Source organism: Oceanithermus desulfurans (genome assembly GCF_014201675.1).
GTDB classification, from domain to species: Bacteria; Deinococcota; Deinococci; order Deinococcales; family Marinithermaceae; genus Oceanithermus; species Oceanithermus desulfurans.
In genome coordinates, this window is sequence record NZ_JACHEZ010000007.1 from 55,976 (window position 1) to 112,253 (window position 56,278).

The 56,278-nt window shown below is 66.3% G+C and carries 50 protein-coding genes and 4 tRNA genes (2 of these 54 cut by a window edge); 20 read left to right on the forward strand and 34 right to left on the reverse strand.

Going from position 1 to position 56,278, the window contains the following annotated elements:
• The 7 genes from HNQ05_RS09350 to HNQ05_RS09380 all read left to right on the forward strand — a co-directional run.
• Positions 1-554 carry the 3' portion of an SDR family NAD(P)-dependent oxidoreductase gene (locus HNQ05_RS09350; protein ID WP_147147533.1) on the forward strand. 169 nt of this gene lie to the left of the window's left edge, so 554 of the gene's 723 nt are visible here — the last part of the coding sequence; the start codon falls outside the window, past its left edge; the stop codon is at positions 552-554.
• Positions 555-556: 2 nt separating this feature from the next.
• Positions 557-1,009, forward strand: coding sequence for a transcriptional regulator NrdR (gene nrdR / locus HNQ05_RS09355; RefSeq protein ID WP_147147531.1), 453 nt, complete (start codon positions 557-559; stop codon positions 1,007-1,009).
• A 169-nt stretch (positions 1,010-1,178) separates the two neighbouring features.
• Positions 1,179-1,844, forward strand: a complete 666-nt coding sequence (locus tag HNQ05_RS09360) for a c-type cytochrome (RefSeq protein WP_147147529.1) — start codon at positions 1,179-1,181, stop codon at positions 1,842-1,844.
• Between the two features lie 12 nt (positions 1,845-1,856).
• Complete coding sequence (locus HNQ05_RS09365) at positions 1,857-3,290, forward strand: cbb3-type cytochrome c oxidase subunit I (protein WP_147147527.1); 1,434 nt, start codon at positions 1,857-1,859, stop codon at positions 3,288-3,290.
• The gene (locus tag HNQ05_RS09370; RefSeq protein WP_147147525.1) at positions 3,283-3,606 is read left to right on the forward strand and encodes a hypothetical protein; all 324 of its coding nucleotides are present in this window, start codon (positions 3,283-3,285) and stop codon (positions 3,604-3,606) included. Before HNQ05_RS09365 ends, HNQ05_RS09370 begins: the two co-directional genes overlap by 8 nt.
• A 9-nt stretch (positions 3,607-3,615) precedes the next feature.
• Positions 3,616-4,356, forward strand: coding sequence for a c-type cytochrome (locus HNQ05_RS09375; RefSeq protein WP_147147523.1), 741 nt, complete (start codon positions 3,616-3,618; stop codon positions 4,354-4,356).
• A 96-nt stretch (positions 4,357-4,452) separates the two neighbouring features.
• A complete protein-coding gene (locus tag HNQ05_RS09380) occupies positions 4,453-6,072 on the forward strand; it encodes a nitrite reductase (protein ID WP_147147521.1) in 1,620 nt (539 codons plus the stop codon).
• A 75-nt stretch (positions 6,073-6,147) separates the two neighbouring features.
• Here the strand turns inward: HNQ05_RS09380 and HNQ05_RS09385 are convergent, their stop codons facing one another.
• From HNQ05_RS09385 to HNQ05_RS09415, 7 genes are all read right to left on the reverse strand, one after another.
• Positions 6,148-6,324, reverse strand: a complete 177-nt coding sequence (locus HNQ05_RS09385; protein WP_183677769.1) for an EVE domain-containing protein — start codon at positions 6,322-6,324, stop codon at positions 6,148-6,150.
• A gap of 252 nt (positions 6,325-6,576) precedes the next feature.
• Positions 6,577-7,266 carry a Crp/Fnr family transcriptional regulator gene (locus HNQ05_RS09390; protein ID WP_147147519.1) on the reverse strand — a complete coding sequence of 230 codons (690 nt, stop codon included), beginning with the start codon at positions 7,264-7,266 and terminating at the stop codon, positions 6,577-6,579.
• Positions 7,267-7,332: 66 nt separating this feature from the next.
• Positions 7,333-7,409 (reverse strand) — tRNA-Val (locus tag HNQ05_RS09395).
• A gap of 43 nt (positions 7,410-7,452) precedes the next feature.
• Positions 7,453-8,436: a thioredoxin-disulfide reductase gene (trxB, locus tag HNQ05_RS09400; protein ID WP_147147517.1), complete on the reverse strand. Its 984-nt coding sequence runs from the start codon at positions 8,434-8,436 to the stop codon at positions 7,453-7,455.
• 102 nt (positions 8,437-8,538) lie between these two features.
• Positions 8,539-8,614: transfer RNA gene (locus HNQ05_RS09405), tRNA-Glu, on the reverse strand.
• A 21-nt stretch (positions 8,615-8,635) separates the two neighbouring features.
• Positions 8,636-8,710: transfer RNA gene (locus tag HNQ05_RS09410), tRNA-Glu, on the reverse strand.
• A gap of 3 nt (positions 8,711-8,713) precedes the next feature.
• Positions 8,714-8,787, reverse strand: a tRNA-Gln gene (locus HNQ05_RS09415).
• A 164-nt stretch (positions 8,788-8,951) separates the two neighbouring features.
• On the opposite strand from HNQ05_RS09415, the gene HNQ05_RS09420 reads away from it, so the two are divergent.
• A complete protein-coding gene (locus HNQ05_RS09420) occupies positions 8,952-9,404 on the forward strand; it encodes a DUF2267 domain-containing protein (protein WP_147147515.1) in 453 nt (150 codons plus the stop codon).
• Between the two features lie 89 nt (positions 9,405-9,493).
• Positions 9,494-11,110 (forward strand): long-chain fatty acid--CoA ligase, encoded by a 1,617-nt coding sequence (locus HNQ05_RS09425; protein ID WP_147147583.1) that lies wholly within the window; start codon positions 9,494-9,496, stop codon positions 11,108-11,110.
• Between the two features lie 171 nt (positions 11,111-11,281).
• On the opposite strand, the gene HNQ05_RS09430 is transcribed toward HNQ05_RS09425, so the two are convergent.
• The 3 genes from HNQ05_RS09430 to HNQ05_RS09440 form a co-directional block, all read right to left on the reverse strand.
• A complete protein-coding gene (locus tag HNQ05_RS09430) occupies positions 11,282-12,382 on the reverse strand; it encodes an AI-2E family transporter (RefSeq protein WP_147147513.1) in 1,101 nt (366 codons plus the stop codon).
• Positions 12,383-12,386: 4 nt separating this feature from the next.
• Positions 12,387-13,124 carry a M23 family metallopeptidase gene (locus HNQ05_RS09435; RefSeq protein ID WP_147147511.1) on the reverse strand — a complete coding sequence of 246 codons (738 nt, stop codon included), beginning with the start codon at positions 13,122-13,124 and terminating at the stop codon, positions 12,387-12,389.
• Positions 13,125-13,185: 61 nt separating this feature from the next.
• Positions 13,186-13,488: a large ribosomal subunit protein bL28 gene (locus tag HNQ05_RS09440; RefSeq protein WP_147147509.1), complete on the reverse strand. Its 303-nt coding sequence runs from the start codon at positions 13,486-13,488 to the stop codon at positions 13,186-13,188.
• Between the two features lie 88 nt (positions 13,489-13,576).
• On the opposite strand from HNQ05_RS09440, the gene lspA reads away from it, so the two are divergent.
• Positions 13,577-14,005 carry a signal peptidase II gene (lspA, locus tag HNQ05_RS09445; RefSeq protein ID WP_147147507.1) on the forward strand — a complete coding sequence of 143 codons (429 nt, stop codon included), beginning with the start codon at positions 13,577-13,579 and terminating at the stop codon, positions 14,003-14,005.
• 4 nt (positions 14,006-14,009) lie between these two features.
• On the opposite strand, the gene HNQ05_RS09450 is transcribed toward lspA, so the two are convergent.
• From HNQ05_RS09450 to HNQ05_RS09480, 7 genes are all read right to left on the reverse strand, one after another.
• Positions 14,010-15,113 carry a sensor histidine kinase gene (locus HNQ05_RS09450; protein WP_147147505.1) on the reverse strand — a complete coding sequence of 368 codons (1,104 nt, stop codon included), beginning with the start codon at positions 15,111-15,113 and terminating at the stop codon, positions 14,010-14,012.
• A 44-nt stretch (positions 15,114-15,157) separates the two neighbouring features.
• Positions 15,158-15,877, reverse strand: a complete 720-nt coding sequence (locus HNQ05_RS09455; protein ID WP_147147503.1) for a hypothetical protein — start codon at positions 15,875-15,877, stop codon at positions 15,158-15,160.
• Between the two features lie 153 nt (positions 15,878-16,030).
• Positions 16,031-16,729, reverse strand: coding sequence for a ferritin-like domain-containing protein (locus tag HNQ05_RS09460; protein ID WP_183677771.1), 699 nt, complete (start codon positions 16,727-16,729; stop codon positions 16,031-16,033).
• A gap of 137 nt (positions 16,730-16,866) precedes the next feature.
• Positions 16,867-18,015, reverse strand: a complete 1,149-nt coding sequence (locus HNQ05_RS09465; RefSeq protein ID WP_147147501.1) for a pyridoxal phosphate-dependent aminotransferase — start codon at positions 18,013-18,015, stop codon at positions 16,867-16,869.
• A 447-nt stretch (positions 18,016-18,462) separates the two neighbouring features.
• Positions 18,463-19,290 (reverse strand): ABC transporter permease, encoded by an 828-nt coding sequence (locus HNQ05_RS09470; protein WP_147147499.1) that lies wholly within the window; start codon positions 19,288-19,290, stop codon positions 18,463-18,465.
• Positions 19,287-20,078: an ABC transporter ATP-binding protein gene (locus HNQ05_RS09475; RefSeq protein WP_147147496.1), complete on the reverse strand. Its 792-nt coding sequence runs from the start codon at positions 20,076-20,078 to the stop codon at positions 19,287-19,289. Before HNQ05_RS09475 ends, HNQ05_RS09470 begins: the two co-directional genes overlap by 4 nt.
• 141 nt (positions 20,079-20,219) lie before the next feature.
• On the reverse strand, positions 20,220-21,236 hold the full coding sequence (locus HNQ05_RS09480; protein ID WP_147147494.1) for an aldo/keto reductase: 1,017 nt from the start codon (positions 21,234-21,236) through the stop codon (positions 20,220-20,222).
• Positions 21,237-21,275: 39 nt separating this feature from the next.
• Between HNQ05_RS09480 and ndk the strand changes: the two genes are divergently transcribed.
• The gene (gene ndk / locus HNQ05_RS09485; protein ID WP_147147492.1) at positions 21,276-21,692 is read left to right on the forward strand and encodes a nucleoside-diphosphate kinase; all 417 of its coding nucleotides are present in this window, start codon (positions 21,276-21,278) and stop codon (positions 21,690-21,692) included.
• A 700-nt stretch (positions 21,693-22,392) separates the two neighbouring features.
• On the opposite strand, the gene HNQ05_RS09490 is transcribed toward ndk, so the two are convergent.
• Entirely contained in the window at positions 22,393-23,106 is a 714-nt protein-coding gene (locus HNQ05_RS09490) for an ABC transporter permease (RefSeq protein WP_147147490.1), read from the reverse strand.
• Positions 23,107-23,295: 189 nt separating this feature from the next.
• Between HNQ05_RS09490 and HNQ05_RS09495 the strand changes: the two genes are divergently transcribed.
• From HNQ05_RS09495 to HNQ05_RS09505, 3 genes are read left to right on the forward strand one after another with little or no spacing between them, the layout of a single operon-like run.
• On the forward strand, positions 23,296-24,342 hold the full coding sequence (locus HNQ05_RS09495; protein ID WP_147147487.1) for a DNA cytosine methyltransferase: 1,047 nt from the start codon (positions 23,296-23,298) through the stop codon (positions 24,340-24,342).
• 6 nt (positions 24,343-24,348) lie between these two features.
• Positions 24,349-27,279: an ATP-dependent helicase gene (locus tag HNQ05_RS09500; RefSeq protein ID WP_147147486.1), complete on the forward strand. Its 2,931-nt coding sequence runs from the start codon at positions 24,349-24,351 to the stop codon at positions 27,277-27,279.
• Positions 27,269-27,673, forward strand: coding sequence for a very short patch repair endonuclease (locus HNQ05_RS09505; RefSeq protein WP_147147484.1), 405 nt, complete (start codon positions 27,269-27,271; stop codon positions 27,671-27,673). The genes HNQ05_RS09500 and HNQ05_RS09505 overlap by 11 nt, the downstream gene beginning before the upstream one ends.
• Here the strand turns inward: HNQ05_RS09505 and HNQ05_RS09510 are convergent.
• Positions 27,670-29,865 carry a primosomal protein N' family DNA-binding protein gene (locus HNQ05_RS09510; RefSeq protein WP_147147482.1) on the reverse strand — a complete coding sequence of 732 codons (2,196 nt, stop codon included), beginning with the start codon at positions 29,863-29,865 and terminating at the stop codon, positions 27,670-27,672. The two genes, HNQ05_RS09505 and HNQ05_RS09510, sit on opposite strands and share 4 nt — an antisense overlap.
• A gap of 33 nt (positions 29,866-29,898) precedes the next feature.
• On the opposite strand from HNQ05_RS09510, the gene HNQ05_RS09515 reads away from it, so the two are divergent.
• Together HNQ05_RS09515 and HNQ05_RS09520 are read left to right on the forward strand one after the other, a co-directional pair.
• Positions 29,899-30,591: an aspartate/glutamate racemase family protein gene (locus HNQ05_RS09515; protein WP_147147479.1), complete on the forward strand. Its 693-nt coding sequence runs from the start codon at positions 29,899-29,901 to the stop codon at positions 30,589-30,591.
• Positions 30,591-31,673 carry an MFS transporter gene (locus HNQ05_RS09520; protein WP_147147477.1) on the forward strand — a complete coding sequence of 361 codons (1,083 nt, stop codon included), beginning with the start codon at positions 30,591-30,593 and terminating at the stop codon, positions 31,671-31,673. The genes HNQ05_RS09515 and HNQ05_RS09520 overlap by 1 nt, the downstream gene beginning before the upstream one ends.
• On the opposite strand, the gene HNQ05_RS09525 is transcribed toward HNQ05_RS09520, so the two are convergent.
• The 3 genes from HNQ05_RS09525 to HNQ05_RS09535 all read right to left on the reverse strand — a co-directional run bounded on the left by HNQ05_RS09525 (position 31,618) and on the right by HNQ05_RS09535 (position 33,342).
• Positions 31,618-32,610 carry a peptidoglycan DD-metalloendopeptidase family protein gene (locus tag HNQ05_RS09525; RefSeq protein ID WP_147147475.1) on the reverse strand — a complete coding sequence of 331 codons (993 nt, stop codon included), beginning with the start codon at positions 32,608-32,610 and terminating at the stop codon, positions 31,618-31,620. The genes HNQ05_RS09520 and HNQ05_RS09525 overlap by 56 nt on opposite strands.
• Complete coding sequence (locus HNQ05_RS09530; protein WP_147147473.1) at positions 32,607-33,074, reverse strand: PaaI family thioesterase; 468 nt, start codon at positions 33,072-33,074, stop codon at positions 32,607-32,609. The genes HNQ05_RS09525 and HNQ05_RS09530 overlap by 4 nt, the downstream gene beginning before the upstream one ends.
• 115 nt (positions 33,075-33,189) lie before the next feature.
• A complete protein-coding gene (locus HNQ05_RS09535; protein ID WP_183677773.1) occupies positions 33,190-33,342 on the reverse strand; it encodes a hypothetical protein in 153 nt (50 codons plus the stop codon).
• 162 nt (positions 33,343-33,504) lie between these two features.
• On the opposite strand from HNQ05_RS09535, the gene HNQ05_RS09540 reads away from it, so the two are divergent.
• Both HNQ05_RS09540 and HNQ05_RS09545 read left to right on the forward strand, forming a co-directional pair.
• A complete protein-coding gene (locus tag HNQ05_RS09540; RefSeq protein WP_183677775.1) occupies positions 33,505-34,320 on the forward strand; it encodes a carboxypeptidase regulatory-like domain-containing protein in 816 nt (271 codons plus the stop codon).
• A 102-nt stretch (positions 34,321-34,422) separates the two neighbouring features.
• Complete coding sequence (locus HNQ05_RS09545) at positions 34,423-35,481, forward strand: MFS transporter (RefSeq protein WP_147147469.1); 1,059 nt, start codon at positions 34,423-34,425, stop codon at positions 35,479-35,481.
• Here HNQ05_RS09545 and HNQ05_RS09550 read toward each other — a convergent pair.
• Complete coding sequence (locus HNQ05_RS09550; RefSeq protein ID WP_147147467.1) at positions 35,478-36,548, reverse strand: enolase C-terminal domain-like protein; 1,071 nt, start codon at positions 36,546-36,548, stop codon at positions 35,478-35,480. The two genes, HNQ05_RS09545 and HNQ05_RS09550, sit on opposite strands and share 4 nt — an antisense overlap.
• The gene (locus HNQ05_RS09555) at positions 36,545-37,258 is read right to left on the reverse strand and encodes an AAA family ATPase (RefSeq protein ID WP_371862332.1); all 714 of its coding nucleotides are present in this window, start codon (positions 37,256-37,258) and stop codon (positions 36,545-36,547) included. Before HNQ05_RS09555 ends, HNQ05_RS09550 begins: the two co-directional genes overlap by 4 nt.
• Positions 37,259-37,372: 114 nt before the next feature.
• On the opposite strand from HNQ05_RS09555, the gene HNQ05_RS09560 reads away from it, so the two are divergent.
• Positions 37,373-38,461 (forward strand): hypothetical protein, encoded by a 1,089-nt coding sequence (locus HNQ05_RS09560; protein WP_147147464.1) that lies wholly within the window; start codon positions 37,373-37,375, stop codon positions 38,459-38,461.
• A 74-nt stretch (positions 38,462-38,535) separates the two neighbouring features.
• On the forward strand, positions 38,536-39,333 hold the full coding sequence (locus HNQ05_RS09565; protein ID WP_147147461.1) for a chlorite dismutase family protein: 798 nt from the start codon (positions 38,536-38,538) through the stop codon (positions 39,331-39,333).
• Here the strand turns inward: HNQ05_RS09565 and HNQ05_RS09570 are convergent.
• The 10 genes from HNQ05_RS09570 to HNQ05_RS09615 all read right to left on the reverse strand — a co-directional run.
• Complete coding sequence (locus tag HNQ05_RS09570; protein WP_147147459.1) at positions 39,330-41,348, reverse strand: 3'-5' exonuclease; 2,019 nt, start codon at positions 41,346-41,348, stop codon at positions 39,330-39,332. The two genes, HNQ05_RS09565 and HNQ05_RS09570, sit on opposite strands and share 4 nt — an antisense overlap.
• A complete protein-coding gene (locus tag HNQ05_RS09575) occupies positions 41,320-46,980 on the reverse strand; it encodes a DEAD/DEAH box helicase family protein (protein WP_183677777.1) in 5,661 nt (1,886 codons plus the stop codon). Before HNQ05_RS09575 ends, HNQ05_RS09570 begins: the two co-directional genes overlap by 29 nt.
• A 186-nt stretch (positions 46,981-47,166) precedes the next feature.
• Complete coding sequence (locus tag HNQ05_RS09580) at positions 47,167-47,775, reverse strand: helix-turn-helix domain-containing protein (RefSeq protein ID WP_183677779.1); 609 nt, start codon at positions 47,773-47,775, stop codon at positions 47,167-47,169.
• Entirely contained in the window at positions 47,776-48,216 is a 441-nt protein-coding gene (locus tag HNQ05_RS09585; protein ID WP_147147455.1) for a helix-turn-helix domain-containing protein, read from the reverse strand.
• Positions 48,213-48,572, reverse strand: coding sequence for a type II toxin-antitoxin system RelE/ParE family toxin (locus HNQ05_RS09590; RefSeq protein WP_281287852.1), 360 nt, complete (start codon positions 48,570-48,572; stop codon positions 48,213-48,215). Before HNQ05_RS09590 ends, HNQ05_RS09585 begins: the two co-directional genes overlap by 4 nt.
• Positions 48,573-48,669: 97 nt before the next feature.
• Entirely contained in the window at positions 48,670-49,140 is a 471-nt protein-coding gene (locus tag HNQ05_RS09595; RefSeq protein WP_503826042.1) for a PIN domain-containing protein, read from the reverse strand.
• Between the two features lie 5 nt (positions 49,141-49,145).
• Complete coding sequence (locus HNQ05_RS09600) at positions 49,146-50,216, reverse strand: helix-turn-helix domain-containing protein (RefSeq protein ID WP_221266916.1); 1,071 nt, start codon at positions 50,214-50,216, stop codon at positions 49,146-49,148.
• A 371-nt stretch (positions 50,217-50,587) separates the two neighbouring features.
• Positions 50,588-51,676 (reverse strand): type II toxin-antitoxin system antitoxin DNA ADP-ribosyl glycohydrolase DarG, encoded by a 1,089-nt coding sequence (gene darG / locus HNQ05_RS09605; protein ID WP_147147447.1) that lies wholly within the window; start codon positions 51,674-51,676, stop codon positions 50,588-50,590.
• Between the two features lie 24 nt (positions 51,677-51,700).
• Positions 51,701-52,348 (reverse strand): type II toxin-antitoxin system toxin DNA ADP-ribosyl transferase DarT, encoded by a 648-nt coding sequence (darT, locus tag HNQ05_RS09610; RefSeq protein WP_147147581.1) that lies wholly within the window; start codon positions 52,346-52,348, stop codon positions 51,701-51,703.
• Positions 52,332-56,278, reverse strand: partial view of an Eco57I restriction-modification methylase domain-containing protein gene (locus HNQ05_RS09615; protein ID WP_147147444.1) — the 3' portion only. Its footprint extends 355 nt past the window's final position; the window shows 3,947 of its 4,302 coding nt (coding positions 356-4,302); its start codon lies beyond the right edge, outside the window; it ends in the stop codon at positions 52,332-52,334. Before HNQ05_RS09615 ends, darT begins: the two co-directional genes overlap by 17 nt.

Consider the following 56,278-nt stretch of genomic DNA (forward strand, 5'->3'; position numbering starts at 1 on the left):
AGGTGGAGGCGCTGGGGGCGACGGCGATCCCCATCCGCGGCGACATGTCCGTGGGCCTCGACGTGGCCACCACCTTCGGCAAGATCGAGGAGCTCTACGGGATGCTCGACGGCATCGTCCACGTGGCCCAGACGGTCAGCCAGACCCCCTTCGTCGAGCTGCTCGAGAGCGAGTGGTACGACCTGCTCAACGCCGACGTGAAGTCGAGCCTCTACACTTTGCAGCACGGGCTCAAGTACCTGGCCGGGGGCGGGTTCGTCGTCGTCGTCATGCCCCCCGCCGACAACTCCGAGCCCCACGTAGCCTCGATCCGCGGGGCGATGCGGGGCCTGATCGAGGGTTCGACCCGGGTCTTCCCCAAGACGGTGCGGGTCAACGGCGTGGTGCCCAGCCGCGAGGCCGCCGGCGAGGAGTACGACCTGCCGCTGGCGCGGGCGGTGGTGGCGCTGGGCTCCACCGTTTCCGAGGGCATCCACGGCGAGGTCATCGGCGTCGAGCTGCCCCAGCCGCCGCAGCCGCCCGAGCTCTACGACATCCTCAGCGAGCTGCCCTAGCCATGAACTGCCCCTACTGCGGCTCCGAAGGCACGCGGGTCGTCGACTCGCGCCCCTCCGACCAGGGGCTGGCCATCCGCCGCCGCCGCGAGTGCGCCGCCTGCGGCCGCCGCTTCACCACCTACGAGCGACCCCAGCTCGAGCCGCTGATGGTGCGCAAGCGCTCCGGGGTGCAGGAGGCCTTCAACCCCGACAAGCTGCTGCGGGGGCTGCTGCTCGCCTGCGAGAAGCGCCCGGTCGATACCGAGGTGCTCAAGCGTTTCGCCTACCGCTTCGAAGACCAGATCGACGCCCCCGAGATCAGCACCGAGGCGATCGGCAAACGCGCCATGGCCTTTCTGCGCGAGCTCGACGAGGTGGCCTACATCCGCTTCGCCAGCGTCTACCGCGAGTTCGACAGCGTGGAGCGTTTCATCGAGGAGATCCAGCGGCTGGGAGGCGAGGGCGAGCCCTAGGCCGCCACCGGCAAAATGAGGAGGCTCTCACGCGCGCCTGAGCGCGCGTTTTTACGGTCGGCAAAAGATTCTTCGGACATATGTCCCTCCACCTAGGTCATGGACGGGGGGTTTCTTTTCACCGGATACTCAGACCGTGACGCAGTGCCCATAGTGAAAGGAGGTCAGCATGGACTACAGCTGGATTCAGATCGCGGTCGCGGCCGTGTTCCTTTCGGTCGTGATCACCCTGGTGCTGAGCCGGGGCTACGGCTGGCTCTCGCCCACCTTCTGGCGCAACGCCGCGGTGGTGAGCAGCCTGATCATGCTCTTCATCTTGATGTGGCTCACCTTCGACACCACCGAAAAGGTGCGGCCGGGCGCGAGCCAGGTGCCCACCTGGACCGTGATCAACCACGAGATCGGCCTCACCTGGAACGAGGAGAAGCGCCGCCAGGTCCCGGTGATCGGCGAGCAGACCGGCTTCTTCGGCAAGGTCTACTCCCCCGAGGAGGCCTTCGCCCTGGTCAACAAGGGCAAGATGACGCTGCAGAGCCGCAACTGCATGGAGTGCCACCAGATCCTGGGTAACGGCGCCTACTACGCGCCCGACCTGACCCGGGCCTGGCTCGACCCCTGGTGGGAAGAGCGGGTAATGCCCATGGTGGGTGCCAAGACCCACGAGGAGGCCATGAAGGTCTGGCTGATGAACCCCGAGAAGTACCCCCAGGGCCAGCGCCGCATGCCTAACCTGCACTTCACCGACGAAGAGGCGACCGCGCTGGTGGCCTTCCTCAAGTGGATGTCCGCCATCGACACCAACGGCTTTCCCCCGCGCTTCGGGGTGGCTCAGTAAGGGAGGGATGCTGTGAGCACGTTTGCACACCGCCAACCTGGCGAGCTCTACGAGTCGCAGAAGTTGGCCATCTGGTACTTCGTGGTGGCCATTGCGCTCTTCGGGGCTCAGATTATCTTCGGGCTGCTCCTGGCCTATCAGTACATCGATCCCAACTTCCTCTATCAGAAGCTGTCGTTCATGACCAACCGTACCGTCCACCTCAACGCCATGATCGTCTGGCTGCTGGTGGGCATGATGGGCGGGGTCTACTGGTTCCTGCCCATCGAGACCGGACGTGAGGTCGTCGGCATCAAGCTGGCGAAGTTCATCTGGTGGGTGATCGTCGGCGGCGTCGGCGTCGTCGTTCTCGTCTACCTGCTCGTCCAGATCGGTCCGGGCACCGCCTTCACCCTCTGGTTCATCAACGAGGGGCGCGAGTACATCGAAGCGCCCAGATGGGCCGACTTCGCCATCGTGGCCTGGGTGGCCGTCTTCCTCTTCAACGTGGTGGCCACCACGCTGGCCGCTCGCCGTATCACCGGCCTGCTGGGCGTGCTGATCTTCGACCTGGTGGCCCTGGGCGCGCTCTACACCGCGGGCATGCACTACACCGTCAACGTCACCATGGACCAGTACCTCTGGTGGTGGGTCGTGCACCTGTGGGTGGAGGCCACCTGGGAGGTGCTCGTCGGCGTGGTGATGGGCTGGAGCCTGATGTACCTGCTGGGCACCCCGCGCAAGCTGATCGAGACCTGGCTCTTCCTCGAGGTGGCCCTCGTCTTCGGCACCGGCATCCTCGGCCTCGGGCACCACTACTTCTGGATCGGCACTCCCGAGTACTGGATCGGCCTTGGCGGGTTCTTCTCGGCGCTCGAGCCCCTGCCGCTCGTGGCCATGGTGGTCCACGCCGTCTACGACGCCGGCGCCCACCGCCTGCACACCATCAACAAGCCCGCGATGATGTGGGCCGTCACCCAGGCCTTCGGCAACTTCATCGGCGCCGGCGTCTGGGGCTTCATGCAGACCCTGCCGCAGGTCAACATGTACTCCCACGGCACCCAGCTGGCGGCGGCGCACGGCCACTTCGCCTTCTTCGGGGCTTACGTAGGCACGGTGCTGACGCTCGTCTACATCGCCGTGCAGAACATCGGCAAGCGGGTGCAGATCCCGCTGGGCTCCAAGCTCTGGCCGTGGGCCTGGGGACTCTTGGTCTTCGGCATCATCGGCATCGTCGCCTCCTTCACCATCTCCGGCTTCGCGCAGACGATGATCGAGCGCGCCGAGCTGGGCAGCACCTGGAACGCCTACATCAAGTCCTACACCCACCCCTGGTACACCAACACCCACTGGTGGCGCTTCTGGATGGGGATGCTCTTCTTCCTCGGTTACGTGCTGCTGGTCTGGGACCTGCTGACCATCGGCCGCAGGCGGACGGCGAACGCCGCGGAGGGCGCGCATGATTAGCAGCCACGAGATCGCGCAGATGGTCGGGGCGATCATCATCTACGGCTTCTTCTTCGTCCTCACGGCCGGTTTGTACGCGATGTTCTACGCCATGGGCCGCCTCTTCGAGCGCCCCTGGCTGGTGAAGCTGTCCTACCTCTTCGCCGCCGCCGAGGTGCTCTCCGCGGCCGGCATGGTGGCGACGGGGTACCTGGACCGCTTCTGGGTCAACCTGATCCTCTTCTCGGCCGTGGCCTACCTCTTCATCCCCCAGGGGATGTGGTGGGTCGTGGTCAACTTCCATGCCGAGTACGAACCCGAGGAACACGTCCACTAGGAGGTGACCATGGATATTGTTCGTGTTGAAGTTTATATGGACGACGCCAGCGAGCCGCTGGTCGTCGTGACCGAGCCGCCGTTCAACGTCCGGCTCGACCCGGCGGAGATGGGCGAGGGCGAGCACGTCCTCACCGTCGTCACCCATTACCAGGGCGGCGCCAAGGACCACCACCAGTACGTCTTCGAGGTGAGCCACGAGAACAACGTCTTCGCCGGGCACATCAGCCAGGCGCCGTTGCGGGCGCCCGTCGAGGTCGAGCTCGTCGACGAGGTCGAGCGCGAAAACCCCAAGGCCCCCAGCCCGGTGCTCTACGGCCTGCTGCCGGTGCTGCTTTTCCTGCTCGTCGTGGTGGTGGCCTGGTACATCGCGGTGCGCGCCGAGAGCGCCACCGTGGACCAGCCCACGACCGTGCAGAAGATCGCCCGCTCGGTGGCGGCCGCGGCGCCGACGGCCAAGGCGGGCGCGGTCGACGGGGCGGGCCTCTACGCCGCCAACTGCGCGAGCTGCCACGGTAAGGACGGCGAGGGCATGGGCACGGTCTTCCCGGCCCTCGCCGGCAACGACGCCCTGGCCGACGCCGACTTCGTGATCCGGGCGGTGCTAAACGGCGTGCCGGGTACGGCCATGCCCGCCTTTGGCGGCCGCTTCTCCGACGAGGAGGTGGCGGCGGTGGTCAGCCACGTGCGCACCAGCTGGGGCAACGCCTACGGAGCGGTCGACGCGGCCCGGGTGGCTGCGCTGCGATAGTGCGGTGGGTTACAATAGGTTGACGACCACAACCGCACCGTGCGTTCCTGCAGGCCTAGGTTCCGACGCTTCGGAGGAAGCGAGAAGGAGGTAGGTATGCGATGGAGTAAGGCGTTAACGGTAGGCTTGGCGGCGCTGGCCCTGGGGGCCCTGGCCGTGGCGCAGGGGCTCACCCCCGAGCAGATGGAAGAAGGCAAGAAGATCTACTTCCAGCAGTGCGCGGGGTGCCACGGGGTGCTGCGTAAGGGCGCGACGGGCAAGAACCTCGAACCCGACAAGCTCAAAGCGGCCGGCAAGAACGTGGACTACCTGAAGGCGATCATCACCAACGGCTTCGGGGGCATGCCCGCCTGGGGCAAGCTCGGCATCCTCACCCCCGAGCAGATCGACCTGATGGCCAAGTTCCTGCTCTCGCCGGTCCCCGAGCCCCCGCCCTGGACCTTCGAGGACATCAAGAACAACTGGGTGGTCTACGTCCCGGTGAGCAAGCGCCCCACCCAGCCGGAGACGACCCGCAACTGGCAGAACTACTTCGGCGTGATCCTGCGCGACATGGGCCAGGTGGCCATCGTGGACGGCGACACCAAGGAGCTCGTCGGCATCGTGCCCACCGGCTACGCCACCCACATCCTGCGCTCGTCCAAGGACGGCCGCTACTTCTACGTGATCGGCCGCGACGGCAAGGCCGAGATCATCGACCTCTGGACCAAGAAGCCCACCCTGGTGGCCGAAGCGAAGGTCTGCCTCGACGCCCGCAGCATCGACACCAGCAAGTACGAGGGTTACGAGGGCAAGTACGCGGTGGTGGGCTGCTACTGGCCCAGCAACTTCGTGATCCTCGACGGGCAGACGCTCGAGCCCCTGAAGATGGTCTCCACCCAGGGCTACGTCAAGAGCACCGGCGAGTTCCTGCGCGAGAACCGCGTGGCCTCGATCGTGAGCTCGCACTTCAGCCCCGAGTGGATCCTCAACATCAAGGAGGGCGGCCAGACCTGGCTCGTCGACTACGCCAACATCGACCTCAAGGGGAAACCCATCAACGTGCGCATGATCGACACCGAGCGCTTCCTCCACGACGGCGGCTGGGCGATGGACAAGCGCTACTTCCTGGTGGCGGCGAACGCGGCCAAGAAGATCGTGGTCATCGACGCCAAGACGGGTGAGTTCGTGGCCAGCATCCCCGTGGGCGACAAGCCCCACCCCGGCCGCGGCGCCAACTGGGTGCACCCCAAGTACGGCCCCGTCTGGGCGACCGGCCACATCAAGGACAACAAGATCGCGGTCATCGGCACCGACCCCAAGGGCCACCCCGAGTACGCCTGGAAGGTCGTGAAGATGATCGAGACGCCCTACCCGGGCAACCTCTTCATCAAGACCCACGAGAAGAGCCCCTGGTTGATCGTCGACTTTACCGTCGCCCCCACCCCCGAGGCCAACGCCACGCTCTGCGCCTGGAACAAGGAGGACCTCGAGAAAGACCCCATCTGCTGGGAGGTGCCGGGCGCCAAGAAGCTGAAGGCGCGCATGGTGCACATCGAGTTCAACAAGGACGGCAGCGAGTTCTGGGTCTCGGCCTGGGGCAACAAGGACACGCCGACCTTCATCGCCGTCTACGACAGCGTGACCCTCAAGGAAAAGACGCGCATCACCGGCGACTGGGTGCGCACCCCGACGGGTAAGTTCAACGTCTGGAACACCGCCAACGACATCTACTGAACCCGGTGTCGGTACCGGAGCCCCCGCGCGGCGCGGGGGCTCCATTCGTTGCCGTGCTGTGGAGGGTGCGCGTTGCTATAGCGACGGGTGAGCGCCCAGCATGGTCCGGGCGGTGCGCCCGAGGTCGCCCCGGCCGATCTTGAGGTATCCAAAGCGGAAGGCGTAGCCCCAGCGGCGCACGTCGCGGATGAACTCGAGCGATTCCAGCAGGGGCCGGATCGGCACCTCGCGGGCCTCCGCAAAGAAGGCCACGTTGCGGCGGTACGGCCGGAAACCGCCGCCGGTCCGGTACCCCTCACCGGTCACCCGCCCGACGGCCGTGACGCTGGCAGGGCTCGCTTTCCCCGAAGCGCCCCCGGCGAGCAGTAGACGAGGCCGTCGCCCGCGCGCATGCACTCGAGCGCCCGGGCCTTGCCGCGGCTCAGCCGGGCGAAGCCCTCCCGGACGCTCAGCCGCACATGGTCGCGCGAGGCCACGGGGCCCTGTAGCGCCGCGCCGTCGCGCTCATCCCTTGGCCACCGCGATCAGGGTGACCTCGTTCTCGACCCAGACACGCCGGTCCTCGAGGCGGATCCAGCCCTGCTTGTAGAAGCGGCTGAGGGTGCGGCTGACGATCTCGGGCACGGTGCCCAGCAGCGCGGCCAGCTCGGGGTTGGTGGGCAGCGGGAAGCCCGGGCCCAGGGTGGCGTGCTGCTCGAGCAGGTACTGGGCCAGCCGCGACTGCACCTCGAAGAAGGCCACCCGGCGCAGCAGCAGCAGCAGCTCGAACTGCCGCTCGGATACCGAGCGCAGCAGCGCCCGGGTGAACCGGGGGCGCTCTTCCATCAGCTGCAGGATCCCCTCGCGCGGCACCCGCACCACCCGGCTGGGCAGCGCCGCCTCGGCGGTGACGGGGTAGTGCCGGCGTTCGCTCAGGACCGCGATCTCCCCGATGCTCTCGGGCGGGCCGGCCATATGGAGCACCAGCTGGCGGCTGCCCTTGGGCCCCACCTGGAAGACCCGCAAGAGCCCGTCCGCGACCACGTGGGTGTGCTCCACCACGTCGCCTTCGTGGAAGAGAGCTTCGCCCTCGGCAAGCTCGCGCACGCTCGCCATCTGCACCACGCGCTCCAGGTCCGCAGCGTCCAGGCGCGCGAAGAGCGAGTTTTCCCGCAGGGCCTGATGCACGAGCTGCACCGTATCGCCTGTTGCCATCCGGCCTCCTTGCCTACGTTCCGTTCCTATTTCTACCACAGCAAACGCCCCCGGACGGGGGCGTGGTGGTGGGCGGTAGAGGACTTGAACCTCCGACCCCCTGCTTGTAAGGCAGGTGCTCTAGCCATCTGAGCTAACCGCCCTCGCGCCCTCTAGCCTACCGGCCCCGCGGGTGCGCCGCAAGCGCTAGGAGGAAGCGGGCTCGGCCTGCTCCTGCTCCATCAGCCACTTCTCGGCGGTCATGGCTGCGCGCGTGCCCGCGCCCACGCTGGTGGCGAGCTGCTTGTAGATGGGGTCGGCCACGTCGCCGGCGGCGAAGACGCCCGGCACCGAGGTGAGGATCTCGTCGGTGACGGCCACGTAGCCGTCGGGGCGCAGCTCCACGACGCCCTTCAGGAACTCGGTGTTGGGCACGCTGCCCACGAAGACAAAGACGCCGTCGGTGGGGTAGACGTACTCCTCGTTCGTCTTGAGGTTCTTCACCCTGACGCCGGTCACGTGGTCCTCGCCCAGCACCTCGGTGACCACATGGCTCCAGAGGAACTCGATCTTGGGGTTTTGGAAGGCGCGCTCCTGGGCGACCTTGTTGGCGCGCAGCTCGTCGCGGCGGTGGATGATGGTCACCTTGCGGGCGAACTTGGTGAGGAAGAGCCCCTCCTCCACCGCGGCGTCGCCGCCGCCGACCACGACCACGTCCTTGTCGCGGTAGAAGAAGCCGTCGCAGGTGGCACAGGTGGAGACTCCGCGGCCGTAGAACTTGTCCTCGCCGGGCACGCCCAGCTTGCGCGGGTTGGCGCCGGTGGCGATGATGACGCTCCGCGCCTTGTAGTTGCGCTCGAAGGCTTTGACGAGGAAGCCCACGTCGGTCTTCTCGAGCGCCTGGACCTCGTCCATGACCACCTCGGCGCCGAACTTGCGCGCCTGTTCGGCCATCCGGTTGGCCAGCTCCGGCCCCGAGATCCCCTCGGGGAAGCCGGGGTAGTTCTCCACCTCTTCGGTCTGGGCGATCTGGCCGCCGGGTAGCCCCTTCTCGAGGATCACGGTCTTCAGGCCGCCGCGGCCCGCGTAGATGCCCGCGGTCAGGCCGGCGGGCCCGCCGCCGATGATGACCACGTCGTAGGTCTGGTCCTGCTGGGCCGAACCGCCGAGTTCACCAATCTTGAAATCCATGCTCGCCTCCCGCGACCCGCTGGGGGCCATAGTGCAGTATATACCCCACCGGGGGTATGGGGGTAGCGTGCGCGACGCAAAAGAAGGCGCGCTCGAGCCGTCTGGTGACCCCAGGGGGATTCGAACCCCCGTTACCGCCGTGAGAGGGCGGCGTCCTAGGCCTCTAGACGATGGGGCCGCGTTCGGCTCGAGCGCGCTTTGGTGACCCCTACGGGACTCGAACCCGTGCCGCCGCCTTGAAAGGGCGGTGACCTAACCGCTAGTCGAAGGGGCCTTCTGGCTGGGGCACGTGGATTCGAACCACGACCAACGGATCCAGAGTCCGCCGTCCTGCCGTTAGACGATGCCCCAGCAGGCCGCCCGGCTGCTCGCCAGGCAGGCAATATAGTACAACCCGACGGCGGTTTTGACAAGTCGTCGGCCGCCGCGGCTTAAGCCCGCGGCGGGCCGGGCAAACTTGATAGCTAGAAGCGCAGATAATATAATACAAACGCCAGGGAAAGGAGGTGAGCGGTATGGCAGCCACCGGACTCGCGGTCTTCGACACCACCCTGCAGAAGACGCACGCCTGGCTGGGCGAGGTCATGCAGGAGCTCGGGACCGACGACCGGCACAAGGCCTACCTGGCCTTGCGCGCCGTGCTGCACGCCCTGCGCGACCGCCTGACCGTCGAGGAAGTGGCGCAGCTGGGCGCCCAGCTCCCGATGCTGATCCGCGGCTTCTACTACGAGGGCTGGGACCCCACGGGCAAGCCCCTGAAGGAGCGCCACAAGGAAGAGTTCCTGCGCCACATCTACAACTACTTCAAGACCACCCGCTACGGCGAGCCGGACGTGGACCCCGAGCAGGTCGCCCGCGCGGTCTTCCGGGTGCTGGCCCGGCGCGTGAGCGAAGGGGAGATCGAAGACGTGGTGCGCATCCTGCCGCGCGAGCTGCGGGAGCTGTGGCCCAAGGCCACGGCCGTGTGAGCGCCGGCGCGGCGGGGGCGGCCCCGGCGGGGCCGCCTTTTTCGTGGGGCATGTAAAATGTTAGCCAGGTGACGAACAAGGAGGACGCCATGCAAGGAACGATGATGAACTTTCCCCTGACGCTGCCCCACATGCTCGAGCGCGCCAGCAAACTCTTCCCCAAGGTGGAAGTGGTCAGCCGCATGCCCGACAAGTCGCTGCACCGCTACACCTACGCCGACTTCTACAAGCGCAGCAAGGCGCTGGCCGAAGCGCTGCAAAAGTTGGGGCTCAAGAAGGGCGACCGCGTGGGTACGCTGATGTGGAACCACTACGCCCACCTGGAGGCCTACTTCGGCGTGCCCATCGCCGGCGGGGTGCTGCACACCCTCAACCTGCGCCTCCACCCCACGGACATCGCCTACATCATCAACCACGGCGGCGACCGCTTCCTGATCGTCGACGACGTGCTCCTCAAGCTGGTGCTGGCCATCCGCGAGCACATCCCCAACGTCGAGGAGATCATCGTGGTGCCGCTCACCGGTCAGCCGGTGCCCGAAGGCTTCATGGACTACGAGCAGTTCCTCGACACCGCCGAGGGCCACTTCCGCTACCCCGAGCTGGACGAGAACGACCCCCTGGGCATGTGCTACACCTCGGGCACCACGGGCCGGCCCAAGGGGGTGGTCTACACCCACCGCTCGACGATCCTGCACTCCTTCGGCATCGCCCTGCCCGATGCCCTCTCGCTCTCGATGCACGACGTCTTCACCCCGGTGGTGCCGATGTTCCACGTCAACGCCTGGGGACTGCCCTACGCCGCGGTGATGACCGGCACCAAGCAGGTCCACCCCGGCCCCTACCTGGACGCCGAGAACCTGCTTGACCTCTACGAGCGCGAGCAGGTGACCGCGACGGCGGGCGTGCCCACGATCTGGCTGGGCATTTTGCAGGCCCTCGAGAAGGAGCCCGACCGCTGGAAGCTGGTGCCCGGCATGCGCATGGTGGTGGGCGGTTCGGCCGCGCCCGAGAGCATGATCCGCGCCTTCGACAAGTTCAACCTGCGGGTCATCCACGCCTGGGGGATGACCGAGACCAGCCCCCTGGGGACGGTGAGCCTGCTCAAGCCGCACCTGCTCGAGCTGGACGAAGACGCCCAGTACGCCTACCGCGCCAAGCAGGGGCTGCCGGTGCCGCTCGTCGAGGTGCGCGCCATGACCGACGAGGGCGAGGCCCCCTGGGACGGCAAGACGATGGGCGAGCTGCAGGTGCGCGGCGCCTGGGTGGCCTCGAGCTACTACAACCTTCCCTCCGAGACCGACAAGTGGACCGAGGACGGCTGGTTCCGCACCGGCGACGTGGTCACCATCGACGCCGAGGGTTATGTCAAGATCACCGACCGCACCAAGGACCTGATCAAGTCGGGCGGCGAGTGGATCAGCTCGCAGGACCTGGAGAACGCCCTGATGAGCCACCCGGCGGTGGCCGAGGCGGCGGTGATCGCCGTTCCCCATCCCAAGTGGGCCGAGCGGCCGCTGGCGGCCGTCGTTTTGCGCGAGGGCGAGGAGCTGACCGCCGACGAGCTGCGCGCCTACCTGGAGCCCAAGTTCGCCAAGTGGTGGCTGCCCGACGCCATCGTCTTCGTCGACGAGATTCCGCGGACCAGTACCGGCAAGTTCATGAAGGCGAAGCTGCGCGAGCAGTTCAAGGATTGGAAGTGGGAATAAGCAGCTTGTGGTGTGTGGCTTGTAGCCTGTAGTCCGAAAAACTGCGGGTTACCGGCTACAGGCCACTGGCGGAAGACGGAACGTTCGCATCCGCCTCGTGCCGCCCCGCCATAGGGCGCGTACGGGAACCACAAGCTACCTACCACAAGCCACAAGCTGAACAGGGGTGCTTCAGCACCCCTGTTCATGACACCGGCTCGGCAGGTAGTAGTCGGTGTAGAGCACCTTGGCGAAGGCGACCGTGGGCACGGCGAGCATCGCTCCCCAAAGTCCGAAGAGGCCGGCCCCGGCGAGGATCGAGAGCACCACGGTGACGGGGTGCAGCGCCGTGGCCCGGCCCAGGATGTAGGGCGAGAAGAGGTGGGACTCGAGCTGGTTGGCGATCAGGAAGACGACGAGCACCCCCACCACCTTCCAGACCCCCACGGTGAGCGCCAGCAGCAACGCCGGCACGATCGAGACGACGACGCCCAGGTAGGGCACCAGGTTGAAGACCCCGGCGATGAAGCCGAGCGCCGCGGCCATGGGCACGCCGATGATCCATAGCCCCAGGCCCACGGCCAGCCCCACCAGCGCCGCCACCAGCAGCTGGCCGCGGATGTAGCCGCCCACCGCGCGGTCGAGTTTGCCGGCCAGCTCGAGCGCCAGCGGCTGCCAGGGGCGCGGCAGCGCCTCCAGCAGCGCCGCGTTGATGCGCGGGAAGTCGACCATCAGGTAGCCCGTCACCACGAAGACGGCCAGCAGCTGCACCAGCCCGCCCGCGAGCGCGGCCATTCCCGCGACGAGGTTGCCCCCCTGGCCCAGCAGCGTGCCCAGCCAGCCCACCAGCGTGGCCGAGAAGCCCTGCAAGAGCGCTTTGAGGGCGTCGGTGGTGTGCACCAGCACCGCCTGCACCTCGGGGGCCTCGGCCCAGCGCCGCACCAGCGCCGGCAGCCCCTCGATCCAGCCGTTGATCGGGCGCAGCACCTCGGGGATGCGTTCGGAGAGCTGCGAGAGCTGCAGCACCACCTCGGCGAGCAGGACGCTCGCGAGGCCCAGGAAGAGGAAGAAGAGGGCGTAGACGAGCAGCACCCCGAAGGCGCGCCGCACCCCGCGGCGCTCGAGCCCCCGCAGCACCGGCTCGGCCAGGTAGGCCAGGGTGTAGGCGATCAAGAACCCCACCCAGACCGCGGCGGTGCGCAGCAGCAGCCAGCCCAGGGCCCACAGCCCCAAGAGCAGCACGGCCACCCGCACGTAGGGGTTGGCCCAGACCCGCCCGAGCGCGTCCCGCATGGGTCTAGGGTACCGCAAACAGGGCGCGCGCCAGGGTGAGCAGCTTGTCCTTGTTCTCGCGCGGGTCCAGCCCCTGGCCCAGGTAGGTGCCGGTGTCTACGTTGCCCCGCCAGACCTCGAGCAAGAGCCGCGCCCCCTCCCGGCTGCCCCGCGAGGCCGCTTGGGTGCCGCTGTTGCCTACGTAGCCGATCCACTCGCCCCGCTCGACCAGCTGGCCCACGGCCAGGTCGGGGCGCAGCCCCGAGAGGTGGGCGTAGACGGTGATGCGGCCGTCGGGGTGCTCGATCCAGACCTCGCGGCCGCGCAGCCGGTCCATCTGCTCGGGGGTGGCGCCGCCGGCCACCGCCTCGATGAGGGCGTCGAACTCGGCCGCGCTCAGCTCCTGAAACTCCTGCTCCGCCTTCAGGACCCGGCCCCGCTGCGCCGCGACGACCCCGGTGCCGTAGACGACGGGAACGCAGGCGTCGCCGCTCGCGAAGATGAACCCCTGGTTCGCCCCCTTGCGGTAGTCGCGGGGGTAGCCCGGCAGGTGTTCCGGCTTCTCGGGCAGGCAGGCCCCCGGCAGCGGCAGCAGGTAGCGTTCGGGGCCGCCGCCGCTGGCCTCGGGGACGGGAGCGCCCGCCAGGGCGGCGCGCAGCCGGTGCAGCTCGGCGCGGTCGTGCCGCCAGGCGAGGGTGACGACCAGCGCGTAGAGCACCAGCGCGATCAGCACGTACCAACCCGGTTTGAGCCCCGTCTTCACGCCTCCATTCTTGCACAGCGAAACCGCCCGGGCGGGCCCGGGCGGCGACGGTACGGGGCGGTTACTTGTCGAGCAGCGCGAGCAGCCGCGCCTTGATCTGCTTCTCGGAGAGGCCCTCGAGGTTCATGCCCTTGGCGCGCTCGGCCAGCTCGTAGACCTTGTGCACGTGGGACATGGCCACGCGGAAGGTGACGGGCCTCCCGCCGACCCGGATCGTGACCTTGCGCAGGTTGGGGGCCTGCCAGTGCTTGTGGATGCCGGTGGTCTTGCGACCGACGCCGCCCAGCCGCTTGGCCTTACCGCGCTGGGTGATTTTACGGGCCACGGTAGGCCGTTTTCCGCTGATTTCGCACACTCTCGACATAGGGTCCTCCGGGGGTGCTTCGGCCGCGGGCCAAAGCCAGCAAACGCGAGTATACCACAGCCGCCGGCGGCCGTGCTAGACTCACCCCATGCCCACCGTCCTGATCCCGCTCCTGCTGGCGGCCGACCAGATCAGCAAGCTGCTGGCGCTGCGCTTTTTGGATCCCGTTCCCGACCGCCTGCTGCCCGGCCTCTACCTGACGCTGGTGCAGAACACCGGGGTGGCCTTCGGACTCTTCAAGGGCAACCCCACGCTGCTGGGGGGCTTCAGCCTGCTCGTCGGTTTCGCGCTGCTCGTCTACCTGGCGCGCACGCGCAGCGCGCCGCTGTTCATCTTCGCGCTTTCGCTGGTCGCCGCCGGCGCGCTGGGCAACGCCGTGGACCGGCTGGGGCGCGGCTGGGTGGTGGACTTCCTCGACATCGGGCCCGGCCTCTGGCCGGTCTTCAACCTCGCCGACAGCTTCGTGGTCGTGGGGGTCGTGCTGCTGCTCTTGCCCTGGGGCCGGGCGCGAAGCTGAGGGTTCAGCCCGCTTCGGCCGCGGGAACGCAGACCCGGAAGACCGCGCCGCCGCCCTCGCGGTTTTCCACCGTGGCCTCGCCCCCATGGGCTTCGCTGATGGCGCGCACGATCGCCAGCCCCAGCCCCGAACCGCCCGAGCTGCGCGAGCGTGCGGGGTCGGCCCGGTAGAAGCGGTCGAAGACCCGCAGCCGGTCCGCCTCGGGGATGCCGGGGCCGTCGTCGGCGACCCAGAGGCAGGCGCGCCCGTCCTCCAGGCGGCAGCCGAGCCGCACCCGGGTGCGGGCGTGGCGCAGGGCGTTGTCGATCAGGTTGAAGACGACCTGGCGCATGCGCGCGGGGTCGATGCGCGCGGGCGCGGACGCGAGGTCGAGCTCGAGCGCCACCCCCCGCGCCTCGGCGCTGGCGGAGAAGGCCTCGGCGCTCCTGGCGAGCAGCTCGGCCAGGTCGTAGGGCACCGGCTCGAGCGCCAGCCCTCCCGACTCGGCGAGCGAGAGCAGCCGCAGGTCGCCGACCAGAAGCGCCAGGTGGTCCACCTCCTCGACCAGCCGCTCCAGGGTCTCGGGGTCGGGGTCGAGCATGCCGTCGGCCAGGGCCTCGAGTTCGCCCTTGAGCACCTGCAGCGGCGTGCGCAGCTCGTGGGCGATGTCGGCGACGCGCCGGCGGTCCAGCTCCTCTTCGGTCTGCAGGCGTTCGGCCAGCTCGTTGAAGGCGCGGGCCAGCTCGGCCAGCTCGTCGTGCCCGCGCACCCGGGCGCGGGCGTCGCGGTCGCCCTCGGCGTAGCGGCGCGTCGCCCGGGTCAGCTCGCTGACCGGACGGGTCATGCGCCAGGCCAGCCAGCCGCCCACGCCCAGCGCCACCGCCAGCGCGATCAGCGCCGCCCGCAGGTTGGCCTCGCGCAGCTCGCGCAGCAGCTGCTGTTGCTGCTCCAGGAAGCGTGGAGGTTTGGGGGGAAGAGGTCGGGCGCGCTCGATGGCTCGGGGCAGCTCGCGGTCGAGGAAGCGGTGCACCCGTTGCTGCTGGGCCTGCCATACCAGCGCCGCGGTGATGCCGCTGGCGAAGAGGGCCACCAGGGCGAAGGCCAGCACCAGCCGCGAGGCCAGCTTCAAGCTGCACCTCGCGGCCGGTGGGGAAAGGTGAACATGCCTTCAGTCTAGCGGCCGGGACGTCCGGGTCCCGCCCCCGGGTGCGCGGGGCGCGGCTGGGGGCCGTGGGGGCGGCGCGGCTTTTCGAAGCCGTGGCCCCGGGCCCCCCGGCGCTGCGGCGCGCCGAAGCCTTGGGCGGGGTTCAGACCCGCGGGGCGGTTCAGCATCCGCTCGACCCGCGCGTCCAGCTGCGCGCGCAGGCGCTCCGCCTGCTGCTCGCTGATCACGCCCAGCTCGAGCAGCTGGTCGATGCGCGCCTCTTCCAGCGCCCGCAGCTGCGCCTTCAGCACCTCCACGTCGCCGCCGCTGCGCGCCACCAGCTCGGCCAGGGTGGGCCCTTCGAGCGCCAGCTTGCGCGCCTGCAGGCGCGCCTTCAGGCTCTGGTAGCGCAGCTCGGGCAGCTTGCCGGCGCGGTAGGCCTCGTCGAGCCGTTCGAGCTGCGCCTCCAGCACCTTGCGCTGGAGCTCGAGCGGCTCCATTCCGCTCGCCTCGATCAGGGCGCGCAGCCCTCCCTGTCGGTACGCGGCGCGCAGCTCTTCCACGCTCTTGCCCAGCACCTCGGCCAGCGCTTCCAGCCGCGCAGAACCCTGGAGCTCCGCCGCCGGCCCCCCGGGACGCTTCGCGGGCGCCTTCGCGCCGGGCGCCGCTGCCGGGCCCACGGCCAGCGCCAGCCCCAGCGCCAGGCCGACGGCCATCACGGTACCTGCCTTCCACCAGCTTCGTTTCATGACGACCTCCCTTTCTTCGGGGGCGAAGCCCCCACGTGCGCCCTTACTTTAGGCACGCCGCGGTGAAGGAGCCGCGAAGGATCGGTGAAGGTTCGTTCACGAACCGCGGGCCCCCGAAGGGGCCCGCCCAGGAGATGCAGGTCGAAGCCGCGCTTAGCGGCCGGAGCCGGCGCGGGGGCCCGCGCCGCGGTGGGGGCCGTGGCCTTGACCCTGCTGCTGGCAACCCTGACCGCCGTGGTGGCCCTGACCCTGGTTGGGCGCGAAGCCGCTGTGGAGCTCCTGCATCTGCTCGGGGCTCAGGGTGCCGCCGCTTTCCGCCGCCAGCGTGAAGGCCGGCAGGTGGCGCTCCTGCGAGGCGGCGCGCAGGTGGTCCATGACCTGCACCAGACCCGGGTAGTCGGCCACCGCTTCCATCAGCCGGTCGTACATGGCCACGTTGGCCACCTCACCTTCGGCCCAGGCCTTCGCCGCGGCCTCCAGACTTTCGGGCGCGCTGACCTGGCCCAGGTAGGGGTTTTCCGCGGGGTAGTCGACGCCGTAGCGGTCGAGCTGGCGCTGGAGCGCCGCGATGTGCCTGGCCTCCGCCTTGCGGATGCTCACGTAGGGCTCGACCTCGCCGTACTTCTCGATCACCGCGGTGTACATCGCGTAGGCGGCGTACTCGCCCTCGGGGCCGGTCAGCGCCTCGAGCAGCGCGGTCTTCGCCTCTTCGCTGAGCGACTGGGTCTGCGCCTGGGCGTACCCCGCCCCCGCGCCGGGGCCCTTGCCCTGCCCCATCTGCGCGAAACCGAAGCCGAGACCGAGGACCAAGCTGCCTGCTGCCAGTGTAAGGATCATCGTTGGTTTCTTCATCGTCTTCCTCCCTTGGGCCCGGGGGCCCGCTTGCTACGGACCCCAGGGTAGGCGGCGGCCCGCGAAGGTTGCGCGAAGGATGTGTGAACGAACGAAGAAGGCGGCCCGCAGGCCGCCTCCCGCTCGTGGGGGCCGGTTCAAAGCAGCGCCGCCAGCCGCTCCAGCGCCCGCTCCAGGTTTTCGTCCGAGGTGGCGTAGCTCATGCGCACGTGCCCCGGGGCCACGAAGTCGGTGCCCGGCACGACCACCACCCGCGCCCGGTCGAGCATGATCTCGGCCGCCTTCAGCTCGTCCTCGTGGATCTTGCGCACGTCGGGCATCACGTAGAAGGCCCCGTGGGGCATGGGGGTGGGCAGCCCCAGCTGCTCCAGCCCCTTCACGAAGAAGTCGCGCCGGCGGCGGAAGGCCGCCTTGGCCTCCTCGATGAAGGCCCGGCTCTCGGGCGCTTCCAGCGCGGCGATCGTGGCCCACTGGGCGAAGGTGGTGGGGTGGGTCACCGACTGCCCCTGGATCTTGGTCATCGCGGTGATCACCTCTTTGGGGCCCGCCGCCCAGCCGATGCGCCAGCCGGTCATGGCGTAGCTCTTGGCTGCGCCGCCCACGGTGATCGTCCACTCGGGCGCGTCGCGGCCCGGCGAGTAGGCCTCGCCCTCGTAGATCAGGTGCTCGTAGATCTCGTCGGAGACCAGGAAGACGCCGCGCTCGTCCGCCAGCCGCGCCAGCCCTTTCAGCAGCTCGGGCGGGTAGACCGCGCCGGTGGGGTTGGAGGGCGAGTTGACCACGATGGCCTTGGTGCGCTCCGTGACCGCGGCGGCCACCGCCTCCAGCTCGGGCACGAAGCCGGTCTCGGCCGTGCTCTTCACCACCACCGGCACCCCGCCCGCCAGCTCCACCTGGGCCGAGTAGCTGACCCAGAAGGGGGCGAGCAGGATCACCTCGTCGCCGGGGTTGAGGATGGCTTGGAAGAGGTTGTAGAGCACCCCCTTGCCGCCCGCGCCCACGGTGATCTGGTCGGGGGCGTAGGCAAGGCCGTTCTCGCGCTCGAACTTGCGCACCAGCGCCTCGCGCAGCTCGGGGATGCCCGCGGGCGGGGTGTACTTGGTCTTGCCCTCGGCCAGCGCCCGGCAGGCGGCGTCCTTGATGTGCTGGGGGGTGTCGAAGTCGGGCTCGCCGGCGGTGAGGGCGATCACGTCCACGCCCTGGCGGCGCAGCTCGAGCGCCCGGGCGTTCATGGCGACGGTGGAGCTGGGCTTCAGTGCTTGTGCGCGTTTGGACAAGCGGCTCATGCTGCAAGTATATACGAAGGCCGCGGCCCCCGGCCGGACCGGGTACAACCGCGAGGCGGCTTCGGGCCGTGCGGGTCCCGCTTTCTCGGCCGGCTGCGCGCCCGAAGGCCAATGAATAGCCGCCGCCCTTTTGCTGCGGCCCCGGCCTGTCCTTTAGAATGATTGTAGATGAAGCCACGCCACAGCTCCTTGCGCCTGCGCACCACGACCACGCCGCCCCGACGGTAGGGGAGCAGCGTGCTGCTCCCCTACCGCGGTCACCCGGCGCGTCAACCGGCTTCGTGGAACCCCCGGGGCCCCGGTGCGGCAGCGAAACCGCCGGGAGCGCCATGGCGGCCGTCCGGCGCTACGTCGCGGAAAATCCGTTCCGCGGGAAACTCGACGCTTACAACCCCGAGCGCCGCCCGCTGTGGGCGCCCTGGTGAGGGGCGTATCCGGCCGCCGGCCTTACCCCGTCCGCTTCAGCTTCCCCGTTCGCTTGGCCCAGTGCTCGACCCGGCCAAAGATCCACAGACCCAAAGGCACCAGCACCAGGCCCATCAGCGTCAGGACCGTCAGCTCGTGGGTCACCGACGAAAGCGGCGCGCCCGCCAGCGAGCCCGCCTCGGTGAGCGGCCGGTCGAGGCCCATCAGCTTGCGCGCCGCCGCCAGGGCGTAGGTGGCGGGCGAGAGGACCGCGAGAGGCTGCACCCAGGCGGGCAGCACCGCGACGGGGTAGTAGATGCCGCTCACGAGCAGCAGCACCCCCTGCACGATGTTCGTGGCCTGGGCGCCGTTTTCGGGGCTCAGCACCGGCAGGATCGCCGCCACCAGCCCCAGCCCCATGAAGGCGACGCTAGCCACCAGCAGCACCACCAGCACGCCCCAGAGGTTGGCGCCGGCGAAGCTGAGGTGGACGAAGAGGAGCAGCCCCACCATGATCACGACCGTGCGCACCACGCTGTAGGCGACGGCGAAGAGGCTGACGCCCAGCAGGTGGGTGAGCCGGTGCACCGGGGCCATGAAGGTGTACTCGAGCGTTCCCTCCCAGCGCTCGTAGCTGATCGAGTTGCTGATCTCCTGGAACATCGCCGAGAGGAAGCTCCACAAGAGCACCCCCAGCACCAGCGTCAGGGTGAGCCGCTCGTCGCCGGCGGCCACCCCGATCAGCGCGATCGTCGCCGAGTTGACCAGCGCGTAGAAGGTGAAGACGACGACCCAGGAGATGTAGCGCCGGGTCAGGTGAAAGTCGCGGAAGACGAAGGCCCACAAAGGACGCAGGAAAGCCGGGATCATACGACCTCCTCGGTTTCGGGCTTCTGGATGGCGTCACCGGTCAGGCGGATGAAGGCCTCCTCCAGGTCGGCCGCGTCCGCCTGCCGCATCAGCGCGTCGGCGCTCCCCTCGGCCACCAGCCGCCCGCGCGCCAGAAAGCCGATGCGCGCCGCCAGCCGCTCGGCCTCGGCCATGTCGTGGGTGGTGAGCAGGATCGTCGTGCCCTGCTCGCTGCGCAGCTCCTCGAGGAAGCGCTGCACCTCGCGTTTGCTCGCGGGGTCGAGGCCGGTGGTGGGCTCGTCGAGCAGGAGCAGCGGCGGGTCGTGCAGCAGGGCGCGGGCGATGGCCACTTTTTGCTGCATGCCCCGGCTCATCTCCTCGAGCGGGTCGTGGTAGCGGCGCGCCTCGAGCCCCAGCCGCTCGAGGATCGAAAGCGCCTTCTTCCCGGCCGTGGCGGGCTCGAGCCCGTAGAGCTGGGCGGCGTAGAGCAGGTTCTCGCGCGCCGAGAGCTTCTTGTAGAAGGCGGCGTCCACGCTGACGCGCCCGATGCGGCGGCGCACCTCCGCCTCGCCGCCGGGCAGCGGCCTGCCCAGCACCCGCACCCGGCCGCCGTCGGGCAGCAAGAGGGTGGCCAGGATGCGGATCAGGGTGCTCTTGCCCGAGCCGTTGGGGCCCAGCAGGGCGTAGGTCTCTCCCTCGTCCACGTAAAAGCTCACGCCGTCCAGGGCGCGCTCGGTCTTGCGGGCGCCGAACCAGCCCTGGCGGCTCGAAAACGTCTTTTTCAGCTCGTGCACTTCGATCGTCCGCACGGTTCCTCCCAAACGAAACGGCGGCCCGAAGGCCGCCGGCAGGCTCGATAAATCTACGGCGCGTACCTTTCGGGTACGGGTTGCGGTTTAAGCGTGCCTTGTCCGCATCGTCACGTCACCTCGGGCCCAGCCTAGCACACCCTAGACCTCCAGCTCGGTGCGCCAGCGCTCCCAGTCGGAGACCTCGTCGAGCCGGGCCACCTCTTCGGGGGTGAGCTCGAGCTCGGCCGCGGGCAGCAGCTCGGCCAGCTGCTCGGGGGTGTTGGCCCCCATGATCGGCGCGGCCACGTAGGGCCGCGAGAGCAACCAGGCCAGCGCCGCCTGCGCCGGCGTGGCCCCGTGGGCGGCGGCCACCTCGTCGAGCGCGGCGAGGATGCGCCAGTTCTTCTCGCTGAAGAAGCGGCGGCGGATCCCCTCGGCCCGCACCGAGTCGGGCGCGGGGGCGTCCGGCCGGTACTTTCCGGTGAGGAAGCCGCCCGCCAGCGGCGAGTAGGGGAAGACCCCCAGGCCGTAGGTCTCGGCCACCCGCGCCAGCTCCCGCTCGAAGTGGGCGCGCACCGGGTCGGCGATCGAATAGTGGGGCTGCAGCGCCACCGGAGCCACCAGCCCGTGGCGGTCGGCGGTCCAGAGGGCTTGCATCGTGCGCCAGGCCGAGAAGTTGGAGACCCCGACGTAGCGCACCAGTCCTCGCTGCACCAGCTCGGTCATGGCCGCCAGGCTCTCCTCGATGGGCACCCGGTTGTCCACCCAGTGCATCCAGTAGACGTCGATCCAGTCGGTGCCCAGCCGGTCCAGGCTGGCCTCCACCGCCCGCAGGATCCAGCCCCGGCCCAGCCCCTCCTCCTGGTAGGGCGAGTTCCGCCCCCGCCGGCCCTCCTCGCCCATGGGGCCGCGCACCTTGGTGGAGATCAGCACCCGCTCGCGCACCCCCGGGTTCGCCGCCAGCCAGCGGCCGACCACCCGCTCGGCCACCCCGCCGGGGTTGCCCGGCGCCCAGTTGGAGTAGATGTCGGCGGTGTCGATGAAGTTGCCGCCCGCCTCGACGTAGCGGTCGAGGATGGCGAAGCTCGTGGCCTCGTCGGCGGTCCAGCCGAACTGCATCGTGCCCAGGCCCAGGGGGTAGGTGAAGAGTCCGCTCGTTCCGGCTTGACGGTACATGGCTCCAGCCTAGCAGAGCGCATGTAGAATGGAGCCGCTATGGAACGCACCTTCGCCATGATCAAACCCGACGGCGTGCGCCGCGGCCTGACCGGAAAAATCATCCAGCGCCTCGAGGACAAGGGCTTCAAGATCGTCGCCCTCAAGAAGATGCGCATCAGCTTCGACCTCGCCGAGGAGCACTACGGCGAGCACAAGGAAAAGCCCTTCTTCAAGCCGCTGGTCGAGTTCATCACCAGCGGGCCGGTGGTGGCCATGGTGCTCGAGGGGCCGGGGGTGATCGCCGAACTGCGCAAGATGATGGGCGCCACCAACCCCGCCGACGCCCTGCCCGGCACGATCCGCGGCGACTTCGCCACCACCATCGACGAGAACGTCATCCACGGCTCGGCCAACGAGGCCGACGCCGAGCGCGAGATCGGGCTCTTCTTCAAGCCCGAAGAGTTCGTCAGCTAAAACCGGAAGATGCAGACCGCAGGGGGAGGTCCGGACCCTCCCCCCTTGCGCGCAGCAAGATAAGATCCCCGATCCCGGCGCTCCGCGCCTCGTCGGGGATGACGAAATAAGGGCTTGGGGTGTAGGGGTGGGGCGTGGGGACGAAGGCGGTGGAGGAAACGAAGCGGCCGCACAAGCGTGGAGTCGTTGTGGTTCTGGGATGCCGGAGAAAAGGCGGGCGGGCCTCCGCTCTCATCCGCTGCACCCGCTCCACCTCTTTCAAGCTACCTTCCACCATCACCTACAACGCATCACCTACTACCTACCGCTGTTTTCCGTCATTCCGGACGAGCGGGCCACGCGGCCCGCGAGAGCCGGAATCTTAACGCGGATCAGGAGTCGGTTGCTCGAGGCACTACTGGCGACGACGACGTTGCCTCGGTTTATTTGCAACCTACAGCAACACTAAGATCCCCGACCTCGGCGCTCCGCGCCTCGTCGGGGATGACGAAACGATCAAGCTCGCTCGCCGCGCCCGCACTGGGTTTCCTTCGTCACCCCGAGCCACCCCGTGCCAATCCGGAGCTCAGGCCGGAAAAGAGCCTGTCGCTAGGCCAGAGGGAACGAGCCTCGGCGCTCGCCGGCGGGCGCGAACCGGAAACCGAAGCCGTAGCGCGTTGTAGTTGGCACCACGTACCACGTACCATCTACCACGTACCGCCTAGTACCCCGCCTCGCCGTCCACCGCCAACCGGCGCACGGCTTCCAAAAACACCGCTGCGGCCAGACCGGCGGCCGCGTAGACCATCAGCATCACCAAGATCTGATAGCGCGCGGCGATGAGCGGGCTCACCCCGGCGAGAATCTGCCCGGTCATCAGGCCGGGAATCGAAACGATGCCCACGGCGAAGAGCGCGTTGGTGGCGGGAATCAACGCGGCCTTGTAAGCCGCGGCGCGCGCCCGAGTGGGGCCCTTGCCCTCCCGGCGCTCCGAGAAGAAGCGCTCGGCGGCCAGGCTGACCGCGTTCATGGCGTTGGAGAACGCCATGCCCCCCAGGGGAATGAGCACCGAGGGCTTCCACCAGGGCTCGGGCCGCAGCACCAGCTCCACGGCCACCAAGAGCGCCAGCCCGCCCCCGCCCACCACGCCCAGCAAGGCGTAGGGATAGAGCCGGATGCGCTTCTTCGTCTCCGTGCGCAGGGCGATCCAGCCCGCCGCCAGGCTCATCAGCGCCAGCGTGCCCAGCACCACCAGCACGTGCTCGGTCTGGAAGATGTAGGCCAGCACGTAGCCCACCAGCAAGAGCTGCGCCAGCATACGCGCGAGCCCCGCCCAGGGCGTTTTCCGGTCTCCCGACCAGGAGATGTACCACCAGGCCACCAAAAGCGCCAGCGCCAGGGGGTAGAGCAAACGGACCAGCGGAATCTCGGTCATGACATCAGGGTACGATGTATTGAATAACAGCGGGGCGAGTAGACGATAGGCAGGAGCCGCCAACCTTGTTTTTCAGACATGAGAATTCCAATCACGCTTGCGATGGCTTTCAACATGGTTAAGAGCCAGAAAGGAGCGAAAGTATGGGCATGTGTAATTTTATGTTAGAATATCACCGAGGAAGTCACGATGTATAAGGCAATTGACTTGTTTAGTGGTATGGGTGGTTTAACGCTAGGTCTAAAGCAAGCGGGATTCAAGGTCTTGGCAGCAGTTGAAAAAGATGACCTTGCGGCAGAAACCTATAAGGCAAATCACTTTGAAGTAAAGCTAATCCACGACGATATCCGTCGTGTTAATCCAAACAAGCTACTTAAGGACCTTGGACTATATCCCGGAGAAATAGATTTAGTTGCAGGATGCCCGCCATGCCAAGGTTTTTCAAATATTAGAACTCTCAACGGTGCCAGAATGATATGCGACCCACGGAATGAATTAGTTGAAGTATTTGCTAAGTTTATCTTAGAGATACAACCAAAGGCCGTTATGATGGAAAATGTGACCGGCTTAGTAGCGGACGACCGTTTCGCTGTAATGCGAAAATCATTATTGAACGCTGGATATCAAGAGACATACGATATACTAGATGCTCAGGACTATGGAGTCCCCCAACGCAGGAGAAGATTAATATATTTAGCGGGAAAGGGCTTTTCTATACCATTTGGTGAAACATCGCCTGTAAAATTAACCGTACGAGAAGCTATTGCAAACCTGCCCACCGCAGGGAAGAGTGGAGACCCGTTGCATGACTTTCCCGAAAAGAGAAGCGAGAGGATCAAAAGACTAATTAGCATGATACCAAAAAATGGGGGAAGCCGATCAGATCTCCCCGAAGAACTTCAGCTGAAGTGCCATTCAAGAACAGATGGTTTCAATGACGTATACGGGCGCATGACTTGGGATAAGGTTGCCCCAACTATTACAGGTGGATGTTTTAATCCATCTAAAGGAAGATTTATTCACCCAGAAGAAAACCGTGCCATTACGATTCGTGAAGCGGCACTTCTGCAGGGGTTTCCAGCAGATTATATATTTCCTATTACAAAAAGCAAAGTAGCGCTAGCAGAGATGATCGGCAACGCACTTCCGCCGCCGTTCATCGCGGCTCACGCCAGAAGCATCCTACGAGTCCTCCGTGACAACGGCGGAGGGGTGACCACCGAAAAGAGGGATTGATCAGGCATGAACATCGACCAGATCTTGAGGAACGAGTTGACGCCGGAACAGTACGCCGCCGCGTCCGATCCGGCGCAAGAGCTGTTGTGTCTGGCGTGCGCCGGCTCCGGTAAGTCGCGGACGCTCGCATACCGCATCGCCAGACTCCTCGCGGAAGGAGAGCCGCCCGAAGGTGTCGTCGCATTCACCTTCACCGAGAAAGCGGCGGAATCCATCAAGCGCCGCGTTTCCCAAGCCCTGTCGGGCGCCGGACTCGATCCCACGGTGTTGGGGGCGATGTATATCGGCACCATCCATTCTTACTGTCAGCATGTACTCGGCGAAATGGATGTGACGTACCGCCAGTATGACGTGCTCGACGAGAACCGGCTCAAACTCTATCTGATCTCCCGATACTACCAGTTGGGGCTTCAGCACTTTCGGAACCGAGCGCGGGGCAACAGTTATTTCGATACGATCAAACAGGCTTCAGACGCATGGAAGACCGCCAACGACGAATTGCTTGATTTCGCCGCAGTCGCTCAGGAAGACCTGGATCTCGGTGGTCTTCTGGTCCGCATACGGGACAGCTTGCGTGCGGATCAATACCTCGACTTTTCCTTGATGATCAGAGAAGTCGTTGAGGCTCTGCATTCTCGGCGCGCCGAGGCGGATCGAGCCGTCGAGGGATTGCGACATCTCATGGTCGATGAATATCAGGACGTGAATCCGGCGCAGGAAGAATTGATCAGATTGCTTCATGAGCGGTCGGAAACACTGTTCGTCGTCGGCGATGATGACCAGGCGATTTACGCTTGGCGGGGAGCGGACGTCCAGAACATCCTGACATTCCAACAGCGATACCCATCGGCCTCGACGCACACATTGTCGACCAACTTCCGAAGCACCAGGCCCATTGTGGAAGCCGCGGATCAGTTTGCGGCTTCTCAGTTGGGTCCGAGCCGCATTCCGAAGAACCCGCAGGCCGCCGCGGACCGGACTCCACAAGATTTCAGAGTGCTCTGGTTTCCGGATAGGGCGGCGGAAGCGGAATGGGTGGCGGAACGGATTCGGGATCTCTTGGGCACCGCCTATGACGACAACGGTTCGATCCGTGGTCTGACCCCGGCGGATTTCGCCATTCTCATGCGTTCGACCCGCCAGAATGAACAAGACGGGACGCCGCGGCATGCGGCGTTCACAGCGGCGCTCGAACGTCTTGGTATTCCATTCAGCCTGGAAGCAGGCGGCGGCCCTTTTGATCGACCGCAGACGGCGGTTCTTCGGAGCACCTTCGAGCTTCTACGCGACAGCCCACCCGACCGGAACACGGTGGAGACGCATTTCAATACCGCGGTCTTACCGGCTTACCCAGACGCTGATTTCGACAGGCTGGTCCGCGTCCTGACGGAATGGGGACGTCGGATTCACCGGCCGCAGGGTTCGACGAGAATCCGGCTTTATCCTCAGCAGCTCGTTTACGATCTGCTGGAAGCGTTCAACATCGCCCGTACAGGCTTCAGCGACGACGTTATGCGGGACATCGGACTCTTCAGCCGGATGATCTTGGACGTCGAGACGGTTTATATGAGCGTCGATTCACGCCAGCGGTTCTCCGAGGTTCTCAATTTTCTTCAGCACGCCGCGGAGACCGGATACGACGTGTCGACGGATGACATCGTTCAAAGACCCGACGCCGTCACCGTGTCCACGGTGCACAAGATGAAGGGGCTGGAATTCCCATGTGTGTTCGTGGTTGATGTCGAGGCGCACAGGTTTCCGAAAAGAAGAAGCCGCTATTCGGGGTGGCTGCCGGCTGGTGTCATGGGGTCCGCCATCAGCCGCGGTGCATACCAAAGCACACTGGACGAGGAGGCCAGGCTTTTCTACACAGCTGCAACGCGGGCCGAACGCTACCTCTACGTGAGCGGAGCACAAGACCTACCTCAAGCGAAACGCCCCGCCCGTCCATCGCCCTATGCTCTTCAGCTTGCATCTCATCCCGCGGCGGTTGACGATGCCGCAGGCCTGCCAGCCGGGCTCGCTGCGGTCGAACCGAAGCGCCGCGTGGAAGACACCGACTACCCGACAAGTTTCACGGAGGTCAGGTATTACCTGCAGTGCCCGAAAAGCTATCAATTCCGGGAACGATACGGACTCAACCCGGTGGTTCCGGAAATGTTCGGTTACGGACGCACCGTTCACACTTCCATCCAGAAGCTCCACGAACTCCATCCTGATGCTCCGCCGGCGCCGGATCAAGTGGAACAAGTAGTCTTGGACACATTCCATCTGAAGCATGTCCCTCAGAGCGGGGATCCTGTGAAACGGCCGGGTGCTTACGAGAACTCGAGAAGTCGGGCCGTAGAAATCGCAAAGGACTACGTGGTGTCCTATGGCGGGGATTTTGAGCGGGAGCGTCAGGTGGAGGCTGTTTTCGAGATTCCTGCCTCTAACTGCGTCATCTCGGGATCCATAGATCTCCTGCTTCACGAAGACGAAGAAGGCAACATTCTTCAAGCGGAAATTATCGACTTCAAGACCATGGAAGGCGGCGAGGAGATCCACGAAAACGACGAGCTGGATTGGACTGAGTTGGCGCTGCAAGTCCAACTGTATGCCCGCGCGGCCGATCAAGTGCTCGGACGTAATGCAAGAACAGGCAGCGTCCACCTCCTGAAAGACAACCAACGGGTCGAAGTGCCCATCACGCAGGACGCAGTTGATGCAGCTTTGAAGAACATCGAGTGGGCGGTAACGGGGATTCTGAGCTCCGACTTCCCGATGCGCCCGCATCCTGAAAAATGTGCAAAGTGCGATTTCAGAACGATCTGCCCGCAGGAGCCTCAGGATTTCCGTGTGGGAACGGCGATTCCGCCCGAGCTGCACTTGCCTGGAGAACATCGGGAAATGGTCAGAGCATTCAGCTTGTACCAGGAGGTAGACAATGCCGGATAACTTGACGCCCGAGCAGAGAAGTTACTGCATGTCCCGTAATAAAGGAAAGGACACCAAATTAGAAATGCGTGTCCGCTCTGAACTCCACAAAAGGGGATACAGATTCCGCAAGCATGTAAAGGAGTTGCCGGGTAAACCTGATGTAGTTTTTACAAAGGCCAAGGTGGCGGTTTTCATAGACGGAGACTTTTGGCATGGCTACAGATTTCCAGCATGGGAACACAAGGTATCGGACTTCTGGAAGCAAAAGATCAACAAGAACCGCGAGCGGGACAGAAGAAACCACAGAAAGTTAAGAAGAATGGGTTGGAAGGTGCTAAGAATTTGGGAACATGACGTAAGGCATGATATAGATAAGGTTGTAGACAAAATCGTGCAATTAGTTAACTCTTAATCCTCTAACAACCCAACGAACCCCACCGGATCAGGGTCGAGGCGCAGGCGGGCGCCTTTGGGGGCGGGGAGGTCGCGTAGCCAGGCGGCCAGCTGGGCGGGGTCGTGGCTGCGGAGGATCAGGTGGAAGACGTAGCGGCCGCGCACCCGCGGCACCGGCGCCGGGGCGGGGCCGAGGAGCGGGGCGGGGGCTCCCGCGGGGTCCGCGGGCTCGGCGGCTTCGGGCTCCGGGCCGATGCGCTTTTTCAAGAATTCCGCCGCCTCCATGGCCGCGGCGCGGGCGGTGGCTTCCTGGCGGTGGCTGAACTCGAGCACCACCATCCGCACCGCCGGCGGGTAGCCGAGCATGCGCCTGAGCACCAGCTCGGTCTCGGGCACGCTCGTCACGTCACCTTCGATTAGCGCTTCTACGGCCGGGTGGTCGGGCTCGAAGGTCTGCAGGGCCAAGAGCGGGCTGCGGCTGGGGTGCAGGTCGGCCAGCTGCCACAGGAGGCGGTGGTAGCGCTCGGGGGCGCGGAAGTCGGAGGCGGGCAGGAACCCCTCGGCGTAGGGCAGCAGCACCAGGGCGAGCTCCGGGGGCGCGGGGGTGCGGAGAAGCGCCGTCGTGCCCACCACCACGCCGACCTCGCCCCGCTGGAGGGGGCTGAGGTCGTCCTTGCGCTCGGCCGAGTACTGGTAGACGGGCAGGCTGGGCACGCGCCTGCGGACCTCCTCGGCCACCCACTGCACCCCGGGACCGGCGTAGCCGAAGACCTCGCCGCCGCAGACGGGGCAGACCTCGGGCGCGGGTTCGCTGTGGCCGCACTGGTGGCAGACCAGGCGGCCCCGGCGGCCCGGTTTGTGGAAGCGCAGCGGCAGGTCGCAGTTGGAGCAGACGGGTTGCCAGTCGCAGCTCTTGCAGAAGAGGCGGCCCGAGTAGCCGCGGCGGGCGACCAGCACCAGCGCCTGCCGCCCCTTCTCGGGCACCTGGGCGAGGAGCTCGACCGCGCGACCGGTGAGCGGCCAGCCGCGCTCGCGCCGCAGGTCGATGGGCAGCACCCGGGTGCGCGGCGGCCGCACCAAGAGGCCCGGCTTTTCCACCACCTCGACGGCCGGGGTGAGGCTCAGGTAGTGCAGCTCCGCCCCCAACATCTCGGCGCGCAGCTCGGCGAGGCGCACCGCGTGGGCGCGGCTGCCGGAGGCGAGCTTGTAGGAGTCGGAACCCTCGTCCATCACCACGATCCGCTTCCAGCGGCGGGGCATGAGGAGCGCCTGGTAGCTGCCCAGGACCACCGGAGCGGCCTCGCGCCACAGCGCCCGCCGCAGATCCGGGCTCTGGCCGCCGTGGAAGGGCAGGACGGGCGGCGGCCAGCGGTCGTAGGCCCGCTCGAGCGCGTAGCGCTCGGGAAAGAGGACCAGGGTCTCGCCCTCCCGGGCCAGACCGGCGGCGAGCTGCAGCCGCTCGGCGTGGCGGCCGCCGCTCACGCGCGTCGGCGGTTCGGGCACGGGCAGGGGGCGGATGGGCGATCCGGCGGGGGGCGGGGCGGCGAGTTCCAGCTCGACCTCGCGCCAGCCGGCGTAGCCCTTATCCACCAGCGCCCGCACCACCCCGGGCCCCACCCCGGCCGCCGCCGCCAGCGCGGTTTGGCTCTCGGCCTCGCCCAGGGCGCGCAGGGTCTCGAGCGCCGCCCGCTGCTTGGGGGTCAGCTTTTCCGTGGGTTCGCGCAGCGGCACCAGGGTCTTGCGGGTGGGTTTCAGCGCCCGCACCCGCTCCTCGAGCACCCCCCCCTCGCGCAGCTCGTCGAGGAGCGCGGGGTCCAGCTCGGCGGCGTCGCGCCACAGCGCCAGCTGCGGCAGCCCTGGCCGCACCGCTCCGTCCACCAACCGCACCTCGTGGTGCAAGGGCGGCTCCAAAAAGGGGACCAGGTCGGCGAGCAGCTGCCCCGGCGGAGCGAAGTAGTGTTCGGCGGCCCGCATCAGGAAGGCGAGGCCGGCTTCGTCGAGGAAGGGCTCGGCGTCCAGGTAACCGATGGCGTGGCGCAGGGCGAAGTCGCCCTCGGCCGCATCCTCCACCTCCACGACCACCCCCACCCGCATCCCCTTGCGGAAGGGCACGGCCACGCGCAGCCCCGGCCGGGGCGGGAGGGGCGCGCCCTCGGGCGCCAGGTAGCTGAGCGGGCCCAGGGGCAGCGGAAGGAGGATCGAGAGGCGCATCCGCCCTCAGGATACCGGCCGTAGAATGGGCGCATGGAGATCATCGGCGTGCTGGGAGGCATGAGCTGGCCCTCGACGCTCGAGTACTACCGGCTCATGAACGAGGCCGCGCAGGCGCGGCTGGGGCCGGACCGCTCGGCCGAGATCCTGCTCTACTCGCTCGACTGGGGGCGGATCGAGCGCCTGCAGCACGCCGGCGACTGGGACGCGCTCAGCGAGGAGCTGATCACCGGGGCGCGGCGGCTGGTGCTGGGGGGCGCGGGCTTCCTGGTGATCGCCACCAACACCATGCACAAGGTGGCCGACGCGGTGGCGGCGGTGAGCGGGCTCGAGGTGCTGCACATCGCCGACGCCACCGCCCGGGCGCTGCGGGAGGCGGGAGTGCGCCGCGCCGGGCTGCTGGGCACCCGCTTCACCATGGAGGAGCCCTTCATGCGCGAGCGGCTGGAGGGGTGGGGACTCGAGGTGCTCGTGCCCGAGCCCGAGGACCGCGAGGCGGTCCACCGCATCATCTACGAGGAGCTGGTGCAGGGCGTCGTCCGCGACGCCTCGCGCGAGGTCTACCGCGGGATGATGGCGCGGCTGGTCGAGCGCGGGGCCGGGGGCATCGTCCTTGGCTGCACCGAGATCGGCTTGCTGGTGGGGCCCGAAGACGCCCCGGTGCCCGTCTTCGACACCACCCGCATCCACGCCGAGGCGGCGGTGGCGCGGGCGCTCGGGGGCTGATGCGCGCCGCGCTGGCCCGCTGGGCGGTGGTGGGGGCGGGCTTCTTTATCTTCGGCAACCTTTACGCCCCGCAGCCGCTGCTGCCCGAGCTGGAGCGCAGCTGGAACGCCGCCGCGGGCGCGGCGGGCCCGGGGATGAGCGCCCCCATGCTGGGCCTGGTGCTGGGCTCGCTGCTGTGGCCCCGCACCGGCCTGCGCTCGGGGGCGATGCTGGCGCTGGGGGTGCTGGGCGTCGCCCTCTTCGGGGTGCTGGGGGCCTGGGCCGGGGACCCCGCCCTTTGGGCGACGTTGCGGCTGGGGCAGGGGCTGGCCGCGGCGGCGGTGCCCGGGGTGTCGTTCGCGCTTTTGCCCCGGCTCTTCGGCTACCGCGCGGCGGCGGCCGCCGGCTGGCTGGTGGCCGCCAACACCGTGGGCGGGGCGCTGGGGCGCGCGGGGGCGGGGGTGATGGCCGAGGGGCTGGACCCCGCCGGGGCGCTGGTGGGGCTGGCGTTGCCGCTCGTGGGGCTCGCCTGGGCGGTGGCGCCGCTCGAGGGCCGCTTCACGCGTACCGAGGCGCGCGTGCGTGCCGGAGCGGCGCCGCTCCTGGCGTTGGGGGCGGGGCTGTTGTTCGCCAACCTTTTCGTGGCCAACCTGATGCCCTACCGGCTCGAGGCCGCGGGTTACGGCCTCGCGGCGCTGGGGGCGTTCTACCTGGCCTACCTGGGCGGCACCGCGGGGGCGCTCGTAGCGGGTGCGCTTGCAGGGCGGCTGGGACCGCTGGCGGCGGGGGCGGCGGCGCTGGCGGCGGGGGCGTTGGGTACGGTGCTGCTCGCGCCCTGGCCGCTCGCCGGGTTCGCGCTGCTCCTCGCCGGCCTCTTCGGCCTGCACGCGCTCGGCGGCGCCGAGGCGGGCCGCCGGGGGGCCGGGACCAGCGGGGCCTACGTGAGCGCCTACTACCTGGGCGGGGCGCTCGCGGGCCTCGTCTACCCCCTCTTCCTGCCCCGGCCCTTCGGCTGGGCGCAGGGGTTCGTGGGGGGGCTGCTCCTGGTCACCGCCCTGCTGCTCGCGCCGGCGCTAGCGCTTGCCAGAGGTCGGGACGGGTGAAGGCCGCCGGGTCGGTCGTCTGGCCCAGGAGGCGCACCTCCCAGTGCAGGTGGGGGCCGGTCACCAGCCCGGTCGCGCCCACGTACCCCAGCAGCTCGCCCTTCGCGACGCGCTGCCCCGGCTCCACCGCCCGCCGCGAGAGGTGGTAGTAGCCGCTGCACAGCCCCAGGCCGTGGCGCAGGACCACCGCGTTGCCGCGCACGTAGAGTTCTGTGGAGAGCGCCACCACCCCCGCGGCGGGGGCGTAGACGGGCGTGCCCTCCTCGCCGCGCAGGTCCACGCCGCCGTGCCAGCCGCCGGGGCGGCCGTTGTAGCTGCGGCGGGTGCCGAAGGCCGAGGTCTCCTCCACCCGCTCGAGCGGCCAGCGCCAGGGCCCGGGCCCCAGCAGCTCCGCGGTCCAGGGGCCGCAGGCCTCGAGCAGCCGCGCCTTCTCGGCGCGGATCTTCTCGCGGTCCAGAAGGGCGTTCTTTTCCTCGCTGAGGACGATGTTCTCGCTGCCGTAGCCGCCGGGGAGGACGAGCAGCTCGCCCTTCAGGCCCGCCCCCTCGAGCACGAAGGGGTGAAGGCCCGGCCGGGTGTCGGCAGGCACCGGCACCAGGGCGACGCCGCGGGCTACGGGAACCTCCAGCTGGAAGACCCGCACCGCGTTTACCCCGACCGGGACGCGAAAGACGGCCGGCCGCCCCTGCTCTGGCGGCCAGGGGGTGACCGCAAGGCCCCAGTCCGCGGGCCAGGAGGGCTCCGAGGGGATGACCAGCCGCTGGCCGGCGCGGATCAGGTTGACGTCCGCGATTCCGTTGGCCGCGGCCAGGGCCTCGAGCGGCACCCCGTAGGTGCGGGCGATGCGGTAGAGGGTCTCGCCCGGCCGCACCACGTGCACCGGCGCGGCGGCCAACGCCAGGCCCAGGGCGAGCGGCCACCAGAGCCAGCGCTTCATTGCCCGGCCATCGTCTCGGGCATCCGCACCAGCACCGCGTGCCCCTTGGCCACGAGCTTTTCGCCGGCGAACATCTCGGTGTCCACGACCACCTTGCGCTCCTTCACCTCGACCTGGCGGCCCATCAGCCGCAGCTCCACGCCCAGGGGGGTGGGGGCCAGGTAATCGACCTCCAGGTGGGCGGTCACGAAGCGGGGGGCCTCCTCGCTGCCGGGCTCCTTGCCCTCGGCCCGCATCTTGAAGATCGCCGCCGAACCGGTGGAGTGGCAGTCGATCAGGCTGGCGATCAGGCCGCCGTAGACGAAGCCGGGAATGGCCGTGTGGTAGGGCTCGGGGGTGAAGCGGCTCTCGGTGAACTCGCCCGCGGGGTAGGTCTTCAGCTGGTAGCCGTGGGGGTTGAGGCGTCCGCAGCCGTAGCAGTGGGCCACGTCGTCGGGGTAGGTGTCCTGTATGGCGATCCGCATACGTCTAGGCTACCGCTCCGCGGGGGTCAGGGTCGGCGCGAGCCGCGGCACCGCGGGGCGCAAGAGCTACCGGCCGCTTGCGCGGCCGGCGTAGGCATGTATGTATGAAAGCGGGTTACCACTCGAGGCTCATCAGCTCCTGATAGATGCGCTGCTTGTTTTCTTCGTCGATGCGGCGGGCGTCTTCGGAGTCGAAGTCGATCTCGAACAGTGCCTCGCCCTCTTGTTGATGGGCGTACTCCTGGTAGGTTCCGGGTTCTTGCATCATGGCGACCTCCTTCTTCCTTAACTTCAGGTTAAGGAGACCTTCATCTCCGCGGTACCCCCGAATGAGGGCCCCCAAACGGGGGTGGTGCGGCCGGTACAGATGACCCCGCGAGCCCACTAGAATGAGGGCGTAAAACCCATGCAGCTCACTGGAGGTGAGCGAATGTATAAGAAGCGCGGATTTTTTGCGGTACTTGCGGTATTGGCCCTGGCCCTCTCGGCGTGCGGCGGTGTCGTCGTACCACGCGGCAGCGCCACCCTCAGCGGCACCGTGGTTGACGCCACCACCGGACTGCCCGTGCAGGGCGCCACGGCCTGCTTCGTGTACAACGGCAACGTCTCCGATCTTTGCGACAACACCGACGCCAACGGGGAATTCGTTCTGCAGCTCCTACCCGCCGGCGATCACGCGGTCCAGGTGAGCAAGAGCGGTTTCACCACCGCGCGCGAAGCCGTGCAGCTTTCCGACGGCGCCGCCACCACCGTCCGCATCGCCCTCAACCCGGGGTTGAGCAGCGGCGAGCTGCGTATCGTGCTGAGCTGGAACGCCGACCCGAGCGACCTCGACTCGCACCTCTGGATTCCCCAGGGGAGCGGCTACTACGAGGTCTACTTCAGCAACAAGGGCAACTGCGACGCCGCCCCCTACGCCTGCCTGGACGTGGACGACACGACGGGCTACGGGCCCGAAACCACCACCGTCTCGCGCCTGCTGACCGGCGTCTACAGCTACGCGGTGCACTGGTACGGGGGCACGGGCAGTTGGGCGGCTTCGGGCGGTACCGTGCGCGTCTACGATGCCAGCGGCCTGATCGCCACCTACACCGCGCCGAGCAACGCCGACGAGCCGGGCGCCAGCGGGATGGTGTGGTGGTACGTCTTCGATCTGGACGGAGGGTCGCTCGTTCCCAAGAACACCCTGAGCAGCAACCCGCCGATCCCTTCGGCGGTTTCGCTCTCCCAGCAGCGGCTCAAGTAACCTCGTCGGCATCGACGAGGCCCCGGCGCGTCCGGGGCCTCGTTTTGCCGCCGGCCCCACGGACCGGTAGACTGGGAGGGCTGCACCTCGGGACCCGACGCCATGAACACCACGACGCGCTACACCCTCGCCAGCCTGGCCCTCCTCTTCTGGCTCGGTTTCTTCGTGGCCACCCCGGGGGCGGTCCTCCCGTTCTGGCGCACGGAGTTCGGGATCCTGGGGGAGATGGCGGCGTTTTTCAACCTGCAGCTCTTGGGCCTGCTGCTGGGCGTGGGCCTGGCCACGCGCCTCCACCGCCGCCACCCAGCGGTTCCCGCGAGCGCCGCGGTGCTGGCCGCCGCCTACCTGGTCATGGGCCTCGCCCCCTCCTTCGCCTGGATCGTGGCCGCCGCGGGGGTGGGGGGCGTGGCCCAGGGGGTGCTCAACGTGCACGCCAACGGATTGGTGGGCGAGCTGCACCCGCGGGTGCGGGTGCTGATGCTCAACCGCGTCAACGCCGCCTTCGGCGTCGGGGCCGTCGTCGCCCCGCTCTGGCTCACCTGGCTTCCCTGGCGCTTTGGTTTCGTGCTGGCGGCGCTGGGCTGGCTGGCCGCCGCGGGGCTGGCCTGGGGCGCTCCCGAGGTGCGGGAGCGCGTGGGCCGCTTGTCGCCGCGGCTGCTGCGGCGGGCGCTGCCGCTTCTGAGCGCGGTGGGTCTCTACGTCGCCGTTGAGGCCTCGATCTCGGCCTGGAGCGGCGCCTACCTGACCGAGCTGGGCTACCCGGTGCGGCTCGCCGGGGCGCTGCTTGCGGGGTACTGGCTGCTGCTCACGGCCAGCCGCCTGGGGCTGGCCCGCTGGGTCGCGGCCGACCCGCTGGGGCGGCTCTACCGGCTGACGCTCGCCAGCCTGGCCGTCCTTCTGGCGCTGGCCTGGCCGCCGCTCGCCCCGCTCTTCCCGCTGGTGGCCGTCTTCTACGGGCCGATCTTCGGTACCAGCTTCGCGGCGCTGCAGGGCCGCTTCGGTCAGGAGCTGACCGCGGGGATGTTCTACGCCGCGGCCGCGGGAGGGACGCTCGGCCCTGCGCTCTTCGCGGCGCTGCCGGGGCCGCGATGGATCCCGCTCGGCTTCGTGGTGCTGGGTGCGCTGCTGCTTGCGGCGCTCTGGCGGGCGCGCGAGGTCTAGAGGGCCCAGCGGGCGAAGGCGGCCTCGCTGAAGCCGAACTCGAGCTCCCCCCGCTCGATCCATCCCTCGCGAACCTTGGGGAAGGGCGCGAAGCCGCCGGCGGCGAGCAGGTGGAAGGCCAGCTCGCTGGGGCGGGTGGCGGCCGGGTGGAAGGCGAGGGCCGCGGCGCGGGCGGCGCCAAAACTGCTCATGGCCTGGGAGCCGATCATGGCCTCCTTGCCGGAGGTGCGGGCGCGGTCCAGCATGGCCAGGCTGGGGACGAAGCCGCTGCGCGCGGGCTTGACGTTGAGCACGTCGAAGGTGTCCCGCTCCAGCTCGCGTTCCAGGTCGCGCGGGGTGAAGGCGGAGTCGTCGGCGATGAGCGGCAGGACCGCCCGCTTTCGCAGCGCCGCCCGGGCCCGGAGGCGTTCTGTGGGCAGGGGTTCCTCGACCATCGTCACCCCCAGCGCCCGCCAGCGTTCCAGCACCTCCGCGGCGGTTTCCGGCTCGAGCGTCTCGTTGGCGTCGACGTAGACTTCGGCGCCTGGGAAGGCTTCCACCAGCGCGCGGATGCGGGCCTCGTCCGGCTCGCGTTCGCCGTCGGTCTTGAGCTTGAAGACGCGCACCCCCCGCGCGTAGGCGAAGCGGGCGCTTGCGAGCGTCGCCTCCACGTCCCCCTGCCCCACGATGAAGCTCACCCGCACGCGCTTTCGGCCCGCGGGCAGGAGGTCCAGGGGATCCTGCCCCAGCGCGGCGGCGCGGGCCTCCCAGATGGCCATCTCCAGCCCCGCTTTGGCCGCGAGGTTGCAGGGGAGGCGGCCGAGGAGACGCAAAACGCCGGCGTGGTCGCTGAGGTCGGCCTTCCTGAGGGCGGGCTCGAGCCAGTCCAGCGCGGCGCGCACGCTCCCCAGGGTCTCGCCGTAGATCGTCGGGCGTACGGCCACTTCGCCGCGGCCGGTGGAGCCGTCCTCGAGCACCACCTCCACGAGCGCGTGCTCGAGGGCGTCCATCCGCTTGCCCGCGCCCCAGCGCAGCTCCGCCGCCAGCGGAATGCGGAAGGGGCGCAGCCGCAGTTCGCGCAGCCTCACGCTTCCTCCAACCAGGCGCGCACCCGCGCCGCCGCGGAGTCGGGATCGAGGGCGGTGGTGTCGAGGAAGAGGGCGGCCGGCGAGCCTGCGAGCGCGCGGCGGGGGCCTTGGGGGTGGTAGTGCCTTTGCTCTTCGGCCACGATCTTGAGCTTTTCGATCAGCGCCTCCAGCGGATGGCCGCGGCCGAGGAGCCGGTCGAGCTCCTCCTGGGTGAGCACGCCGCCGGCGAGCTCGCGGAAGCGGGCCACCTCCTCGCGGCTCACCCCCACCCGGTCGAAGCCCTCGCCCCGGCCCAGCAGCCGTTCCAGCCGCACCGCGGCGGGGGCCTCGAGCACGACGAAGCGGGCCTGGGAAAAACGTTCGCGGGCGTAGCGCACCTCGGCCTCGCCGCGGAGCCCGTCGAAGACGAGCGGCCAGACGGGCTCGACGTAGGCGGCCGCCAGCGCCTCGGCGATCCCGCCGGGGTGAGCGGCCCGCCAGCGCGCGGTCAGCGCGAAGCGCTGGGCGCGGTCCAGCCGTGCGGGGTCGGCGCCCAGCCGGGGCAGGACGTAGCGGTCCACCAGCTCGCGCCGGTTGGGGAGCAGCGGCCAGCCGAGCGCCCGGGTGAAGCTGCTCTTGCCCACCCCGGTGAGCCCCACGACGATCAGCAGGGGAAGCTCGGGCAGGGGGCGGGTGTTCGCGGCGGGTTCGAAGTGGAAACGCGGCGGCACAGGGACATTATGCCCCATCCGTTTGGGGGTGCGGCCGTGCGGGGGCCAGGGTGTAGGCTGAAGCTGGAGGTATTCATGAAGGAAATTTCAAAGCGGTGGTTAGGAAGTTTGGTTTTGATTCTTGCTCTGGCGGCCTGCAACACCCAGATCAAACCGCAGGCGACCCAGGCCGACTTCGATCAATCGGTGCAGGATTACCAGGCCGACTTGGGCGCCGTCGCCGCCGCGGCCGGACAGGACCTGGCGCTGCAGGCGCTCATGGCCACCCCCTCCGGCGCCCCCGGGCTGCCCACGGGCGCGCTGGCCGCGAACCTGATGAACCTCGGCGCCGGGCCGCTTTCGCCCAGCGACGCCCTCAAGCTGCTGGGCGGCATCGTCCCCCTCGCCGACCAGAACCTCGAACGCGGCAAGTGGGACTACGACCCCGCGGTGCCCGGCTGGGTTCAGGATTCGAACTACAGCGGCGACGACCTGGTGCTCACCTGGCCCTTTGACGACGATCAGAGCAACGCGCACACCGCCGCGCTGACCTTCGACTGGAACTACGGCGCCGCCACCGTGGACGTGCGCGAGTCCGACGGCACGACCAGCGAGGCGCCGCAGGACATGCAGATCACCCTGAGGGTGGACGGCAACGCCGCGGGCAGCCTGCATGGGCAGTTCGCCTGGTACGACTGCAGCGGCACCCCGATCGCCGAGCCCACCAGCGTGGCCCTCAGCGGCAGCGCGGGCGTGAACGACCGCGTCGCCTTCACCTTCAACCTGAGCGCCTCCGACACCCGGATCCAGACGAGCGGCAGCTTCTCGGTGACCGCCGGTGGCGATAGCAGCAGCCTTTCCTGGGACGTTTGGGTCAACGGGGCGATGACCCGCGACGCCAGCTGCTTCAGCCAGGACTTCGACGCCAGCGGCGGCCACGTGAACTTCGCCACCTCCGAATCCGTGGGCGGCGAGAGCCAGAGCTTCGAGTTCAACACCGACTTCACCCTCAACTTCGACGCCGGCGGGAACCCCATCTCGGCCGTCCTCGCGAACGGCTTCGTCAAGGTGGACGGCACCGTCGCCCTCACCTTCTCGGGCACCCTCGACGACGCCAACGGCAACTGTGTGCCCGGCGAGAACGTCAGCCTCGTCTTCGCCGACGGCTCGCTGACCCTCGAGCAGTATCTGATTGCGCAGGGCGCAACCCCAGGCTGCGACTGAGTTCCGGTGCTCACCCCGTGGGCCGGCGCGAGCCGGCTCACTTTCTTTTCGCGCCCGCCCCCTAGAATGCGGGCATGGCCGAACGCCCCAAGCGACCCGAAAAGAAGCTGCGTGAGTACAGCGAGAAGACGACCCGCCGCATGACCGACCTGGACCCGGCCGGGCTGGTGCTCGACAAAGCGCCCGACCGCGCCCGCCGGCAGTTCATGAACTACGCCTTCTTCAAGCTCGACCCCGCCTTTCGCCGGCTCGAGCCCAGCGAGATAGAGGCCGCCAAGGACGAGTTCGCCGGTGTGGTGGAGCGCTGGGCCGCCCGCGAGGGCTTCATCGTCCGCAGTTACTCGCTGGTGGGCCTCAGGGCCGACACCGACTTCATGATCTGGCGCATCGCCTTCGATCCCGCCGAGTTCCAGGCCATGCAGCGCGAACTCAACCGCACCCGCCTGGCCGGCTACCTGACCCAGCCCTACAGCTACCTCTCGATGCAGAAGCGCTCGATCTACGTCGATCGCTTCAACCCCGAGGGCGAGGGGGTGGAGCTGATGCCCGGTGAGGGGGACTACCTCTTCGTCTACCCCTTCGTGAAGAAGCGCGAGTGGTACAAGCTCACCCCCCACACCCGCCAGGGGATGATGGACGAGCACATCTACGTCTCCGCGCCCTTCGAGGGGGTGCGCCTCAACACCAGCTACTCCTACGGCATCGACGACCAGGAGTTCGTCGTCGCCTTCGACGCCAACCACCCCTCTGAGTTCGTGGACCTGGTGCACCGGCTGCGCTTCACCGAGGCCAGCCTCTACACCCTGCGCGACACCCCGATGTTCACCTGCCGCAAGAAGCCGGTGCGCGAGCTGCTCGACGACCTGGCCTAGTGTTTGGCCGGCAAGAAAGGGCTGGGTTGCTTTGCCGCGCTGACCCACAGCTTTTCCCGCGGCCTGGAGAGGGCAACGAAAAGTAGCTGCCGCTCGAGCTCGAGCAACGCTTCCCGGTCGGCTTCGGTCTCGGCCTGTTTGAGCACGAAGTCGTTGGGCACTTGTCCATCCTCGACCCCGATCACCGCTACCGCCCGGAACTCCAGGCCCTTTACCCGGTGCATCGTGGCTAAGCTGACGCCGGGTCCTTGGCCGCCTTCCTCCAGAAACCGAGACGGTAGGCCGGCGCGCTTCACCGCGGACGCACCTCGGGTCTTTAACAATTTCTTGGTGCGCGCTACGACCGCGGTCTGCTCTGTATCGTAGCCCTGTTCAATCAATGCGCGTAACCAGTTGGCAAGAGCGGACACTTCTTGGTTAGGTTGGGCAAACACCTGGATTTCTGGAGATTCGCCGCGCAAAAGACTCAAGGCCTTGGGGGCGACCTCTTCCCCCTCGGCCTCGGTCACCTTCTCGGGTAGCACCCCCACGGCGAAGTTCGCAATCTCACGGGTGGTGCGGTAGTTGATCCAGAGCCTCTGTGACCGACCCACGGTCTCTATACCGAGCCGCCGCCAGGGGACGCGGGTTTGGTAGATGCGCTGCGCGGCATCCCCGACCAGGAAAAGATCGTTATCGCCCTCGGGGACGATCGCGCGTAGTAGCTTCAGCTGGATCGGGCTTAGGTCCTGGGTCTCGTCCACCACCACGTGGTCGAACCTGGGTAGCTTCTCGAGGTTCTCGAGCAACGTTCGCGTCCGGCTGCCCCAGGTTTCAAGCCCCCGGGAAACAAGCAGGCTCCGGGTCCGGTCGAAGACGGGCCAGAGCTCCCGGCGCCGCGCTTGGCTGAGCGGCGTGCCCCGGCCGGTGCGGTCCACCGCCAGGTACTCCTCCAGGCTGCGCACCCCCCAAGCGTCCACCACCCGCACCCACTCGTTGAAAAGGAAAAGGTCGCTCGCCCACTCCGGGCGTCCAACCTCTTCCGCCGCCCGCTTAAGGGCCTCCTCGATCTGCTTATCCCTGGCGACACTGAGCTTCTTGCCAAGCCCTTTCGTATGCCAGCGCGTGAGCAGGCGATCAAAATGCTCGACCTCGAGGTTCTCGAGTCCCCCAGCAAGCCGCGCTACCCCGTCTTTGAGTGCTTCGGCGAGCGTCCGCGTGTAAGTGGTGAGCAGCACTCGAGCCTCGGGGTTTTCTTGGGCCAGGCGCACCGCGCGGTGGATTGCCACCACCGTTTTCCCCGTGCCGGCCGCGCCCGTTGCCTTGGCCGGGCCGCGGTAGTCCTGGTCCACGACGGCGCGCTGGACCGGATGTAAAAAGACCATCCAGTCCTCCCAGTCTCCGAAGAGGGCTTGCTTGAGCTCCTCCTTGGTCTCGATTAGGAGGTAACGGTAACGGTTGCTGGGGTGGTGGAAAGGGTCCTCAACCTTAACCTTGGGCGGAAGCGGAACGGGCTTATTCTCGAGCAAACTGAGGATGCGTTCTTGTATCAGCGGGCCTAGCTCGGAAGCGAGTTCGAGGGCGCGGTCTATGTCGGCCAGCTTCATCGTCGCCACGTAGTGGAGGGGGATCCCCAGATCGTGAAGGTACTCCTCAGGGTAGTGGGCAAGTGGAGCGTGAACCTCAGTCTTTTTCACCACCACCTGCTCCTCGACTTTTATGCGGACAACCTGGAACTCCTGGGTCTTGGGGTGGAACTCCGCCCGATGCCGCTCAGCCCACTGGTAGGCCTTGTCGTGATGATCCACGTACAAGGGGACGAGCGTACCCTCCTGCGCGGAAAGAATTAGTCGCAGGTCCTTATTCAGCCGCAGCGACCAAAACCCGTTTTTCAACTTCTCGAGCTTGTGACCCGGCATGAGCAGGCCGGCAGCGAGCTTTAGCAGTTCATAGTTGATCTGTTCTGCTAGCTCAGCTGGAAACTTCTTGCGGACTTCCTCCAGCAGGTCATGATTCAGGGCGATGTTCCATTGCATCTTTGATCGCCTCCACGACCCGGTCCGGGTCCTCCGCAACTTCGACGTATTTCCAGGAGCCGCCGATCTTTGCAGGGTTCATGTCGACCAACACCACCCTTCCCCAGCGCAGGAGCGCCTGGCCGGCAACCGCTCCGTCATCACCGACGAGGTCTTCGAGCACCGCGTCGGGGGGTGGCACGCCACGGGCCTTGAGTGCCTCGACCAGGGGTTCAAGGTCGGGACGTACCGAAAGTAACTCCCCCCAGGGGTCTCGGCCCCCGGCGCTGACCAGGCTCCTAAGCGTCTCGAGGTCCTGCGTCCAGTCCTGATCGTAACGGAATACCAGATGCCTCCTACCCGCCTCGGTGAGTAGGCCACGGCGAAGCGCGTCGCCCTGGAGGCGCTTGGGGTCGTCGTGCCCGGGGCCGTCCACAAAGACGCCTAGATCGGCTTCGCGATAATAAAAGTCGTACCGCACTGAACTGCCACCCACGGCCACGGTGTACTGAGCTTCGTCGGGTAGCGGCAGGCTTCGGCGCTTGAGTTCATTCAGGAATTTCTTTTCGAGCTCACTCTCCGCGTGCCTCAACAGGCGCTCTATGCGGGTTCGTGAAGCCGCCGGCGAAAACACCAGCCTCCGCCAGCCTTTGAGGTCGTTTAGGACCAAACGTCGGTCAAGCAAGTGGTGCACGGCCTGGTTGTGGTAGCTGAGCAGGCAACGGTAACAGGCTTTTTCGCAGGCCTCTTCAGGGTCGTTGGCGTGCAGCAGGTCGAGAGCCACATCGATGAGCTGGTCCCAGCGCGCGGGTTCAAGCAGCGACCTCAGTGCTCCCAACCCGCCTTCTACCCGCTCGTGAAAGACGATACGGTAGGGCACCCCCGAAGCTCCTGCGGGCTCGAGAAACACCCCCAACTCTCCTTCTTCCAGCTCGAGCGCTACAAGCGCAGCCCGCCACAAAGCCCAGCCCAGGCTCTGGTAGTAAGCGTAAGCCTGTTCGTCGTCCAAGTTCTTGGGCGCGTAGAGCACCAGCGCGTCGACTTCAGCTTCGTGGAACAGGACAACACCATGCACCAGGTCTTCTTCACCGGCGAACTGAGGGCATTCCCCCCGCTTACCTTCGCGGTGGGGGTGCTGCTCAATTCGTTTTTCACCAAGCAACCATTCGCCGCACTTGCGGCACAGCACGAACCCCCCGCGCTCCTCAGCCCTGGGTCCGAGGTTGCTTACCCGGATGCGTGCCTGGTGGTCGTATTCGATTCGCAACTCCCCGGCTTCGTAACCCTCGACCACGCCCGAGGGCTGGTAGCTTTCGACCATTAGGTAACCGCGCCGGCGGCGCTCTTCCTCTTCGCTGGTAATACGTCGCCGCCGGCGGGCGCGTTGCCAGGGCATGGGCAAAGCGTGCATCCGCGGAGCCATAGATAGGTCCTGCCCGCAGCGCTGGCAGCGCTGCGGCAGGCGCCCGGTCGTGGGCTCGGGATGGTTGGGGAACCCGCAGTTAGGGCAAAGGGCCACCGGCACGAGCTCGTCTTCGTGTAATCCGTAAGCCATGCGGTTGACCTCGTAGGCAGACTTCCCGTAATAGACGAAGTTCCCCGGGGCATATTCCCTCAGGGCAATGAGCGGCGTTCGGGTAAGTTGCTGCGGCCCCCGGGCCGCGAGGAGATCAAGGTGTACCGCCTGGCTGCTGAAAGCGTAGTTCGGCACAAACCCTTCGCTTTCGAGCAGATCCCGCACGCGCAGGGGGTTGTCACCCACGCCGCGCAACTGGTCGATTCGCTTCCCCAGCGCGTCGAGCTCGCGCTGCAGGCCTCCACGCACCCTTGGATCGTTCAGGTACGCGATGCGCATTTTGACCGCCTCGTGTTGCTCTACCAAGGTGGCCAGTGCCTTGCGCCAGTTCACGAGGGTCCGGTCCAGAGCGCTCACGAAACCGTCCACTTCGCGTTCGATGAACGAGAGGTCGAGCCAGTCGAACTCCTGCAATTCTAGCGCCAGCGAGCGGGCAATGGCCTCGAGAATCCGGGTTCGCTCGGCGTTCAAAGCGCGCTTGAGCCCCTCTTCGATTTCTGCCCGCAACGGAAACGCAGGCCTCGCCTCGACGTCTACGAGTTCCTGCATACTTCCGGGCAGCTCCCAAACCGGAGCCAGATGTTCGAGCACCACTGCGTGCAGGTGAGCCCGTGTCAGCTTCTCGTTATCGAGCAGGAACCTGGGCGGCCGCACCTCACCCCGGATCATTTCTTCGGGGTGGCGGTAAAAGTACTGATCGTGCGGACCTCGTCGGTAACCCTGTCCGGCAAAGACCTGCACCAGCGCGGGTTGCCCTCGCCTCCCGGCTCGGCCCGAGCGCTGGGCGTAGTTTGCAGGCGAGGGGGGGACGTTGCGCAGGTAGACGTTGGCCAAAGCGCCAATATCCACACCGAGCTCCAGGGTGGGCGTGGCCACCAGCACGGCCAGGGGGCTTTCGGGGTCGCGAAAGCTCGCCTCCAGCCGCCGCCTATCTTCGGCGGGAACCTGTGCCGAGTGCGGCCCGGCCTGGGGGGGCACCGCGAACCAAAACTCTTGATAGAGCTCCCTGAAGAACGCGCTGGGAGGTTCTTCCCGAAGCAAGACGCCGGGGAACTCGGGGGAACGGTCCAGCACCTTCAAGTAGAAGGGCACCCGGCTCTTTGGGCAGTAGCGAAGGTTCTTGCTCCGCACCCGTTGGAGCCGCACCCGGCTGGGGCTAAGCACATGGCCTCCGATCTGGTCACGACCGCGGGATGGCAAACTTTTGGGGCTGAGCAGCCGCTCGTCCTGCAATTTCAGGTAAACGTTGCGCAGCCAGGATTGGGCGTCTTCGCGCCGTTCCAGGTTCAGAGCCCTTATGACCCACTGCTCGAAGCGGCTGGGGCGGACGCCTCCGATCAGCGGCACCACCCGTCCCCGCTTGGGGGGCCTTGCGGGTTTGCGTTCGACCAGAACCACGGGCTCGCCCGGTTCATAAAAAACCGCCTCCGCGAAGCCCTCATCTTCGAGCAATTGTCGTACCCGGTAGTCAAAATCGAAGTTCATGATGTCCAGGTCGACTCCGCTGCCCAGCGCTTCGCGCCGGCGCACCAGGTCCAGTAAGCCCCGCAGCACATCGGCGCGGACATCGGCCGGGGTTTCCTCAAAACCCTTCCAGAGGTTTTCGTCCTCTACCAGCTTTTCCAGCCCTTTGTACTCGTAGCGAACCAGGCCGGCTTCTTCGAGGTTCGGGAAGTTGGGTTGTACGTTGCGCGCCGCGTCGGCAGCGGCAAAAAGCTGCAGGACGGTGGCGTAGGCCCTGGATACTTCGGGATCCTGATAAATCTCGGCCCCGCTCCGTTTCCAGTAGTTCAGTACTTCCAGCCCGGCTTCGCCCAAGCTTAGCGACCCCTTTTCGTCGAGCAGGCGGAGCAGCGCTTGTCGGAAGGCCAAACGGTGGGCCAGGTCAGAGAAGTGGGCCGATTGGAAACTGGTGTCTTGAACGTTGTCGGTAAAAGCGATGATCTTGCGCTCGTCTTCCGCCAGGGAGCCCAGGGTGGCGAGCAGGATCAGGTCGGTAGCGGTGGACCGGCCTACCAGGCCAAAAGGGGTTAGCTTGGCGTACTCCGCTGGCCGGCGGTCGTAATGGATGCCGCAGTGGGGGCAGAAGAGAAAGGGGGCAGCCACTTCTACGAACGCGCGGCCCCCTTCTTCGGGGCGCACCTCGCCTCGTTCGGGGTCAATCCGCAAGTTACGGGGAGTATGCGGGCGGTAGCTCGACTTCACCCCGCCATTGCCGGTCAACCAGTTTTCAGGCAGGGACACCTCTTCGGGATCGAAGGCACCGGGGGTGAGGTAGACCACGCCCTCGGTCTCACCGAACTCGGCGGGTTGAAAGCGGTTGCCACCGCGAAAAGCTACGTAGAACTCGTTCTTGCACTGGCGGCAGAAGACCACAGGATACGCGGGGGACCCGCCGAGCTCCAGCTCGCCCTGGCCGCTCAGCCGCGGCGGATCATGGAGGGTGCCGGTCAAGCCGACGTTCTGGCTGTAGAAGCCGTGCAACTTAAGTTGTAACAAGGGTTTTTCGCCGACTTCGGCAAACTGAGCCAGCGACATGAAGGCCAGCAGTTCGCGGCGGGCCTCTTCAGGGGGCAGGTTCCGAACTTCCGCATAAGCGCTTACCAGCTCCGCAAGGGGTTTGGCTCCCCGGCTCAGCTGCGCCCCAATCCAGCCAAGCGTCGGGTGGTCTTGAAGGTGCCTGCCCAGCTCGCCGGGATCGGTTTCGCTTGTGCCCAGGAAGGCCAGGGAAAGTTGTTCTACCGCCGACTTTCCCACAGCTTTCAGTTCGGGAACCGGACCTAGTGGGGGCTGGGGTACGGCGGGCGTCGGGCGGGCGTCGGCGTAGGTTTCGCGGATGAGCACCTCTACGGGTGCGCCAAAGAGGCGGCTGGCAAAATCAAGGGCTCCGTCGCCTTCTTCTTCCTCGATGGTGGCCGAGGTACCGATAAACCGAAGGGTGCCCTCAGTGCCGGTGTGAACCTTGAGCCTGCGAATCAGCAGCGCGGTATCAGCCCCCTTGAGTCCCCCGTAGGTGTGGAGCTCGTCGAGCACCAGGTAGCGGAGTAAGCCGCGATGCTCCGCGGGGAAGAGGCTCAGGTCCTCGCGGCGGGTGAGGATGAGCTCCAGCATGACGTAGTTGGTAAGCAAGATATCCGGCGGGTCCTGACGGATCTCCTCCCGCGAGGCGCGCATCACGGTGGAGAGCGCTCCGTCGTCCAGGCGAAGTTCGCGCTCGAGGGACCTGCGACGGTCCTCCCCCTCCTCGCGGGTATGGGGTGTTTCCCCGGTGTACAGGGCAACGCTCAGGCCGCTATCGCGCAGGCGCAGCACCAGGTCGCGGAACTGGTCGTTGGCCAGGGCGTTCATGGGGTAAACCAGAATGGCCTTGGTGCCGCGCTTGCCCTCGTCGCGCATGCGCAACGCGTAGTCGATGACGGGCAGACCGAAGGCAAACGACTTGCCCGAGCCGGTGCCCGTGGCCACCACCACGTTTTCGCCTGCTTTGGCCCTTCGGAAAGCCTCTACCTGGTGTACGTAAGGACGGATAGGGGGCGAGCCGGCGTCGTGCGCATTCTGGCGGAAGATGCGCAATGCGTCGGGATGCAGCAGGTCTTCGTTCACAAGCCGCTCGAGCGGGGGGCCCGACTTGAGCTCGCGCCGCAACTCCACATAGGGTTCGCGCCAGAGTAGCCCGCCTTTTTCGACCGCCTCTTCCAGGTAGGTTCGAATCGCTGGATTTTCGGGTTTGACGAAGGCTTCGACGTAGCCCCGGTAGACTTCGCGAACGTGCTGAATGCGTGCAAAGGCGTCCCGGGACAGCAAAGGGGAAACCCCTTCGGCCGGAAGCTCGAGCACGCCCTCGGCCAGCGCCCGCCAGCCCGGGGGCATGGAGACCAGCCCGACCCGGATTCGCAGCTCGTCGGCGTCCAGGCCCATATTCTTGAATGGGGCAAGCAAGGCCGAAAATTCCTCCGGTGCAACCTCCGAAAAGTCCACACCGGACCAGTCGAGGGCGGCACCGCCCACGAACTTGGGAACGACCTGTGAATACCAAACCTGCGGGCTCAGGACTTGCTCGATCTCGGCCAGGTTCACTGCATCCATTCCGCTCTCCCTGTTCTTGCCTTACTCTAATGCCTTGGTCGCTTTGATGGGTTTAGGCGTGAACATTGGGTGGGGTGCGGCCGACCGAGTTCGCCAGAGCCCGTGCCTGGGTAGTGGTTGGAAGGGTAGTTGGTCGAATATTCCCAGGGGCCTCGTAGAGGCCCCCGGTCCAAGGTGCTACCTGACCGTCTTGAACGCGGGCAGGACGAGCCGCGGTAGGCCCATCTGGGCGGTAAGCTGGTCTACCTGAACTCGGAAGTAGGGCCAGAGGTTGACCGGCAAGTTCTGATGGGCGAAGAGTGCGTAGATCGCCTTGGAAGGCTTCATCCGAGAGCTGTAAACGCCGCGCCAGACCGCCTGGATGTAACCGAACGTGCGCTCCTTGCCGCCGTCTTTTTCCTGCACCAAGAACTCGACCTCGAAGCGCAGGGCGGCGGAGAACCCTCCGTCCATCAGCCTCGGGTGTTCGTCGGTCGGGGTGAGGCTGATCTCGAAACCCAGCCGCCCTTCCGGACGCGCCTTGACCTGGGCTTCGATCTGCTCGAGCAAGACCGCTCTCAAATCCAGGCCCCGGATGAACTCGGTGTAAGCCTTCGGGTCCACCTTAGGGGCTTCAGGGGCTTCGCCCTTTTTTGACTTCGGCTTATGGAGCCCCGAGTTCACCAGCACGTTGTAGGCGCGCTGGTAGCGGATGCCCAGCTCTCTTGCGATCTCGCTGATGCTCTTACCCTGCCGGTAAAGCTCGCGGATCCGCTCGGACTTGGTGGGGGATGCCTGCGCCGCCATCTACGCCGCCCAAACGAAGTCGCCCGCGTCGCCGTCGCCGGTGCGCTCGGGCCCCTGCCAGCCAAGGGGGGCCGGACCCTGCCAGGCGGGCTCCTCGGCCACCACGTCCATGTGCTCGAGGAAGTAGCGAGCCGCTACCTCGCCACTCTCCTGGTCCACGAAGTTCAGATCCACCCGGTAGCCGAGAGCGTTGGCGTAGCGGGCGATGGTCTCCAGGCTCAGGGCAAGCCCCTCGGCGCCCTCGATCTGGGAAAGCCGGCTCCGGTTTGCGTAGCCGAGCCTCCGAGCCAGCTCGGTCTGGCTGAGGTCCCGCTGCTTGCGCAGGTAGCGCAGGATCTCGCCAAGCTCCTCGGCGGTGACCTCGTAATAGGCCCGCCGCAGTTCGGGGTTTTCCATCGACTCTGCGAAATACTTTTCGAGCGTGGTGAGTTTCCTCTTCACTCCTCCGCCTCCTTTCGATAAGCCCCAAGCGCATAAGACAGCAGAGCGTCGTCAGACTCCTTAGATTTCTTCAGCTCTCCCGCGGCAGCTACGAAAATCGCCTCTCCTTTGCGCCAAAAGTAGATGCGGATGTAGTGGTGGCGGTAGCGCTTGCGTAATTCGGAGATGGGGCCGTGAAAGTTCCATTTCACGTAGGGCGCCCGAAGATCCTCCCCTTGCTGCTCTAGCAGTTTCAAAAGCCACATTACTTGGGCCCACAACCTCGCGTCGTCACGTTCCAAGCGCCAAAGCCACTCCTCGATAAGCGATTGACCGCGCTCATCGCGATAGAACTCAACTCGATAGGGCCCGGACACTACACACTCCGATCCTAATGCGCCCCGTGAACGTTAGTCAACCCTAACTTATACAGCCGCGATAATCGCGCATTAAGAGACGGCGCGCTTCTTCCACTCATTTGCATTTCATCAACTCCCGAAGACGGTCGATCTCGTCCTGCGGGAGGCGGCGGCCGCTCGCCAGCCAGCCTTCGAGCCAAGCACAGAGCTCGTTCGGCTCAATCAAAACCTCATCCAGAGCCCGCTGGGCCACCCAGATGGCGCCGTGAACCTCCACGCCGTGCCGTGCAGCCCGCTTCCTAAGGGGGCCGTCGCTCGCGACAAGGATCGCTTTGTTCTTTTTTGCGTAGTAGAGAACGAGCGCGTCGGTTGAACTCAGATTCGCCGTCCTCAGTCCTAACGCAGGCATAACCCAACTTCGGGGAACGGCGACCTCCCGATAACCCGCCGCGCGGATCTCTTCTGTGAGCTCCGCGCCGCACTCGTTCAGCACGACGTCGAGCACGTGCACCGATCTGGCAAGCTTTGGCAGCAAAGGTAGGCCATTCACGCTCTCCAGGTCCAGCAGCGTGGAGGTGTCGACCACCAGGATCAAGCGGGGACCTCCCGCCACTCCCTAAGCCGCCGGTGAAGCTCGGGAACCGGCTCGCCCAGCACCTCGGCGGCGCGGCTTAGGGTGATTTGCTCGTGCAGCACCAGCTTCCAGACGAGGCGCTCCAGACGCCCGAGCGTTTGGGAAGCAGGCAAGGGCTCCCCGGGTTCCCAAAGCTGCCCGAAACGCTTGTTGATCCAGCCAAGTTGTTGGCCCATTTGCTTTTGCGAGATCAGCTTAAGCTGGGCCGCCCGTAGGAGAACGGTTCGCACGCTTACACCGTAACGAAAACGCAAGTCTGCGAGCAAAGGTAGGGGCAGCCACCGCTTTTCAAAGCCCCTGAGCTCATCTTTTAGCGTTTCAGGCGGAAGCAAGACCGCAGCCGCGAAGTGATTCGCCGTCTTCTCCCGGGGGTCGCGTTTCCGGGCGGGGCGCTTGGGCTCGTTGTACTCCTGCCGATGAAAGATCAGGTGTGCGAGCTCGTGCAAAGCAGTGAAGCGCTGCCGTTCAACGGCATGTTCTGCGTTGATGAAGATCACCGCTCCCACCTCGTTCTCGTCGTAGGCGGAAAAGCCCGACACCTCCGCAGGTAGCGATTGGAGGATAACCTTGAGCCCCCGCTGCTCGAGCAAGTGCAGCACGTCGCCCAGCGGCCCCTCCTCCGCCCCCAGCCAAACCCGGACCTCGCGGGCGACTTGCTCGATGAAGTCCGGGTCGTAATCGGCCCGGGGGCGGTATTCGGGAATGACCGGTGTTTCTCCAGCCAGCTCTTCGATCTCCCGATAGTCCCTGGCCTTCTTGCTAAGCAAGGTACGCAGCTCGGAGGAGAGTGCTTTGGGGTCGTCGGCGCGGAACAATAGCGCGGGGGCCTCTGCCTGGGGACGTTCGAAGAAAAGCTCCAGGGGCACGCCGAGTTCGCGCGCCAGGAGTGCCAGCTTGGCCACCGGAGGCTCGCGCTCGCCTTTTTCCCAGGCAGCCAGGGTCTGCCGAGTGACCCCCACCCGGCGGCCGAGCTCCCCCTGGGAAAGGCCCCGGGCCCGGCGGATTTCACCGATCAACTTAACATTCACAGGCATACTTTAAACCTTCCGGGTTAGGCCGACGTTAAATATATTGTACAACCACGCAGGGAGTAATTAGGTGCGCTGCTTATCCCCTCAATAGGTGTGAGCTGGCTGGCCCAAGGGGATTCGGTTACAGCAGTGCCAGGTAGAGTTCCCACTCCACTCACGCTACGCGCACCAAGTGGCGCGCCGCTCGCCAATTCGGCAACCTACGCTAAAGCTTGTTTCAATACAGATGGTATACTGGCTTCGCCAGGCCCGGTAACCGAATTGTCACCGTAGGGTGTGCGTGCCCTGAGCGGGCTAGGTGCCGGACCGCTTTGTTCACAAGGCGCCCACACAAGAGAACGCCGCTTGTTAATCAAGCAGCAGGCGCGCTAGTGCTTGCCGACTTGGTGACCGGCTGGGCCTGTTGAGATGAACTTATCGTCAATCCACCCTCTGTTAGCGAGTGTGGACGCTGCAATACGGATTTGCCGGGATGTAAAGTTACTTTTTTTGCGCGGTGCCCATTCATAAAAGCGCCACTCCAACTCATCGAGGTCCACGGGTTTATCGCGGATGGCAATCCAATGAACGGTGGCCAACAGTTCCAGGCCGTGGGGCGATTCAAACCCTTCCACAAGTTCCGCTACGCGTTGCAAGCGCTCTTGGGCATCGGGTGCCGAATCCAGGGCGCGTTGCGCATCTTCCAGAGCGCCAGGGACCAGCTCAATGACTTTGTTCGGCTGATCGCCTCCCACGCCGTAGCCGCTTATAAAGTAAGAATCTACAGATTTGAGAACATGACGCAGGTTCTCCGCATAGGGGCCGTAAGGGGCCTTGACATAACGAAGCTTGAGGGGCAGGCCTGCTTCTTGGGCAAAGTACATTAGTTTGTGTACTTCGAGCAAAGTAATAGAAGGCGCCAAAAGGCCTTGTAAGTACCTATCAATCAGGCTAACTAGGACTGCACGACCTTGCGTCATCTTAGGGGGGGTGCCCCGTCGAACGCTTCGCGGTAGCGGCTCTTTTTCCAGTGGTTCGTACACAACAATGTGAACGCCTCGGAGATCTTTGAGGGCGTTTTCGATTAGGGGGCGCACTTCTTTCCAATCGAGCCCGCCAAGGCCCGAGCCTAATGGGGGGAGGGCCAAGGATTTGATCCCTCGCTTGGCAATTTCTTCCCGCAGAGCCTGTAGCCCTGCTTCGATGTCTTCAATCCGTGATTTGCTGCGCCAGTGCCTTTTGGTGGGAAAGTTAATAATGTAGCGGGGGTTGGTGAGCCGGCCCGTTTCGTAAACGAACATTTTGCCTGGTTGAACTTCTTTACGGCTGCACGCTTTTACGTATTCCTTGAAGTTGTCGGGCCAGGCTTGTTTGAACTGCAGAGCAATACCCCGACCCATGACCCCTACGCAATTAACGGAGTTAACAAGGGCCTCTACGTCCGCTTCAAGGACGTTCCCTTTGCGGTACTCGATCATGGCCTCGCGCTCCGCACAGTAGTACTAATAGTACCACCCCTTCATGACCCGAACATCGAGGCAGATAGCCTGCCCGTGCTGAAGGAGGGTTTGGACAACTTTACGTCGAATCTCTTCGCTGTATACACCTATTCGACGAATCAATTCGAACGGAAAGAACTCATAAACCAGGAACTCGGCCTGCTTGCGCTCCTTCACGTCTACACCCCGAAAATCTGTGGCGGCAATGGCATCCCAGTCGAGTCGTTTAAAGTCACCTGGGTTGCACCCAAACTCAACCGCATAAGCCCCAGCGTTGCCGAAAGAGAGGGCCCACTTGGCGCCTTTGCGTTCGGCCCATTCAATCGCTCTATACAGGTCAGCTTCCAAATGAATAATCGGCTCCTGCCCCTCGGTGAAATCGATATCCGGGTGACCCCCTTTATACAGAATATAGAGCATGATTGAACGGGGGCAGTAATAAAATGGCACGTACTCACCAACTTTGGTGCCCGGGTAGCACGCCACCTCGATTTCTTCCAAGCGGCGACGCTTGATCTTTGACATGCCGACGGCTTGCGGAGGCCCTCCTTTCTGGATCATCAGCGCGTCCGATATCAAGCCCCCACGCCTGAGAATGCCTTCAAGGTTGTCTACGTGAGTAATGTGGTAAATCTTAGGGTTCTGGGGCATCGGGCTCACACCGGTTCACCCCCCCAAACAACCGCTCCCAGGCTTCGAGGACGAGGCGGCGGGTGCGGTATTCGCCGTACTCGCGGAGTTCCTTGCGCTTGAGGGCGGAAAAGGTTTCGGAGGGGAAATCGCTTTGCTGGGTACGGGCCTTGTAGGCGGCGGGGTCGAGGGGGTCTTGGACCTCTTCCCAGTCGTTTTGCACCAAGGTTTCGAGCTCGCGCTCGGTGAGGTCTTTGGGGTCTAGGATGTAGCGGAGCTGCTTGCGGTTTAGGCCGTAGAGCCTCGCGTAGTAGGCGTCGAGCTCGGCGCGGACGAGGGCGCGGCGGTCCTCGTTCCAGCCGAAGGGCGGGAAGGGGGCCCGGCCCGCAAACCAGCCGGGCGGGGCGAAGCGGGGATCGCGGCCCGCCTCCTCCAGGCCCACGCCGTGGTGCTCGGCGAAGCGGCGACTGATCTCCCTCCGGATGTCCTCAGCTAGGTCCGGCGGAACGGCGCTCGGGTCCGCGAGCTCTTCCCAGAGGTCCTGTGCGAAGGGCGCGAGGTCCCAGGCGGTGTAGACGAGCTCCAGGACGCGGGGGACGAGGAAGCGGAGGTCTTCGGGGGTGTAGGCGGTCGGGGGGAGGATGGGGAATTGCTGAAGGTAATTGAACGTTAGATGTGTCCCACCTACTTTTTGGCGAGCCACATAATCTAAGACCAACGAATCAAAGTCAGCCAATAGTAGTAACTGCATGTATGTAGTAGCCTCGGATAGCAATAAGGGAGCTGTGTGTCCTACCCCCACCCTCGGCACCAGCGAGAAGATCGCGGTGCGCTCGTTGGTAGAGTTTGTGATGTCCCGGAAGCCCAGGAACCACCCCCGCTCCCAGCGCCAGCGAAGCTGTCCCTCGCGGTCGCGCTGTTCCAAGCGGGCCTCGACCTCGGCCTTAGGCACCCAGTAGCGGGGCTGGGGCTGGTAGGCGGGGTCGGCGTGTTCCTCGGGGGTGGTGTCGCGGGTCTTGCTGGCCCCGGGGTCGTAGGTGGCGAAGAGGTGGTCGAACTGCCAGATCATCTTCGCCTCGTAGAGCGGCAGGTAGACCTCGCCGTCCTTCTCGAAGCGGTTGCCCCGGAGGGTGAAGCCCTGGTCGGTAAGTTCCTTGTATGTTTTGAAGAGTACCGAATCGGTATTCATCATGAACATGAGGCGAAAGCGCACGCCCCAGGGGTTCTCCTCGGGGACATGGCGCGTCTTGGGCGCGAGCGGCAGGTCCTCCATGAGGAGCTGGCCGGGGGGCGCGTAGGCTTCCTCCCGCGCCTCGCGGAGGAGGACGGGGACGCGGCGGTAGATGGCCTTGGTGAGCTCGGCGTCGGCCCGGGTGCGGAAGGTGGGGCAGGTTTTGGTGTTGGGGTTCAAGAGGGCGAACTCCTCGGGGGCGAGGGTGAAGGCGCGACGCTCGTCGGCGAGGTGCTCAACGCGGGTGGCGAAGAAGAGGAGCCTTGCGGGCCGGGCCGGGTCGCCGGGCCCTTTGAGGGAGAAGATCGAGAACTTGATGCGACTGTCGATCGCGGGAAAGAGCTTTTCCCGGTTCTCAAAGTCCAAAAGTGCCGCGAGCTCGCCTCGATCGACTACTTCGTTAAAGAAATACTGATTGAAAGAATCCGTCGCAATGCCCGTAGGTACGAGCATCCCCGAGCTGCTCTTGTGCCCAAGTATTGCCCTGGCAAGCTCAGCAAAAAGCGGTGCTAAGTTTAGCCGTCCATAGGACGATAAAGGGAAACGTTCGGATGTATGAATGAAGTTTTTAGTGGCGGCAAACTCAATTGTATCGCGCAAATATTCGAAATAGAGAGCAGGATCTTCCTGCGCCAACTGCGCAATCAGCCGTTTTCGCGCGGCCATTGTTGGGGCTTGCGCGATGTCTGGCCTTACGTTTTCAAAATAAGCTCGATCGTCGAATTCCAATTGCTCCCAGGGCGGGTTGCCGAGCACGGCGTCGAAGCCGGCGTCCATCTTGAGCCGCCCGTCCGGGCCCAAGAAGACCTCGGGGAACTCGAGCCACCAGTGGAAGAAGCGGTGGCGGTGGGCGAGGACGTCGATCTGGGCGCGGGTCTGGGGGTTCATGTAGGTGCTGTTTTCGAGCTGGGCGAGGCTCGACCTCGGCGCCTGGGAGACGAGCCAGGCCAGGCCCTCGTGGTCGGGGAGGCGGAAGGCGGGGGCGGGTTCGGCGAACCAGGCGGCGGTCCAGTAGTCGGCGATCGCGCGCCACTTCCTAACCGCGTCGCTTTCTTGCCAGGCATTGTAGGCCCTGTGGGCGGCCTCGACGTCGGCGGCCGTCGTCTGCGCCTCGGGGAGCTCGGGGAGGTGGGCCGCGAAGTCGAAGAGGGCCCCGTTTTGGGCGTGCTCGCGACGCCAGCGCTCGAGCCCCTGGCCGGTGAGGAGCTTGAGGCCCTTTAGCGCTTCCCGGGGAATGGCGGGGCGCTCCTTGAAGCCGGCCTCGGGGTCCTTGAACTTTCGCCCCGCGTAGGCGCTCTTGGGGATGCCGAGGGCGTAGAAGTTCGGCGGGGCACCCACCAGGGAGTTGCCCACCTTGAGGTGGTGGTCGAGGAACGAAAGCGGGCGGTCGCTGCTGGCCGCGGCGATCCAGATGGAAAGCTTGGCCAGCTCCACCGCCATGGGGTTGAGGTCGACGCCGTAGAGGCAGCGTTCGGCCACGCGGTGGCGCGCTTCGGGCAGGGCCTCGGCCAAGCCCTGGTAGCGGCCCGACTCGACCCAAACCTCGGCCAACGCCTCGGAAAGCCGCTCCAGAGCTCCGGTAAGGAAGGCGCCCGAACCCATGGCCGGGTCGAGCACCCGGATGGAGAGCAACGCCGCCTCCTTATCTTCGGAGGTCTCCTTGCAGGCCAGGCGTTCTTCAATGAGCGGCGACAGGCTTTCTTCGATGACCGCGCCCACGAGTTGCTTGGGGGTGTAGTAACTGCCCGAGGCTTTGCGTCCGCTGGGGTCGTCGGTCAGATAAAAGCGCTCGCCGTCGAAGCGGGGCACCAGGCCGAGAAGGCCCTCGTAGATGTAGCCCAGTTCTTCCACGCCCAGGTCGCGGTAGTTGATGCGCATGCGCTCGGCGTGGGTCAGGTGGCGCAGGGCCCTGAGCAGGCGGCCGTTGCTCGGGTGCGGCAGCCGGCTCCACAAGGCGGCGCGGCTGGCGGGATCGCGCTGGCCGCCGGTGAGCATGGCCAGACGGTCGACGTCGAAGAGCTCGCCGCCCAAAGTGGGGATGCCCAGCCGCGGGTCCCCCTCTCTGACCAACTCGAAGACGAGCAGCAGCCGCTCGAACAGGTCGGCGGCGCGGTCTTCCAGGGCGTCGTCGTCCTCGGAGAGCTCGCGCAGGGCCAGTACCGAAAGGCCCTCCCGAAAGCGCTCGGCAAATGGAGCCGCGCGGTTGGGAATAAGGCCGCGGGACTCGGCGTAGAGCAGGAACACCAGACGGTAGACCAAGCTGAGCAGCTCCTGGTAGTAGGTCTCCAGCTCTTTGGGAGAGCGCAGCAGGGCTTTGAGGTCGTCGTTCAAAAAGGCGTTACCCAGTTCTTCTATGGCCTTGCGGGCGCCGCTGCGCAGGGCTTCGGCGTCGCGGGTGCCAATTTTGCGGGCCAGCTCGAAGTATGCGTTGAGGGGGTCGTAAAAACGGCTGCGGTGAAAGAGGCGGTAAAGGGCCCTAAACTCGGCGAGCGCCGGTTCGCGCCCCGCATCGAAGAGGCCGATGAGGTCAACCTCCACGAACGCCGGGCGGGGGTGGAAGTTCTGCCCCAGAAGCCGCAGCACCCGGCCGTCGCTGACGACGCCCCAGTTCGGGCTCTCGGGGTGGTTGAGGTAGTTTTGCAACAGGTCGTGCGCGCTCTTGGCGCCGCGTTTGGGGGGTTTGAGGTCCGGCGGGGCGCCGACCAGGTGCAGCGGCGGCG

Bases quoted from the DNA above. Each gene is read 5' to 3' on its own strand.
- nrdR (WP_147147531.1), top strand. From the start codon at position 557: ATGAACTGCCCCTACTGCGGCTCCGAAGGCACGCGGGTCGTCGACTCG.
- HNQ05_RS09360 (WP_147147529.1), top strand. From the start codon at position 1,179: ATGGACTACAGCTGGATTCAGATCGCGGTCGCGGCCGTGTTCCTTTCG.
- HNQ05_RS09370 (WP_147147525.1), top strand. From the start codon at position 3,283: ATGATTAGCAGCCACGAGATCGCGCAGATGGTCGGGGCGATCATCATC.
- HNQ05_RS09375 (WP_147147523.1), top strand. From the start codon at position 3,616: ATGGATATTGTTCGTGTTGAAGTTTATATGGACGACGCCAGCGAGCCG.
- HNQ05_RS09380 (WP_147147521.1), top strand. From the start codon at position 4,453: ATGCGATGGAGTAAGGCGTTAACGGTAGGCTTGGCGGCGCTGGCCCTG.
- HNQ05_RS09390 (WP_147147519.1), bottom strand. From the start codon at position 7,266: ATGGCAACAGGCGATACGGTGCAGCTCGTGCATCAGGCCCTGCGGGAA.
- trxB (WP_147147517.1), bottom strand. From the start codon at position 8,436: ATGGATTTCAAGATTGGTGAACTCGGCGGTTCGGCCCAGCAGGACCAG.
- HNQ05_RS09420 (WP_147147515.1), top strand. From the start codon at position 8,952: ATGGCAGCCACCGGACTCGCGGTCTTCGACACCACCCTGCAGAAGACG.
- HNQ05_RS09425 (WP_147147583.1), top strand. From the start codon at position 9,494: ATGCAAGGAACGATGATGAACTTTCCCCTGACGCTGCCCCACATGCTC.
- HNQ05_RS09430 (WP_147147513.1), bottom strand. From the start codon at position 12,382: ATGCGGGACGCGCTCGGGCGGGTCTGGGCCAACCCCTACGTGCGGGTG.
- HNQ05_RS09440 (WP_147147509.1), bottom strand. From the start codon at position 13,488: ATGTCGAGAGTGTGCGAAATCAGCGGAAAACGGCCTACCGTGGCCCGT.
- lspA (WP_147147507.1), top strand. From the start codon at position 13,577: ATGCCCACCGTCCTGATCCCGCTCCTGCTGGCGGCCGACCAGATCAGC.
- HNQ05_RS09455 (WP_147147503.1), bottom strand. From the start codon at position 15,877: ATGAAACGAAGCTGGTGGAAGGCAGGTACCGTGATGGCCGTCGGCCTG.
- HNQ05_RS09460 (WP_183677771.1), bottom strand. From the start codon at position 16,729: ATGAAGAAACCAACGATGATCCTTACACTGGCAGCAGGCAGCTTGGTC.
- HNQ05_RS09465 (WP_147147501.1), bottom strand. From the start codon at position 18,015: ATGAGCCGCTTGTCCAAACGCGCACAAGCACTGAAGCCCAGCTCCACC.
- HNQ05_RS09470 (WP_147147499.1), bottom strand. From the start codon at position 19,290: ATGATCCCGGCTTTCCTGCGTCCTTTGTGGGCCTTCGTCTTCCGCGAC.
- HNQ05_RS09480 (WP_147147494.1), bottom strand. From the start codon at position 21,236: ATGTACCGTCAAGCCGGAACGAGCGGACTCTTCACCTACCCCCTGGGC.
- ndk (WP_147147492.1), top strand. From the start codon at position 21,276: ATGGAACGCACCTTCGCCATGATCAAACCCGACGGCGTGCGCCGCGGC.
- HNQ05_RS09490 (WP_147147490.1), bottom strand. From the start codon at position 23,106: ATGACCGAGATTCCGCTGGTCCGTTTGCTCTACCCCCTGGCGCTGGCG.
- HNQ05_RS09495 (WP_147147487.1), top strand. From the start codon at position 23,296: ATGTATAAGGCAATTGACTTGTTTAGTGGTATGGGTGGTTTAACGCTA.
- HNQ05_RS09500 (WP_147147486.1), top strand. From the start codon at position 24,349: ATGAACATCGACCAGATCTTGAGGAACGAGTTGACGCCGGAACAGTAC.
- HNQ05_RS09505 (WP_147147484.1), top strand. From the start codon at position 27,269: ATGCCGGATAACTTGACGCCCGAGCAGAGAAGTTACTGCATGTCCCGT.
- HNQ05_RS09510 (WP_147147482.1), bottom strand. From the start codon at position 29,865: ATGCGCCTCTCGATCCTCCTTCCGCTGCCCCTGGGCCCGCTCAGCTAC.
- HNQ05_RS09515 (WP_147147479.1), top strand. From the start codon at position 29,899: ATGGAGATCATCGGCGTGCTGGGAGGCATGAGCTGGCCCTCGACGCTC.
- HNQ05_RS09520 (WP_147147477.1), top strand. From the start codon at position 30,591: ATGCGCGCCGCGCTGGCCCGCTGGGCGGTGGTGGGGGCGGGCTTCTTT.
- HNQ05_RS09525 (WP_147147475.1), bottom strand. From the start codon at position 32,610: ATGAAGCGCTGGCTCTGGTGGCCGCTCGCCCTGGGCCTGGCGTTGGCC.
- HNQ05_RS09530 (WP_147147473.1), bottom strand. From the start codon at position 33,074: ATGCGGATCGCCATACAGGACACCTACCCCGACGACGTGGCCCACTGC.
- HNQ05_RS09535 (WP_183677773.1), bottom strand. From the start codon at position 33,342: ATGATGCAAGAACCCGGAACCTACCAGGAGTACGCCCATCAACAAGAG.
- HNQ05_RS09540 (WP_183677775.1), top strand. From the start codon at position 33,505: ATGTATAAGAAGCGCGGATTTTTTGCGGTACTTGCGGTATTGGCCCTG.
- HNQ05_RS09545 (WP_147147469.1), top strand. From the start codon at position 34,423: ATGAACACCACGACGCGCTACACCCTCGCCAGCCTGGCCCTCCTCTTC.
- HNQ05_RS09565 (WP_147147461.1), top strand. From the start codon at position 38,536: ATGGCCGAACGCCCCAAGCGACCCGAAAAGAAGCTGCGTGAGTACAGC.
- HNQ05_RS09570 (WP_147147459.1), bottom strand. From the start codon at position 41,348: ATGCAATGGAACATCGCCCTGAATCATGACCTGCTGGAGGAAGTCCGC.
- HNQ05_RS09580 (WP_183677779.1), bottom strand. From the start codon at position 47,775: ATGGCGGCGCAGGCATCCCCCACCAAGTCCGAGCGGATCCGCGAGCTT.
- darG (WP_147147447.1), bottom strand. From the start codon at position 51,676: ATGATCGAGTACCGCAAAGGGAACGTCCTTGAAGCGGACGTAGAGGCC.
- darT (WP_147147581.1), bottom strand. From the start codon at position 52,348: ATGCCCCAGAACCCTAAGATTTACCACATTACTCACGTAGACAACCTT.